A 54458-nucleotide genomic window follows, 5' to 3' on the forward strand; every position below is an offset into this window, starting at 1 on the left:
ACGGGCGCCCCCGCGCATGGCTTCCGTCGCCGCCGTCAGACCCTCGACGCCGCCCCCGCGCCCTCTTCCGCCACGCCCTCGTCCGCCACGCCCTCGTCCGCCGCGCCGCCCCGCGCGGCGGGAGTGCCCGAGGCGGTGGTACGGGAGCGGTGGGACCGCTCGATGGCCTGGCCCCAGTACGTGCCGACGACCATGAGACAGGCACCGGCGGCGGTGAACGGGGTGAGGCGTTCGCCACCCAGACCGAGCCCGACGAGGACCGCCCACACCGGCTCGGTGCCCAGCAGCAGACTGGCGCGGGTGGCGGACCCGCGCTGCACGGCCCAGGTCTGCGCGAGGAACGCGAACAGACTGCACAGCACGGCCAGGTACGCCAACTCGAACCAGACCGCGCCCCCGGCACCGGGCGTCGCGGGGAGCCCGGGCGCCGCGGGGACGAGGAACAGCACCGTGCCGACGGCGGTCTGCACCGTGGTCAGACGCAGCGGCCGCAGCGCCCGCCCACCGCTGAACCTCCGCCTGGTGAACCTCCCGACCAGCGCCACGTGCCCCGCCCGCGCCACCGCCGCGGCCAGCACCAGCAGATCGCCGACGCCCGGCGGGTGCAGCCCCTGCCCGGCGGTCAGCAGCCCGACCGCCACCACGCACACCCCCGCCGTGAGGAAGAACCGGCGCGGCAGCCGACCGCCGCCCGCGCGGTCGAGCAGTGGGGTGATCACCAGGGTCAGGCTGATGAGCAGCCCCGCGTTGGCCGCGGTGGTGTGGGCCACACCGTAAGTCTCCAGCGCCAGTACGGCCGCCTGGCTCAGGCCGAGCACCGAGCCCACCCGCACCTCGTCCCGCGTCCACCGGGGCCGCCCGCGCCGCCGGGAGCCGAGGACGAGCGCGACACCGGCGGCGGTGGAGAGCAGGTAGCGCAGGAACAGCACCACGGTCACCGGCTCGGCTTCCGAAGCGGTCTTCGCGGCGAGGTAACTGGACCCCCACACCAGCGCGACCAGCAACAACACCACATCGGTACGGCGTGCTTCAGGCATGCGAGCCACGCTGCCCGACCCTGACTGTTAAGCCAAGTACCACCTTCTTCATAATCCATGTAGCAGCGCTACCGCATTCGCCTAGCATGGGGTGATGGACGAGAGGCAACTGCGGGCACTGCGGGAGCTGGGCGAGCTGGGGAGCGTCGCGGCGGCGGCCGAGGCGCTGATGGTCACCCCGTCGGCCGTCTCCCAGCAGTTGCGGCTGCTGCAACGCTCGACGCCCGTCCCCCTCACCGAGCGCGACGGCCGCAGGCTGGTGCTCACCCCCGCGGGACGCGCCCTGGCCGACGCGGCCGTCGACGTGGAGACCGCGCTGGCCCGCGCCAAGTGCGTCGTCGAGGAGTATCTGGAGCAGCCGGACAGCGTGGTCTCGGTCGCCTCCTTCCACAGCGCCGCCGGTGGACTCTGGCCCCATCTCGTGCGCGGGCTCGCCGCTCCCGGCTCGCCCCGGCTCGCGCTCGCCGACGAGGACGTCGCGGTGCACGAGTTCCCGCCGCTGACGCGCGAGTACGACATCGTGCTCGCGCACCGCCTCGACCGCACCAGGGCCTGGCCGAGATCGGTCTCCGTCACCCCCCTTCTCCATGAGCCTCTCGATGTCGCCCTGCCCGCCGACCATCCGCTGGCGGCCAAGGACCGGCTCGCCCCGGACGACATCGCGGGCGAGACGTGGATCACCGTCCATGACGGCTTTCCGCTGATGGCCACGATCGGTGCCATCGCCGCCGCCGCGGACCGCAGCCTCCACATCGCGCACCGGATCAACGAGTTCGCCGTCGTGTGCGAGGTGGTGGCCGCGGGCGGCGGCATCGCCCTGATGCCCCGCTGGACCGCCCGCCGGCACCCCGCGATCGTGCTGCGGCCGCTCACCGGTGTGCGCGCCCGGCGCCATATCGACGCGCTCCACCGCCCGGAGCGCACGGCCCGCCGCGCTGTGCGCACCGTCCTCGCCCAACTCCGCCGCGCCGCCGAGGCAGTGGCGGCCGACAGCACGCCCGGGCCCGTACGGGCGGACGGGAACCCGGATACGGGTCCGACGACGGCGCCTTAGGCTGCGCCGACGGGGCGGATACGACCTGGGCGTGCCGTTCCGGTCGTCGGTGGATCGGAGGGGTACGGGGGATGACCAGTCAACTGTTCGCGATCTGCTTCAACGCGACACGGCCGAGGGACCTGGCGCGGTTCTGGTCCGGCGTCCTGGGCTGGGACTTGGCCGGAGGAGCGGATGAACGGCCGGACCTGAGACTGCCGGACCGAAGGCCGCCGGACCGGAGGCCGGGCGGGCCGCCGGATGGGGGAGCCGAGATCCTGTCTTCCGGCTCCGCCGGTTTCCGTATCCGCTTTCTGCCGAGCCAGGAGCCCAAGACCGGTCAGAACCGGTCGCACTTCGATCTGACAAGTTCCTCCCCTGAGGAGCAGCAGCGGACGGTGGAAAGGGCCCTCGCTCTCGGCGCGCACCACATCGACGTGGGCCAACGCCCCGAGGACGGGCATGTGGTGCTCGCCGATCCTGACGGCAACGAGTTCTGCGTCATCGAGGCCGGGAACCAATTCCTCGCCGGTACCGGCGTCATCGGCGCGCTGGCCTGCGACGGCACGCAGGGTGTCGGCTACTTCTGGAGCGCGGCGCTGCGGTGGCCGCTGGTCTGGGACCAGGACCAGGAGACCGCGATCCAGTCGCCCGGCGGTGGCACGAAGATCACATGGGGTGGTCCTCCTGTGGCGTCGAAGACGGGTAGGAACAGGCTGTATCTGGAGTTGGCGGTCCCGGCGGGCGCCGATGGTGACGCGGAGCTGGACCGGCTGGTCTCGCTCGGCGCGACCCGCGTCGGCAGCGACACCGACACCGACACCGACACCGATACCGATACCGACTCCGGTGAAGGTGACGGGGGACGGGTGTTGCTGCTCGATCCCGATGGCAACGAGTTCGCCGTGGGCCGGGTCCGCCGTTAGCCGCGGCTCGGGTCCGGTGGTCGTGGCCGGGCCCGGCCACGGTCCGGTTTTGGCCCCGCCCGGTTGGTTACGCGTCCGGGCGGACCGCGCCCAGGATCGGCATCGATCCGGCGCCGGTCAGTGTGACGGTGCGGCCGGGGCGCGGGGCGTGGACGATCATGCCGTTGCCTATGTAGAGGCCGACATGGCTCGCGTCCGACTGGTAGATGATCAGGTCGCCGGGGCGTAGCCGGTCCGTTGACACATGGGGCAGTTGGCGCCACTGCTCCTGGGAGGTGCGGGGTATGCCCTTGCCCGCGGCGGACCACGCCTGGGAGGTGAGGCCCGAGCAGTCGTAGGAGGCGGGGCCCTCGGCGCCCCACTGGTAGGGCTTGCCGAGCTGGGCGGTGGCATAGGCGATGGCCTTCTTGCCCTTCGGGCTCGCCTGGTCCGTGAGCTGGTCGAGTATGCCGGTGTCGACCCAGCTCGCCTGCTTCTTCTTCGCCTCCTCCTTCTCCAGGCGGAGCAGGCGCTCATGCTCCTTCTTCTTCAGCCCGGCTTCGAGCTTCTCGGCTGTGGAGATCCGCTTCTCGATCTTCTTCCTGGCCTTCTGCTTCGCCTTCTGCTCCTTCTTCAGCGCGCTGTCGTTGGCCGTGGCGTCCTTCTCGTAGGACTCAAGGGCCTGCTGGGTCCTGGTGAGGTCGCGCAGGACGTCGCTCGTGGCGCGCTGGCCCTGGCGGACCCGGGTCAGGCCGTCGAGGAAATCGCCCGGGTCGTCGCTGAACACGAGCCGTGTCTCGGGCGGGAGCCCGCCGCTTCTGTACTGGGCGCGGGCGGCGGCGCCCACGCGGTCCCTCAGGCTGTCGACCTTCTCGCGTCCGTCGCTGACCGCGTGGTGGAGCTTCTTGACCGTGGCCGTCTGCTGCTTGGCCTTCTCCTCCGCGGCGTTGTACGCGTCGGTGGCGACGGCCGCGTCGTGATAGAGCCCGTCCAGCTTGAGCCGGACCGCCTCAAGTGCCGTATCGCCGCCGGGGGGCGGGTCCGTGTCGGTGGAGCCGCCGCCGGGTGCCGGGGGTCCCGGCGCCGCGAGCGCCGTGCCGGGGGCCAGCAGGAGAAACAGGGCGCACGCCGCGCCCACCGCCACCGATGCTCTCCGCCGCGCCTGGTCCATCGCGTCCCCCGCCTTCGTGTGCCGCTCGGCTCCGCTGCTTGTCGCGCCCGCTCTCTCGTGCCGTCGTACCGCCGGATGCTCCGGTGGCCGGTGCGGTCCCGTGTCCCTGTTCCTGTCCCTGGGCGTCGCCGTCGTCCCGTGAATCCGTCCGGAGGCGATGGCCCGTTCGTTTCTCTCCCGACAGTTCGACGAACGGCTCCCCACGGCCGTTCCCGTTTTTCCCGTTTCACCCGAAGGGGTGACTACCCCGTCCGACCTTGACGAACGCGCCGTCAGGAGCCGTGCGACGGCGTGGTCACGGGGTGACGGGGCCGCGTGCCGCGGGCGGCAGCCGGGCGACGAGTGCGGCGACCGTGACCCCGCGCAGCGACTCGCGCCACGCCTCCTTGGCCGCCTCCATGGCGCTGTCCACGCCGCAGCGCGCGACACAGTCCTCCGGTGCGAGCCCGGCCGTGCCGCGCTGCCTGATCTCCTGGCAGACGAACCGCGGCACCGGGCCCTCGATCGCCTCCACCACGTCGAGCATCGTGATGTCCTCGGGCCGCTTGGCGAGCCGGAAGCCGCCGTTCGGACCCGTGGTGGCGTGCAGCAGTCCCGCGTTGACCATCGCCTTCAGATGCTTGGCGAGGTACGCCTCGGGCAGTGCGTAGCGCTCGGCCAGCGTCCGCCTCGACAGGGACAAGCCGGGCTCCACCCGCGCCAGCGTGACCGCACAGTGCGCCCCCCACTCGACCCCCTGCGACAGCTTCATGCGGCCATCATAGGTAGCGGATATAGTCGATATTGAATATCCACAATAGTCATCGGCGGCCGCTGACCAGGCATCGGCGGCCCTCGGCAACCAGCGACAGCCTTCGAACGGGGTGCGTATGACTTCCCAGGACCCGGCCGCGGCAGCGGGAAGCGCGCCCGCCCCGGCCGACGAAGCGCCCGCCACGGCGCCCCTCCACGCCCCCGCCCCGGCGTCCGCCGCCCCGGCCCGGCGGACCGGGCCGGTCCTCGCCGTGCTGCTGGTCTCGGTCTTCATGGCCCAGTTCGACTTCTTCGTCGTCAACGTCGCGGCGCCCTCGCTCTCGTCGAGCCTGGGCGCGGGCCAGGCCGACCTGGAGCTGATCGTCGGCGGCTACGCCTTCGCGTACGCGAGCGGGATGATCACCGGGGGGCGTCTCGGCGACCTCTTCGGGCACCGGCGGCTGTTCGTCGCGGGCATGCTGGCCTTCGCCGTCGCCTCCGTGCTGTGCGGCGTGGCCGCGGGCCCCGTTTCACTCGTGGTGTTCCGGCTGCTCCAGGGGCTGGCCGGGGCCGCCATGGTGCCCCAGGCGCTTGCCACCATCACCGCCGTCTTCCCCGCCGCGGAGCGGCCGGGCGCCATCGCCTGGTACAGCGCCACCGGGGGCATCGGCTCCCTCGCGGGGCAGGTGCTCGGCGGTGCGCTGCTCCAGGCCGACGTCCTCGGGCTCGGCTGGCGGATCATCTTCCTGCTCAACGCCCCCGTCGGCGTGGTCGCGGCGCTGCTCGCGCTCCGGGTGCTGCCACGCAGCGGCGGGGCCGCCTCCCGTACGGGGGCCGTACGCGGCGCGGCCGACCCGCTGGGCGCGGTGGGTGTCGCGGGCTCGCTCGCCCTGCTGCTGATACCGCTGACGCTGGGGCGCGGCACCCACTGGGCGCCGTGGACCTGGGCCTGCCTGGCCGCCGCCGTCCCGCTCGGCGCGGCGGCCGTCGCCTGGCAGCGCCGCCTCGGGAGCCGCGGCGGCAACCCGATGCTCGAACTGTCGCTGTTCGCCAGCCCACCGTTTCGTACGGGCCTGCTCGCCGGGGTCGCCTTCTACCTCTACTTCGGCAGCTTCATGTTCACGCTCACCCTGCTGTTGCAGGGCGGCAAGGGGCAGAGCGCGGTGGCGGCCGGGCTGACGTTCGCGCCGATGGGCGTGCTCTTCACGGTGGCGTCGATCGCCGGCAGACGGCTCACCGCCCGCTACGGCCCGTTCGTCGTCCTGCTCGGACCCGTCCTCATCGCCGCAGGGCTCGGGCTGCTCGCCGTGGCCCTCGCGGTGGCGGGCGGCTCCGTCGCGCTGCCCGTCGTCATCGGCGCGCTCTCGCTCGTCGGCGTCGGCAACGGCTTCGTGCTCCCCGCACTCAACGGCATCACGCTCGCCCTCGTACGGCCGCACCAGGCCGGAGCCGCCTCCGGCATCCTGACGACCGCCCAGCAGTTCGCGTCCGCGGCGGGCGTCGCCGTCCTCGGCACCGTCTTCTACGCCGTCCTCGGCTCACGGCACGGTGCCGACGCCTACGCCGCCGCGATGCGGGCCGCCGCCCTGATCGCGGTCGGCCTCGTGGCCGCCACCGCCGTCACCCTGCGGCGCCTCACCCGGCCGCCGCGCCCACGGACTCCGTGACGGGCCGCCCCCCGCACCGCCGATGCGCCCCTCACCACCGCGGTGCCAGCGCCTCCCACGCCACCGTGACCTCGCCCTGCCGCCACCGCGCGGGCCCGTCCCGTACCGGCCAGTCCGCCGTCAGCGCGCGTACTGCCGCGATCCACCGCTGCCGGGCGCCGTAGGAGGCGTACGGGGCCGCCGCGGCCCAGGCGCGGTCGAAGTCGCGCAGGAACATGTGCACCGGCTCACCGGGCACATTGCGGTGGATGAGGGCCTTCGGCAGCCGCTCGGCGAGGTCGGAGGGGCGGTCGAGCGAAACGAGCCTGGTCGCGAACGTCACCGTGCGTGGGCCCTCGGGGCCGAGCGCGACCCACACATGGCGCCGCCCGATCTCGTCACAGGTCCCCTCGACCAGCAGCCCCCCGCCCGCGCCCCGTACCGGGTCCGCGGGGGCAAGCCGCGCACGCAGCAGCTCCCAGGCCGCCGCGACCTCGCCCTCGTCGTACTGGCGCAGTACGTTCGCGGCCCTGATCAGCAGCGGCGCCCCCGGCAGCGGCACCTCGAAGCCGCCCCGCCCGAAGGTCAGCCCCTCACGCTCGTACGGCCGGGCCGCGGCCACCCGCCCTGCGTCGATCTCCACGCCCACCACCCGCACCCGGGGCGCCGTACGGCGCAGCCGCAGCAGCAGCTCGACCGCGGTCCAGGGCGCGGCCCCATACCCCAGGTCGACGGCGACCGGCTCGGCGGCGCGGCGCAGCACGGGCCCGTGCACGGCCGCTATCCAGCGGTCCATGCGCCGCAGCCGGTTGGGATGGGTGGTCCCGCGCGTCGCAGAGCCCACCGGCCGGGGCGGGGTACGGGAAACCATGCCGGTCAGCGTAGGGGCCGCGGGGAGGGGCGGACGGCGCGTCTTGCAAGCCTCATGAAGGCACGCCTCGGGAACCTCATGGGCGCGAGCCTCGTAGCCACGCCTCGCAAGCCTCATGGAGCCACGCCTCGCGAGCCTCTTAAAGAGGTGGGCGGCGCGCCGCATAACGCGCGCGTGCCCGGAAGGTGGCGGACATCACGCCCAAAGGTTGAGGCGTGCCGGGCAATGTTTCGGCAAACAGGAAATGGACGCCGCCGTTCCGGCGTTGACGGCTTCAGGACGCCGAGTCGCCCCTCAGCCGAGGGGTGCCCGTGCGTCCCGCGCGCGTGAGCGCCCGTCCGACCCGGCAGCGAGGAGGACCCCAGGTGAGTCACTGTGCGACAGGCCCCGTCGAGGGGACGGCCGCCCCTGCCACCCCCGGGTCGCCCCGGCGCCGGCCACGGCGCGTGGCGATGCTCAGCCTGCACACCTCACCCCTGCACCAGCCGGGCACCGGCGACGCGGGCGGCATGAACGTCTACATCGTGGAGCTGGCGAGGCGGCTCGCCGCCCTCGGCACCGAGGTCGAGGTCTTCACCAGGGCCACCGCGGGCGACCTGCCCCCCGTCGTCGAGCTGACCCCCGGTGTCCTCGTACGACACGTGGCCGCGGGGCCGTACGAAGGGCTCGCGAAGGAGGCGCTGCCCGCGCAGCTCTGCGACTTCACGCACGGCGTGATGCAGGCGTGGGCCGCGCAGCGGCCAGGCCACTACGACCTGGTGCACTCCCACTACTGGCTCTCAGGACAGGCGGGCTGGCCGGTCGCGGCGCGCTGGGGCGTGCCCTTCGTCCACGCGATGCACACCATGGCCAAGGTCAAGAACGCCGCGCTCGCCGACGGCGACACCCCGGAGCCCGCCGACCGCGTCGCGGGCGAGACCGGCATCGTGCGCGCCGCCGACCGGCTCATCGCCAACACCGCGGAGGAGGCGCGCGACCTGGAGAGCCACTATGGCGCGGAACCCGGCAGGATCTCCGTGGTGCACCCCGGCGTCAACCTCGACGTGTTCCGCCCCGGGGACGGCCGGGCCGCCGCCAGGGCGCGCCTCGGGCTCCCGGCGGACGCGCTCGTTCCGCTCTTCGCGGGCCGCATACAGCCACTCAAGGGCCCCGATGTGCTGCTGCGCGCCGTCGCCGTCCTGCTCGACCAGTGTCCGGCGCTGCGCTCCCGCATCGTGGTCCCCGTCGTCGGCGGCCCCAGTGGCAGCGGCCTCGCCAAGCCGGAGGGCATGCAGAAGCTGGCGGCCAGGCTCGGGCTCTCCGACGTGGTGCGCTTCCAGCCGCCGGTGCGCCAGAGCGATCTCGCGGACTGGTTCCGCGCGGCGTCGGTGCTGGTCATGCCGTCGTACAGCGAGTCCTTCGGACTGGTCGCCGTCGAGGCGCAGGCCACCGGCACACCCGTCATAGCGGCGGCCGTCGGCGGACTCCCCGTGGCGGTGCGCGACGGGGTCACGGGCTTCCTGGTCGACGGGCACGATCCCGCGCGGTACGCGCGCGTACTGCGCGCCTTCGCGGAGGACGCGGGCCTCCCGGCCCGTCTGGGGGCCGCCGCGGCCCGCCACGCACGGTCCTTCGGCTGGGACGCGGCGGCGGAGGCGACGGTCGGGGCCTACGACTCGGCACTCGCACGGGCGGCGCAGGCGCCTTCGGCCGCCGGGTAGCGGTGGCCGCAGCAGCCCGGGGGCCCGGGGGCCAGGGCGACGAACAGGACCCGTCGGCCGGGGGCGAGGACGACGAACAGGACCTGTCGGCCGGAGAGGCGGGAGAGCAGGGAGACGAAGAGGTCGGGCTGTGCGTGTGTGTGCACCACCCAGTCGATCACGGGCGAGAAGCCGGCCGCGGAGAAGTTGTTCGCCCCCCGGGGGCGCCCCGCCCCCCTGCCGCTCCCGCCCCTCGCCGGTACGCTCGCCCGTATGACCACCGCCGATACAGGAGATACGGGAGACGCGTCCCCCGACCCCCGTGCCGTGCTGGAGAGCGCCCTGCGCGGGGCCGAGCTTGAGTGGGACAGCCCGGAGGAGGGGCACTACGTGGTCACCCTCCCCGGCACCCGCAAGCTCTCGACCACCCTCTCGCTCCGCCTCGGCAGGCACACCCTGTCGCTGAACGCGTTCGTGATCAGGCACCCCGACGAGAACCACGAGGCCGTCCACCGCTGGCTCCTCGAACGCAACCTCCGGCTCTACGGCGTCAGCTACGCCGTGGACCGGCTCGGCGACGTCTACCTCACCGGCAGGCTCCCGCTGGCCGCGGTCACCGAGGAGGAGATCGACCGGCTCCTCGGCTCGGTGCTCGAAGCCGCGGACGGCAGCTTCAACACCCTGCTGGAACTGGGCTTCGCCTCCGCCATCCGCAAGGAGTACGACTGGCGCGTCTCGCGCGGCGAGTCCACGCGGAACCTGGCCGCGTTCGCCCACCTGACCCAGCGCCCGTCGGAGTAGCCCCCGTACGACCTCGCGGGCACCGTGCCCGTCGGAGTGCCCCCCGCGCGTCCTCCCCGGCACCGCCACCGCGGCGCCGCCCGCGGTCCTGCTTCCGAGGGTCCTGCTCCGTCCTGTTCCGTCCTGTCCAGGACGCGGCCCCTACGCGACCCAGCAGTAGACGCCCTCGCCCCGGCCCCGGGCGCTGCTGACGAGATCGGCCAGCTCGGTCAGGATCGCCTCGGCGATCTCCCCGTCGATGACCTCGCCGTACTCCGCCCGCTGCGAGGACCACGCGGCGGCGGCGTCCCGCAGTGCCGCCCGCCCGGCCCCGGCGAGTGCGGCGGACAGCCGGGGCGAGAGCGCGAGTACGACGCCCCCGCCGTCGTACTCGCCGCCGACGAGACGGGGCTCACCAGCCGCGACGAGTTCGTCGGGGCTGCCGCCCACGAGCAGGCACTCCCACTCGACCACGGCTTCCGTGGGGTCGAAGTTGCCGAAGGAGAGCGACTCGGACCCGGGCTGCGGCCCGGCACTGAGGGCCAGAGCCGCCGACGCGTCATCCGCGGCCGCGAAGAACTCGACGATGGTACTCATCCCGGCATCATGCCGGACCGCCGACAACCACCGTCGGCCGGGCACCGGTCACGGCCTGGCCGGGTGTGGTGGAGCAGGCCGTGCCGTGTGGCCGGGGAGCCGGAGGGCCGTGGGGCGGTTCGGCCGCGAGTGAACGCCGTTCCGACGGCGGGCCGCGCTGCATATCCTCCGGACATGGTTGATCACCGCCTGGTCGATGGGGGAGGGCCCCGCCTGGCCTACCGGGTGTCGGGACCGCGGGACGCCCCGCCGCTCGTCCTGCTCCACGCGCTCGGCGAAGGCGCCGCCGACTGGGAGTCCGTGACCCCCGACCTCGCCCGTATCCGCCGGGTGTACGCCCTCGACCTGCGTGGGCACGGCCGCAGCGACTGGCCGGGGGACTACTCGCTCGAACTCATGCGGGCCGATGTGCTGCGCTTCCTGGACGCGCTGGAACTGGGCCCCGTGGACCTGATCGGACACTCCCTGGGCGGGATCGTGGCGTACCTGCTCGCACAGGACCGGCCGCGGCGGGTGAGCAGGCTCGTCCTGGAGGACGTGTCGACGCCCCGGCCCCGGGAGCCCAGCACCCCCACCAGGCCGGAGGGCGACCTCGGCTTCGACTGGGAGATGGTGCTTGCCGTCAGGCGGCAGATCGACCGGCCCGATCCCGGCTGGCTTGAGCGGCTCGGCCGGATCACCGCCAGGACCCTCGTGGTGGCAGGCGGACCCGACAGCCATGTGCCCCAGACCGGCGTCGCCGAACTGGCCCGCCTCATCCCCGGCGGACACATGGTCACCATCCCGGTCGGACACCTGGTCCACGACGCGGCCCCGGAGGCGTTCACAGCGGCGGTCGTGGCATTCCTGTCGGCACAGGAGGACGCCGATCCCGCACGCCGGTCCCTCGACTGATCGCCCCCCGCCGAACCGCAAGGCTGCTGAGGAACCACCAGCCGAAACGCAGCGCGGCAAGCACACCGCAAGGCGCGCACCCAACCGAAACGCGAGACCGTTCCAACCCCGCCGCCCCCGCCCGCCGGACGGAGCCGTCAGACGGGCGCGAAAGCCGCGGCCACGAAGACCGGCAGGGCGAGCAGGCAGCGGTCAGCCTCCGCGCGCCGCCGCTGCTCCGCGAGCCAGCCGTCCGCCGCGCCCCGCCCGACCGCGCCGCCCGCGCGGGCGCCGTCCGCGATCCTGGCGAGCAGGGGCAGCGCCGCGTTCCCGGTGAACAGATGGTGGTGCACCTCGACCGTGACGTCGTCGAAGCCGCCGTCGAGGAGCAGGTTGCGGTACCCGCGTGCCACGCGCGGCGAGCCGAGGCGGGCGGCACACGCGCGGACGAGGGTACGGGTGAGCGCCGCGTCGTCCGCCTCGATGACGAAGGCGTCCCAGTCCTGCCCGGCCAGGACGATCCTGCCGCCGGGTGCCAGGACGCGCCTGGCCTCCGCGACCGCGCGCCCGGGCTCCTCAAGCACATGGAAGACCTTGTCGGCGCGGTAGCCGTCCACGCTCCCGTCCGCGAACGGCAGCGCGAGCGCCCCCGCCTCCCGGAACTCGGCCGTGGGCCAGCGCGTCCCGGCCGCCGCGAGCATCCCCGGGTCGGGGTCCACGCCCACCGCGCGGACCCCGCGCCCGGCCAGCTCGGCGACCGCGCGCCCGGCGCCGCAGCCGACGTCCACGACGGTCGATCCTGGGGCGGGGGAGAGCAGTTCGTAGGAGCGGGCGCGCAGCCCGGCCATGTCGGGCCGCAGGTCCGTCGCGTCGAGCAGGGCCAGCAGCGATGCGGTGTCGCGGCGGGGCTCCTCCACCGCTCGGGGCGCTTCCTGGTTCTCTCGCTGTGCTTCCCGGTTCTTGGACATGGGCGCCAGGCTGCGACTTAATGTCGGCATGAAGTCAAGCGACGAGGGCGCCGCGCTGGGCATCGGCGCGCTGGCGGCACGGTTCGGCCTGGCCACGCACGTGCTGCGGCACTGGGAGACCATGGGGCTGCTGCGTCCCGCGCGGGACGCGGGCGGGCGCCGCCGCTACGGCGCGGACGACCTCGCGCGGGTCGCGGAGATCCTGCTCTACAAGCAGGCGGGCCTCGGCCTCGACACCATCGGGAGCCTGTTCGCCGCCACCGTCGACCGCGCCGCCCGGCACGAGATCCTGCGCCGCGAGGCCGGCCGGCTGCGGGCGCGGATCGCGGCGGAACGGGCGTCGCTCAAGTTCATCGAGAGCGGCCTGAACTGCTCGTACGAGGACCAGACGCGCTGCCCGAACCGCGGGCGCCTGGTGGCGGAGCGCATCGCGGCGGGCCCGGCCGCGCGCTGACGCCTGCCGCCGCACCGGCCGTTCACCGGGGTCCATTACGCTCGGGGGCATGGCCGACGCACCGTACAAGCTGATTCTGCTCCGTCATGGCGAGAGCGAGTGGAACGCGAAGAACCTGTTCACCGGCTGGGTGGACGTCAACCTGAACGACAAGGGCGAGAAGGAGGCGGTCCGCGGCGGTGAGCTGTTGCTGGACGCCGACCTGCTGCCCGACGTCGTCCACACCTCGGTCCTCAAGCGCGCCATCCGCACCGCGCAGCTCGGCCTCGAAGCCGCGGACCGGAACTGGATTCCGGTACGCCGGAGCTGGCGGCTGAACGAGCGCCACTACGGCGCCCTCCAGGGCAAGGACAAGGCCCAGACGCTGGCGGAGTTCGGCGAGGAGCAGTTCATGCTCTGGCGCCGCTCGTACGACACCCCGCCGCCGGAGCTTGCGGACGACTCCGAGTACTCCCAGTTCGCCGACGCGCGCTACGCGGACCTCCCCCCGGAGCTGCGCCCGCGCACGGAGTGCCTGAAGGACGTCGTGAGCCGCATGCTGCCGTACTGGTACGACGGCATCGTCCCCGACCTGCTGGCGGGCAGGACGGTCCTGGTGGCCGCGCACGGCAACAGCCTGCGCGCCCTGGTCAAGCACCTGGACGGCATCTCCGACACGGACATCGCGGGCCTGAACCTCCCCACCGGCATCCCCCTGTCCTACGAACTCGACGCCTCGTTCCGCCCCCTCAACCCGGGCGGCACCTACCTCGACCCGGCCGCGGCAGCAGCCTCGATCGAGGCGGTCAAGAACCAGGGGAAGAAGAAGTAACGCGACGCGATCAAGCCCCCCGTCCGCGCGAACGGTGCGCGGCGGGGGGCTTTTTCGTGTGCCGGGACGGTCTTCGGAACCGCGGGCCTCAGCTTCCCAGGCCGTTCAACCGCTCCACGGCCTCCTCCGGGAGCCGCAGCCGGGCCGCGGCGACGTTCTGTTTGAGGTGGGATACGGATGACGTGCCGGGGATGGTCAGGATGGTGGGGGAGCGGTGGAGGAGCCAGGCCAGGGCCGTCTGGTGCGGGGTGGCGCCCAGGTCGGCCGCCACCTCGTCGAGCACCGCCGACTGGAGGGGGCTCCAGCCGCCGAGCGGGCAGAACGGCACGTAGCCGATGCCGTCCGCGGCCAGGCTGTCGATCAGGGCGTCGTCGGTGCGGTGCGTGAAGTTGTACAGGTTCTGCACGAAGACGATCGGTGCGATCGCGCGGGCCTCGGCGATCTGCTCCGGGGTCACGTTCGACAGCCCGATATGCCTGACCAGGCCCTCCTTCCGCGCCTCGACCAGCGCGCCGAAGGACTCCGCGACCGAACCCGTGCCGTCGACACGGAGGTTGGCGGCGTCGAGGACGTCGAGGCCGAGGCGGGTCAGGTTGTCCTGGAGCTGTTCGCGGAGGTTGTCTGGCGCCGGGTCCCAACTGCCCTCGGGCCCGCGGCGGAAGCCGACCTTGGTGACGATCCTCAGGCCGTCCTGGTACGGGTGCAGCGCCTCGCGGATGATCTCGTTCGTGACGGCGGGCCCGTAGTAGTCGCTCGTGTCCAGATGCGTGATGCCCAGGTCGACGGCGGTGCGCAGCACCCGCACGGCCTCCCCGCGATCCCGCGGCGGGCCCCACGCGCCGGGCCCCGCGAGCTGCATGGCGCCGTATCCCATGCGGCTGAGTTCCAGGTCGTCGCCGAGGGTGAGTGTGTCGGTCATGGCCACCACCGTGCACCGCCGCGCCGCACGCGGGGAGCGCGCGTTCTTCCTGGGACGTTCTGTACCAGGCACCGCGGGACCGGGCGGCGTACAGTCGGCCGCATGGACCAGCTCGGGACCGCCCTGCGTACCTGGCGGAACCGGACGGACCCCGCCGAGGCCGGTCTCGGCGCCCACGGGCAGCGCCGCGCCCCCGGGCTCCGCCGCGAGGAGCTGGCCTGTCTCGCGGGCGTCTCGGTCGACTATGTGATCCGGCTCGAACAGGGCCGCGGCTCGAACCCGTCCGCGCAGGTCTGCGCCGCCCTCGCCCGCGCGCTGCGGCTCACCGACGAGGAGCAGGCGCACCTGCTGCGGCTCGCCGGGCACGCCGCCGACCCCGACCGGGTGCCGAGGATGATCCCGGCGACCGTGTACCGCATCGTCGACCGGCTCGCCGGGGCGCCCGTCGCCGTGTACGACGCCACCTGGCAACTCCTCCACTGGAACGCGCTGTTCGCCGCGGTCTTCGGCGACCCCGCGCCGGTCCTCGGCGACGGCCGCAACACGCTGCTGCGCTACTTCAGGGGCGAGCCGACCGGGGTCCGCTACACGCCTCGGGAGCGGGCCGAGTTCGAGGAGTCCATGGTCGCGGACCTGCGCACCACCACGAGCCGCTACCCGCACGACCCCGACGTCGCCGCACTGCTCGAACGGCTCGGGGAGGTGCCCAGGTTCCGCGAGCTGTGGGCCCTCGGCACCGTCGCCGAGCACGAGGGCGCGGGCAAGACCGTCGAGCACCCGGAACTCGGCGACATCGCACTCGACTCCGACACCCTCGTCACCCAGGGCTCGAACCTGCGCGTCGTCGTCTACGCGCCACGCGCGGGCACGGACGCCCGCGCCAAGCTCGACCACCTCGCCGCGGGCGAGGCCCGGCTGTCGCCCGCCGCCCGCAGCGAGTGAAGGTCCCCGGCGCCGCACCACAGAGCCCCCGGTGGGCGGCGGCCCCGGCGGGTGGGTTTACGTCGCCGTGGCGGGAGGGGCGTCGGGCAGCAGGCGGGCGAGTGCCGCGCGGCCCGCGTGGCCCCAGGTGGTCTTGCCGCCGGGAAGCCCGCGCTCGCCTGCCTCGCCGATCGACACCAGGGCGAAGCACTGGAGCAGCGCCCGGCCCCGCGCCCGCAGCACCGTCGCCTCGTCGGGCGGCCCGTAGGCGTCCAGGCAGCGCGCCACCGCGTCCGCGGGCAGCAGCAGCCATGCCGCCGCCAGGTCCGCCGACGGGTCCCCCGTGCAGAGTTCGCCGAAGTCGAGCACTCCGGCGAGGGTCCCGTCCCGCACCGTGACGTTCGCGGGGTGGAGGTCGCCGTGCAGCCACACCGGCGCGCCCCGCCACTCGTCGGCCTCGACCGCGCTGCGCCACAGCTCACGTACCGCCGTGGTGTCGGGGAACAGGCCGGATACCTCGCCGAGCCACCGCTCGAACGCCCCGGCCAGGGTGCGCAGCGGCGCCACCCGCCCGCCGCCCGCGGGGGCGTCGGCGGGCGCCGGGGCGTGGAGGGCGCGCAGGAACGCCGCAAGCCGGTCGGCCGCGTCGGCGCCCCGGGTGACGGGGGTGCGGTCGGCGGGGGTGCCGGGCACCCAGCGGACGATGTTCCAGGGGCCGGGGAAACGGGCCGACGGCGCTCCGGTACGCAGCGGGGTCGGCACCGGGAGCGGCAGCAGGGGCGCAAGCGACGGCAGCCAGGCGCTCTCCTTGCGGAGCAGGCCGGGGGCGCGGGGGGTGCGGGGGACACGTACCGCCAGGTCGTCGCCGAGGCGCCACAGTTGGTTGTCCCAGCCGGTGACCGTGGAGTGGACGTCGGCGTCGGCGAGGTCCGGATGCTGCTCGCGCAACAGCGCGCGGACCGTGTCGGCGTCGACACTCGGCCGCCTGGTCTCGGCCACGACCGCGCCTTCTTCCGGGCCCGCGCCCCCGTTCACGCCCGCGCCTTCCCCGGGGTCCGCGCCCGCGCGCACCCTCGTGTCCGCGCCCCCTTCGCCCGCCGCGCTCGTATCCCCGTCCGCGCCCGTGAACGCGCCGTCCGTGACCTTGTCCATGTCCCGCACCCTCCCCCACACCCGGCTCCCGCGCAGCCCGTTCTACGAGATCGCGCGGAGGGCGGCCGTCGCGGGGGCGGCGCCGGTGGGCTCCTCGGTCCTCGGGGTGTGGAAGCGGCGCATGGCCTGGGCGGTCGCCTCGTCGGCGGGGTGGAACACCACGATCTGCTGGGCGTCGGCGGTGAGTTCGAGGACTTCGCGGTCGTAACGGAGGCCGTGGCCCGCGGGGTGGTCGAGTGCGAGGACGCCCCTGCCCGGGACCAGGGGCCGGTGCAGGCGCTCGGTGAACTCGGGGCCCGCCTCGGGCGCGAGCCGCGCCGTGAACCACTCGGTGTTCTCGACCGCGGGGCCGAGCCACAGGTCGAAGGCACGCTCGTCGGCGACGCGCTCCCAGTCGGGGAAGAGCGCGCGGGCCCGCGGGTCCGTGAAGACGTAGCGCGTGAGGTTGGGCACGGCCGGTTCGAGGAGGCCCGTGCCCTCCGCCACCGACGCGAACGCGCGCGTATGGGCGAGGATGTCGCCGAGCCGGTTGGTGACATAGGCCATCCCCGGCTCCAGCAGGCGCAGCGTCGCGAGGACGGGCTCGCGCACCTCGCGGCGGGGCGGCACAGGGCCCGGGTGCGCCTTGCACTCGCCGCCGGTGATCTTGGCGAGGTAGCGCAGGTGCGCGCGCTCCGAGGGGGCGAGGCCGAGCGCGTCGGCGAGCGCGTTCACCACCGCGACCGAGGGGTTGCGGTCGCGGCCCTGCTCGATACGGGTCAGGTACTCGACGCTGATGTCGGCGCGTACCGCGAGGTCGGAGCGGCGCAGCCCGGGCGAGCGGCGGCGGCCGCGCTCCGGCAGCCCCAGCGACTCGGGCTGGATGCTGTCCCGCTTGGCCCGGATGAAGTCACCCAACGGCGTGCCCATGGGGCGAGCATAGGACGCCGCCTTCGGCACAGCGTGGCCCTGCGGGGGCCAGCCTGACGGCGGTCTGGCCCGCGCCCGCGGCCCTGGTGACAGTGGCCGCATGGACAACATGGACCACACGCACAAGCTGGTGATCGTCGTCGGGAGCGTCAGGGAGGGGCGGTTCGGCCCTGTCGTGGCCTCCTGGGTCGCCGGGCAGGCCCGCGCCCACGGGGGCTTCGACGTGGACGTGGTGGACCTGGCGGACTTCGACGTACCGCAGGCGCTGCCCGCCGAGTCGCCGAAGCACGCGGGGGACGACTATCCGCGCCCGGCCGCGCTCGCGCCCCTGACCTCGGCGCTCGCCGGGGCCGACGCCTTCGTCGTCGTCACGCCCGAGTACAACCACAGCTATCCGGCCTCGCTGAAGGCCGCCATCGACTGGCACTTCACCCAGTGGACGGCGAAGCCCGTCGCCTTCGTCAGCTACGGCGGCGCGGCGGGCGGCAGGCACGCGGTGCTGCACCTGGAGAACGTACTGACCGAGCTGCACGCGGTGACGGTACGCGACGGCCTCGCCTTCCCGAACTACCCCACCGCCTGGCGGGACGGCCGCCCGCTCGACCCCGACGCGCCCCGCTACGCCGAGGCGCTGCTCGCCCAGCTCGCCTGGTGGGCGGCAGCACTCAGGTCGGCACGCGAGACCACGCCGTATCCGGGCTGAGCCGGCCCCGTCCGGGCCGAGCCGCACCCCGTCGGGGCTGAGGCGCGCTCCGGCTTCCCGCGCGAGCGGCGCAGCCGCGACGGTACGGGCGCCCCCGGCGCCTTGCGGGGCACGGCACGGCGGCGCCCCCGGGACGCCGCCCGGATCACGCCACCGTCGCCCCCCTCACCGACCGGCGGAGCCGCAGCTCGCCCCGCAGCGGCACGGGGACCCCGACTGGCAGCCGCAGCCGCAGCTCGGGCCGCAGCCGCAGGCGCCGAGCAGGGGGAGCCTGGCGGGTTCGGGGGAGAGTTCCTGCTGCGCGGTGTCGGGGGTCGGGGATTCGGCCATGGGGTCCTCCTCGAAGACGCGGCGACTCTGCTCGGCCCCGCGCCGGGCGACGGCCGCGGCGGGCGCGGCGTGGCGGTGCGGGGGCGCGGCGACTGCCGCCGTCGGAGCACGGCAATTGCCACCATCCATTGGATTGCCCCCGTAACGGGCGCGTCAACGGCGCAGAGGGGCGCGCACCGCCGCGCGATGCCCGCCCCTGCGGCGCGTACGGCCCCGGGCGCGCCGGTGCGCGCGCCCGTCCGCCGCGGCCCCCGCTACTCGGAGACGACCTCGATCTCGGGCTGGATCTCGTCCGCGTGCTCGCCCGTGACCAGGTACACCACCCGCTTCGCCACCGACACCGCGTGGTCGGCGAAGCGCTCGTAGTAACGCCCCAGAAGCGTGACGTCGACCGCGGTCTCGATGCCGTGCCTCCAGCGGTCGTCCATCAGATGGGTGAACAGGGTCCTGTGGAGCATGTCCATGTCGTCGTCGTCCTGCTCAAGCTGCATCGCGAGGTCGACGTCCTTGGTGATGATGACCTCGGCGGCCTTCGCCATCAGCCGCTGCGCGAGCTGCCCCATCTCCAGGATGGTGGCGTGCAGGTCGTAGGGGACCGCGCGCTCGGGGAAGCGGAGCCTGGCCAGCTTGGCCACGTGCTGGGCGAGGTCGCCGCCGCGCTCCAGGTCGGCGCTCATCCTGAGCGAGGTCACGACGATCCGCAGATCCGTCGCGACCGGCTGCTGCCTGGCGAGCAGCGCGATGGCGCGCGCCTCCAGGTCGTGCTGGAGGTCGTCGACCTTCTGGTCGGAGGCGATCACCGACTCGGCCAGCTTCAGATCGGCGTCCAGCATGGCCGTGGTCGCGCGGCCGATCGCCGACCCTACGAGCCGTGCCATCTCGACCAGCGACTCGCCGATCGAGTCAAGTTCCTCGTGGTAAGCGTCCCGCATCTGGTCCGTCCCTCTCTCCGCCGACTGCGCCGGCCGCCTGCCGCGCCGCTCGGGCGCCCCCGTCGCACGGGTGGCGCCTTCCGGCTCCTCTCCTGGTGGCGCGTCGTCCCGGGCCGCGCCGTGGCCCGTGTCCCGCGCCGCCCACGCTCCGTCCCGTACGCGACGGGTTCCGGCACCCCAAATGAACCACCACTGTCCCCCAGGTGAACTCTGGGCGACGAGTGTCAGAGGTGACACCCGGACGGCTGTGGGCAAGCGCCGCGGCACCCATACCCTGGCCTCATGGACGTGAACGCGGCGGTCGCCGCAGCGACGGCGATCGCCGGGGTGTGCACCGGCGCCGTCGCGACGCTGGCGTTCCACTGGAGCGAGCGCGACCAGAAGCGGCCCACCCGCACCTCACTGCACACCGACCCCGTGCTGCCGCCCGGGGTCGACACCGTCCTGTCCGTACTGCGCTCGTCCGCCGTCGTCCTCGACGAGGCCGACGCCGTCGTCAAGGCCAGCTCCGCAGCCTACGCCCTCGGCCTTGTGCGTGGCGGAAAACTTGCGGTCGAGCCGATGATGAAAATGGCCAGAGAGACCCGCAGGGACGGCGAGATACGGCAGGTCGAGCTGGACCTGCCGCGCCGCGGCACCGGCCGCGGCGAGGCCCTGGCGGTCTCCGCGCGGGTCGCGCCGCTCGGCTCCCGGCTCGTCCTGCTGCTCGTCGAGGACCTGACGGAGGCGCGCCGCATCGAGGCGGTGCGCCGCGACTTCGTGGCCAATGTCAGCCATGAGCTGAAGACCCCGGTCGGCGCGCTCTCGCTGCTCTCCGAGGCCGTCATGGACGCCAGTGACGACCCCGACGCGGTGAGCCACTTCGCCGGCCGTATGCAGGTCGAGGCGACCAGGCTGACCAGCCTCGTCCAGGAGCTGATCGACCTCTCGCGGGTGCAGAACGACGACCCGCTGGAGGACGCGGAGCCGGTCAGGGTCGACGAGCTTGCCGCGGAGGCCATCGACAGGTGCCGCCACCAGGCGGGCGCCAAGGAGATCACGATGACCTCGGGTGGCGCCGCCGACCTGCGGGTCTGGGGCAACCGCGGCCAGCTCGCCGCCGCCCTCGGCAACCTCGTGGAGAACGCCGTCAACTACAGCCCGGCCCGCACCCGCGTGGGGATCGCGGCCCGGCGGGTGTCCGCGCCCGGCGGCGCGGCCCATGTGGAGATCTCCGTGACCGATCAGGGCATCGGCATCTCGGAGAAGGACAAGGAGCGCGTCTTCGAGCGCTTCTACCGGGTCGACCCGGCACGCTCCCGCGCGACGGGCGGCACCGGGCTCGGCCTCGCCATCGTCAAGCACGTGGCCGCCTCGCACGGCGGGGAGGTCACGGTGTGGAGCACCGAGGGACAGGGCTCCACCTTCACCCTGCGGCTGCCGGAGGCGGGCGCGGGTCGCGACCGCGCGCCCCGCCAGGCGGCCACGGGACTCGACGACCTCGACGACGAGAGCGGCGAGAGCGGGCAGCACGCCGGGACGGCCGTCCCGGCGGCGTCCCGCACGTCCCCCTCACCCCCGTACGAATCATTTCCTGCCCCGGAGGTCCTTCCGTGACCCGAGTGCTCGTCGTCGAGGACGAGGAGTCCTTCAGCGACGCTCTTTCCTACATGCTCCGCAAGGAGGGTTTCGAAGTCGCCATCTCGGCGACCGGACCCGACGGACTCGACGAGTTCGAGCGGAACGGCGCGGATCTCGTCCTGCTCGACCTGATGCTGCCCGGGCTCCCCGGCACCGAGGTCTGCCGGCAGTTGCGCAGCCGTTCCAATGTCCCGGTGATCATGGTCACCGCCAAGGACAGCGAGATCGACAAGGTGGTCGGCCTGGAGATAGGAGCCGACGACTACGTCACCAAGCCCTTCTCCTCGCGGGAGCTGGTCGCCCGCATCCGCGCCGTGCTGCGCCGCCGCGGCGAGCCTGAGGAGGTCACCCCCGCCGCGCTGGAGGCGGGCCCCGTCCGCATGGACGTGGACCGGCACGTGGTGACGGTCGGCGGCTCCAAGGTGGACCTGCCGCTGAAGGAATTCGACCTGCTGGAGATGCTGCTGCGCAACGCGGGCCGGGTCCTGACCCGGATGCAGCTCATCGACCGGGTCTGGGGCGCCGACTACGTGGGCGACACCAAGACCCTCGACGTGCACGTCAAGCGGCTGCGCGCCAAGATCGAGCCGGACCCGGGCGCCCCCAGGTACCTGGTGACGGTCCGTGGCCTCGGCTACAAGTTCGAGCCGTAGGCCGCACCATCCGCCCGGCCAGGTCCACAGGGGGCCACGGCGGCCGCGGCGGTGCCACCGGAGCGGTGGCGTACTGACAAACAGGGCGGGCCCCGCCAGGCCCGCCCTTTTCGTATGCCCGCACCGAGCGCGCCCGGCCACCGCGGGCCGTACGAGCCCGCGGGTCTCAATCACGCGCGTGAGGTGCGCGTGACCACGCGCGTGAGGCGCGCATCGGCTGCGTGACGCGTTACTGCCCGCTGCCGATGGCGTCGCCGCCGTTGCCCGCGCCGGTGTCCCCTGACCCGTCGCCCGCGGGGTTGCCCGAGGCGCTGTCGCTCGCGGCGCCGCCGCCCGGCTCGCCCGAGGCGCCGTTCGACGGGCTGCCAGAGGAGGAGCCCGACGGGCCGTCCGACGGGAAGCCGGAGGCGTCGCCCGAGGGCGACTCGGAGGCGGGCGTGCTCGGCGAGGGCGTCTCGGAAGGCCCCCACGCGCTGAAGTAGCTCCTGCCCTCGTTCACGAAGGCGTCAAGCCTGACGGCGCCCGTCTTGCTGAAGAGGAAGGTGACGGGCTGCGCCGCGCCGTCCTTGACGGCTCCCGTGCCCCCGGCGAGCACCGCCGTGGCGTTGCCCTTGCCGCCGAGCACCACGGAGCCGTGGGCCGGGACGGTCACCTTGCCTGAGCCCTTGGCGGGCCTCAGCTCGGCCGGCTTGGCGACGCCCTTCACGGTGACGGCTGCCAGCGTCTCGGCGGTGTCGCCGTTGTTGAACAGGGTGGCCACCACGGCCGCGGGGCCCTCAGGGTCGCGCTGCGGCCCGGTGACGACCGTGGCGTTCTGCACCTTGATGGTGCCGACGGTGGCCGCGGCGTTGTCCGGCTTGATCTCCTGCGTCTGCGCGTTGTTGCCGCTGCCACAGGCGGTCAGCGTGAGGAGCGGGACGGCGAGGGCGGCGACGACGGCAGCGCCGCGACCAGACTTCGGGAGACGCACGGCGACGGCACTCCTTGGACGAGGGCGTAACGGCAGACGGCCGTCACGGCCGCCAGGGGCGCCCTCACATTACCGACCCGCCCTTTCGCCGCCGCACCCGACCCGCCCTGCCCGCCGCGCCCGGCGAACAGGGCCTGAGGGACGGGCGCCCCCGTCTATGGCCGGATCGCGCCGCGCCCGGCGGTGTTCACCGCAACGTTTCTCCGGATCTTCCTCCCGTCCCCCGGGCCTCCCGGGGGACGGCGGTTCGCGTACCGCTTCCGCCACCGCTTCCCCGACCCCGCGCGGTGCGCTTCAGCAGGGCGAAAGCGCGCTGCGGAATAGTAATTTCGGTAAAGAATGCGGGTACGGGGTGGAGAATTGATCAACCGGGGGCCGTGATCAATTCAGGAAAGCCGGGGATGCCGAAGCGATCACCGAACGGAGTAGCGTAAGTCCCCCGTACGGAATCCGACAAACCGGGATGTTTCGCTCCGGTTCTCGAACGGGGACCCCCTTCCGTGAAGTCCCCCTCCGTCCCGTGCGCAACCACTCCGACCTGCGGCTTCCCGGGGAACGGACCCCTGCCCAGCACGTCACGCTCGTGGTTGTCAAGCCCCGAGATATGCCCTGACCTGCGAAAACGCCATTCAGTAGACGGCGTTCTCGTGTTACCCTGGATAGCCACGGAAGGGGTACCTGTCACATGACGTTCAAGGTTGGCGACACCGTGGTCTATCCCCATCACGGGGCCGCGCTGATCGAGGCAATCGAAACTCGTCAGATCAAAGGCGTGGACAAGACCTACTTGGTGCTGAAGGTTGCCCAGGGCGACCTGACGGTGCGTGTGCCAGCGGACAATGCGGAGTTCGTCGGCGTGCGTGATGTGGTCGGTCAGGACGGGCTCGACCGGGTCTTCGAGGTGCTGCGCGCGCCGTACGCCGAGGAGCCCACCAACTGGTCCCGTCGCTACAAGGCAAATCTGGAGAAGCTCGCGTCCGGCGACGTCATCAAGGTTGCCGAGGTCGTGCGTGACCTGTGGCGCCGTGAGCGTGAGCGTGGCCTTTCCGCAGGTGAGAAGCGGATGCTGGCCAAGGCCCGGCAGATCCTGGTGAGTGAGCTGGCCCTGGCGGAGAACACCAACGAAGACAAGGCCGAGGCCCTGCTCGACGAGGTCCTCGCGTCCTGACGCCCGTTATGCCGAGGCGCCCGACGACGCCCGCCGCCCATGCGGCTGCCGTCACCGGGCGCCGCGGCATGTCGGAAGACTGCATGCCCGCCTCCTCGGACGCCGCTCCCCGGAGGCTGACCCGCGGTGCAGGGGCGCGCCCTCGCGTGTGTTCCCCGTCATAGGACGCGGGGTCCCCGCAGGGCGGCGCAGTCCCCTCGGCCACGGCGGTCCCCATCGCCACACGCGTACGTACGGCGCGCACGCCCGCGGCGGACGGGCCCGAAGCGCTGTCCGCGCGCTGATGCCCGCGGACGGTCGGGATCGTATCCAGGGCGTCGGTGCCCGCTCAAGCAGATAAAACGGCGCCCGCCACGCCCCGGGAGAACCCCCGCCGCCCTCGTCGTCGAGGACCGCGGGCCCGGCGGAGGCGCGCTGCGCGCAGGACGCGCGGCACGCGTGCGCGCATGCGTGAACCGGCGCTGCCGACGGCTTCCCCTGGGCTCTCGCCGTTTTCTCCGGGTTTCCCCGCCGACCGTGCCGAACAACGCCGAATCCTGAGATGCTGACCCGCGGAAGAACAGCACACCGCGGGGTGCCGCTGGTCACACACCGGCGCGGCGAACGCGCCGGTCCCTGCCTCCACGCTTCACCGGCCGAAGCCGATGGCGTGCCGGGCTCGGGCAGTTCGCTCGACCAGTGTCACGGAAGGGTCCGGTCAAGGCGTCGCGCCCGGCACGCTGAGGCCATACCCATCCCGCCCGAGCGTACAAACCTGAACGGAACCGATGACTGACGATTCGCGCCCGGCGCCGCCCCGCGACCGCACCGCAGCCGTGATCCCCGCCGCCGGACGGGGCGTCCGCCTCGGCCCCGGCGCCCCCAAGGCGCTGCGGACGCTGAACGGCATGCCGATGTTCATCCACGCCGCCCGCGCCCTGGCCGCGTCCCGCTCGGTGACCCTGGTGGTCGTGGTCGCGCCGCCCGACGGCGCGCCCGAGGTCAAGAGCCTCCTCGACACCTACGCGCTGCCCGCGAACGCGCCGGGCGAGGGCTGGGGAAGCGCCGACTTCCTCGTCGTGCCCGGCGGCGACAACCGGCAGGAGTCCGTGCGCCGCGGCCTCGAAGCGCTGCCCCAGGACATCGACATCGTCCTGGTCCACGACGCGGCCCGCCCCCTGGTCCCCGTCGAGACCGTCGACGCCGTGATCGGCGCCGTACGCGCGGGCGCGCCCGCGGTGGTACCGGCGCTGCCGCTCGCCGACACTGTCAAGGAGATCGCCCCGGCCGCCCCCGGCGATCCTGAACCGGTGGTCGCCACCCCGGAGCGCGCCAGGCTGCGCGCGGTGCAGACCCCCCAGGGCTTCGACCGCGCCACCCTGCTGCGCGCCCACGAGAACGCGCCGGTGGACGGCGAGGGCGCCACCGACGACGCCGGTCTTGTGGAGCGCCTCGGCGAGCCCGTGGTCCTGGTGCCGGGACACGAGGAGGCGTTCAAGGTGACACGGCCGCTCGACCTCGTACTCGCGGAAGCGGTGCTCGCGCGCAGGAGGGTCAACGATGGCTACTGAGCCAGCCGCCCGGCTGCCCAAGGTCGGCATCGGCACCGACGTCCACGCCTTCGAGGACGGCAGGGAGCTGTGGTGCGCGGGGCTGCTCTGGGACGGCCCAGGGGACGCGGGCCGCGGCCTCGCCGGCCACTCCGACGGCGACGTCGCCGCGCACGCCGCCTGCGACGCCCTGTTCTCCGCCGCGGGCGTCGGCGACCTCGGCGCCCACTTCGGCACCGACAGGCCCGAGTGGTCCGGCGCCTCCGGTACGACGCTGCTGGCGGAGGCCGCGCGGATCGTGCGCGCCGAGGGCTTCGAGATCGGCAACATCGCCATCCAGGTGATCGGGGTACGGCCGAAGATCGGCAAGCGGCGCACCGAAGCACAGCGGGCGCTCGGCGAAGCCGCGGGCGCCCCCGTCTCGGTCTCCGGGACGACCACGGACGGCCTCGGCCTGACAGGCAGGGCGGAGGGCCTCGCGGCGGTGGCCACGGCGCTGGTGTTCTGAGCGGGCCGTACCCGCGGGGGCGCGCCGCGCCCTTCGCCGGGAGTCCGCACGTTCACGCGCGCGTTACGTGTGCCACGCGTTACCCGTGCCTCGAATAACACACCACCCCCCAGGGCCCACTACCCTGGTGGGGTGACTATTCGGCTGTACGACACAGGCGCCCGGCAGATCCGTGACTTCACCCCGCTCGTGCCGGGCTGTGTCTCGATCTACCTCTGTGGCGCCACCGTGCAGGCCGTGCCACACATCGGGCATATCAGGTCGGGACTGAACTTCGACATCATGCGCCGCTGGTTCGCCCACCGCGGCTACGAGGTGACGTTCGTGCGGAACGTCACCGACATCGACGACAAGATCATCAACAAGTCGGCGGAGCAGGGCCGCCCCTGGTGGGCGATCGGATACGAGAACGAGCGCGCGTTCAACGACGGCTACGCCGCGCTCGGCTGCCTCCCGCCCACGTACGAACCCCGCGCGACCGGGCACGTCCCGGAAATGATCGAGATGATGCGCGTCCTGATCGAGCGCGGTCACGCCTATGCGGCCGAGGGAAACGTCTACTTCGACGTCGCGTCCTTCCCCGACTACCTCGCCCTCTCCAACCAGGAGCTGGCCGACATGCGCCAGCCCGCGGCCGAGGACGAGACCGGCAAGCGTGACACCCGCGACTTCGCCATGTGGAAGGCGGCCAAGCCCGGCGAGCCGAGCTGGGAGACGCCCTGGGGCCGCGGCAGGCCCGGCTGGCACCTGGAGTGCTCCGCGATGGCGCACAAGTACCTGGGCAGCGTCTTCGACATCCACGGCGGCGGCATCGACCTGGTCTTCCCGCACCACGAGAACGAGATCGCCCAGGCCAAGGGGTACGGCGACGAGTTCGCCCGCTACTGGGTGCACAACTCCTGGGTCACCAAGAGCGGCGAGAAGATGTCCAAGTCGCTCGGGAACTCGGTGCGCATCAGCGAGATGGTCAAGCGCTGGCGCCCCATCGTGCTCCGCTACTACCTGGGCACCCCGCACTACCGCTCCACCATCGAGTACAGCGAGGCGGCGCTGCGCGAGGCCGAGTCGGCGTTCGCCAGGATCGAGGGCTTCGTCCAGCGGGTCACCGAGAAGGCCGGCGAGGCCGTACGGCCGGCCGACGAGGTGCCGCCGTCCTTCGCCGAGGCCATGGACGACGACCTCGGCGTGCCGCAGGCGCTCGCCGTGGTGCACACCACGGTCCGCCAGGGCAACAGCGCGCTGGCCGCCGACGACAAGGAAGAGGCCATCGCCCGCCTCGCCGAGGTGCGCGCCATGCTCGGCGTCCTCGGCCTCGACCCGCTCGACCCGCACTGGTCGGGCGAGAACGACCGCGGCGAGGACCTCCACGGCGTCGTCGACACCCTCGTGCGCCTGGTGCTCCAGCAGCGCGAGTCGGCGCGCGCCCGCAAGGACTGGGCGACCGCGGACGCGATCCGCGACCAGCTCGGCCAGTCCGGCCTCGTCATCGAGGACAGCCCGCAGGGCCCGCGCTGGACCCTCGGGCCGCGCTGAGGGCGAAACCACGCGCCGGGGCGTTCGAGAGGGCGCCCCGGCCACCCCCCGCCCGCGCCCCGCGCGCGGCGGACGCCCTTCCGGCGGCGACGCCGGGCGGGACCAAGGACCAACCACGAGCCCGCCCACGGCGGACACGACAGAGACAGGTAGATGATGGCCGCTCAGAACCGCCGCATGTCCGGCAAGAAGGGCGCGCAGGTCGGCAGTGGCGGCCAGCGGCGCCGCGGACTTGAGGGCAAGGGCCCCACGCCCCCCGCCGAGATGCGCAAGGGACACGCGAAGAACCGTATCGCCCAGGCCAAGGCCAAGCGCTCCGGGAACAGTCCTCAGCAGCGCCGCGGCAGCGGCAGGCAGGGCTCCGAACTGGTGGTGGGCCGCAACCCCGTCGTGGAGGCGCTGCGCGAGGGCGTGCCCGCGAGCACCCTCTACGTCCAGCAGTTCATCGACAACGACGAGCGCGTGCGCGAGGCCCTGAAGGCGGCCGCCGACCGCGGCGGCGTCAACCTGATGGAGGCGCCGCGCGCCGAACTCGACCGGATGACCGGCGGCCTCAACCACCAGGGCCTCGCGCTCCAGATCCCGCCCTACGTGTACGCGCACCCCGACGACCTGGTCGCCGACGCCCACGACGCCGGACAGCAGCCGCTCATCGTCGCCCTCGACGGCGTCACCGACCCGCGCAACCTCGGCGCCGTCGTCCGCTCCGTCAGCGCCTTCGGCGGCCACGGCGTCGTCGTGCCCGAGCGGCGCGCGGCCGGGATGACCGCGGGCGCGTGGAAGACGTCGGCGGGCGCCGCGGCGCGCACCCCGGTGGCGCGCGCCACCAATCTGACGCGCGCCCTTGAGGCGTACAAGAAGGCCGGGGTGTTCGTCGTGGGCCTCGCCGCCGACGGCGACACCGACCTGCGGGACCTGGACGCGCTCGAAGGGCCCGTCGTTATCGTGGTCGGCAGCGAGGGCAAGGGCCTGTCCCGGCTCGTCGGCGAGACCTGCGACGCGCGCGTACGCATCCCGATGCCAGGCGGCACCGAGTCGCTGAACGCGGGCGTGGCGGCGGGCGTGGTGCTCTACGAGGCGGCGCGCCGCCGCGACTGACCCCGGCGCCTCCGGGCCGCTGCTCCCCGGGCCACCGGGCCCTCACGCTCTCGCGCCCCGCACCTCCGCGCTCCCGTACCCCCGCTCCCCAGGCGCCCGCGATACGGGCGATTTCGGGGTTATCCGGGGGTTCGGGAGGCTTGGTGGCGGTTGACGGGGCCCGGACACATCGGGCGCCGTCAGGCAGTGTCCTAAACACAGATCACTCGGTTAGATGAGTGTGGACACCAGAACACCCCGCACACCCACGGGGGAGCGCCCGTCGGGTTTCGACGACGTTCCCGCGCTGAGCATGGTGAAGGTGCCGAGCGATCCGGCGCAGGTCATCGTGAACCACGCGAGCTTCCGCGTGCGGCTCCCCGCCGCCGGGCAGCCCCTCTCCGCGCGTGTGGGAGCGAGGCCACCGGCCGGGCGGCGGCGCGCCCCGGTCGTCTGGAGCGGCAGGTCGGCGCCGGGCGACCCGGGGGCCACGGGACTGCTCCAGGCCGTGCGGACCACCGGGGTGCGGCACTCCGCGGAGTCCGGTGATCCAGGAGCCACCCAGGTGATCCCCCGCATCGACGCAGGCACCCCGCCGCCCCCCGGCACCGCGCCGGGCGGCGGCACCCGGCTGCTGCCCAAGATGCGTACCGCCGTCGGCGCGTACGACCCGCCGGAGGGCGCGGACGAGGCCGCGGGCGAGCCGTACGACGACGGCTACGACACCCAGGAGGTCGCCCAGGTCGGCGGCCCCCACGACGGCCGCGAGCGCGAGGGCGGCCGCAGGCGCGACGGGGTACGGCACGCGTACTACCCGGGCCGCCGCATGAACCTCGGCGTCGTCCTGCTGCCGCTGCGGGTCTTCCTCGGCCTCATCTCGGTGTACGCGGGCATGGGCAAGCTCTGTGACCCCGTCTACTTCGACGGCGGACAGCGCGGCTCCATGGTGAAGTGGCTCAACTCCCTGCACCCCTGGGCGCTCGCCACACCGCTCAAGGACTTCGCGCTCCAGCACCCCGTGGGCGCCGGGCTCACCATCGCGTTCCTCCAGGTCATCGTGGGCGTGCTGACCATCCTCGGGCTCTGGCAGCGGGTCGCGGCGGTGATCGGGGCGCTGCTGTCGGCGGCGCTGATCCTCACCGTGAGCTGGAAGTCCGTCCCCGTCTACGACGCGCCCGACATCATCTACCTGGCCGCCTGGTCCCCGCTGGTGATCGCGGGCGCCCCGGTCTACTCCGCCGACGGGCGGCTCATCTCGGAGGCGTGGCGCACCCTCGGCCCCCGCGCCGAGCTGTGGGAGCTGCGGCGCCGGGTGCTGCGCAGGGGCGCGCTGATCGCGGGGCTGGTCGTCGGGCTGACCTTCCTCGCGGGCGCCGTCCTCGGCGGCGCGGTGCGGGACGCCGACCGGGTCACCGTGCCGGGGCCTGGCGAGGCCCCCCACAACCAGCTCCCCGGCTCCCCGCTGCCCCGGGAGTCCGGCAAGCGGCACGGCGGCAGCGGCAACAGCCCCTCCGCCTCGTCCTCGCCCGACGTCGGCAGGTCGGCGGACCCGACCGCCTCGGACACCCCGAGCGCGGACAGCACCGCGGGCGCCACCGCCGGTACGGACGCGGGCGCGCCGCCCGCCGCCACCCAGGGCACCGAGGGGCAGCCGCCCCCCGCCCAGCAGGCGCCGCCCGGCGCGCCCGCGGCCACCTCGGGGCCGTCCTCCACCGGGGGCGGGGGCGCCCCCCCGTCCTCGGGAGGCACCGGCGGCGGTACGAGCACCGGCGGCCCCACGGGCGGTACGTCGTCCTCCGGGGGCGGCGGCAGCGACGAGTCCGGGAGCCTGGTGGGCGGGCTGCTCGGCTGAACCCCCGCCCGGCCGCCAGGAGTCGGCCCCGGTCCCGGTCCCGGTCCTGGCCACGGTGGGGCCGGGGCATGGCGGCGGGGGCGGGCGGTGCGCATAGGGTGCCCGCATGACCGATCCCCACGCCGCCCCCGCACCCACCCAGGCCGTCATCCTCGCCGGAGGCCAGGGCTCGCGGCTGCGCCCGTACACCGACGACCGGCCCAAGCCCATGGTGGAGATCCCCGGCACCGGGGTGCCGATCATCGGCCACCAACTGGCCTGGCTCGCCGAGGAGGGCGTCACCGACGCGGTGGTGTCCTGCGGGCACCTCGCCGAGGTGCTGGGGGAGTGGCTGGAGTCCACGGAGCTGCCGCTGCGGGTCACCACCGTCGTCGAGAAGGAGCCCCTCGGGCGCGGCGGCGGGCTGAAGTTCGCCGCCGCGCACCTGCCCGACGCGGAGGGCGCCTGGTACGCCACCAACGGCGACATCTGGACCCGGTTCTCCCTGCGCGAGATGGCCGCCTTCCACGCCGAGCGCGCCGCCACCGCCACCCTCGCGCTCGCCAGGCCCCGCATCCCCTGGGGCGCGGTCGAGACGGACGCGTTCGGGCACATCACCGACTTCATCGAGGCGCCCCCGTCGCCCTATCTGATCAACGCCGGGGTGTACGTGTTCTCCGCCGAGTTCACCGGCGCCCTGCCGGACCGCGGCGACCACGAGCGCACCACGTTCCCCGGCCTCGCCAGGACCAGGCGGCTCGCCGGCTACCCCATCCCGCACGGCGCGTACTGGCGGGCGATCGACACCGCCAAGGACCTCACCCAGGCGGCCAGGGAACTGGCGTCCCTGGGGCGCTGAGACCACCTCCGCGCGGGCGCACACGCCGGGGCTCCGCGGGGGCGTGCGTGCGGGCGTCCGGATCACGGGCGGGGTGTACGGGGCTTCGTGCGCGGGGCGTCTGGGGCGTACGGGGGCTTCGTGCCGCGCGGGTCGTGCGGCCTCCCGCCTGCGCGTGCGGGGGTGCGGGGCGTGCCGGGCGTGCGGACGCTGCGGCGCTCGCGGCGCCCGTACGGAAACCCGCTCTCGCGCGGCCGGAACTGGCCCCTTCCCGGGGGCTGATGGGGCCCCTGGAGCCCGACCGGCCCGCTCCACGGGCCCGGGGCCGACACCCCCGAGCACGGCCGTGACACCGCCGCCCACCGCCCCCGCCGCACCGCGGTATGCCATCTGACCTGGGCTTTTTCCGGCCGCCTCGGTACGCTTCCGGGTGTCGAAAGGGGGCGGACATGGACCGCGACGTCCGTACGATGGAGGATGTACTGAGGCTGCTCGACGGGCTTTTCGCGCCAGAGGCGGACCGCTGGACGGCGCGCGCCGGAGCCTGGTGGGACGGCTTCTACCGGGACCGGGCGCAGCCGGTGCCGTTCTTCGTGGCGAAGCCGGACGAGAGCCTGGTGGCGTACGTCGAGAAGGGGCTCGTCGCCCCGGGCCGCGCCCTCGAACTGGGCTGCGGGCCCGGCAGGAACGCCCTCTACCTGGCCGGGGCCGGCTTCGAGGTGGACGCCGTCGACCTGTCGCCGAAGGCGGTCGACTGGGCGCGTGAACGGGCCGCGGAGGCGGGCGGGGCCGGTGCGCGGGTGCGGTGGGTGTGCGGTGACGCCTTCACTGCCGCCGGGCTCGACGGGCCGTACGACCTCGTGCACGACTCCGGCTGCTTCCACCATCTGCCGCCGCACCGCCGCCCCGGCTATCTCGCCCTGCTCGAACGGGTGCTGGCGCCCGGCGGTCAGCTCTCGCTCGCCTGCTTCGCGGCCGGGGCCATGGGCTCGGAGCTGCCCGATGCCGACTTCTACCGGGACGGCAGGCTGCACGGCGGTCTCGCCTACACGCCCGAGGAGCTGCGCTGGATCTTCGAGGGCTTCGAGGAGGTCGAGCTGCGCAGGATGCACGAGGAGCCCGTGGACTCCCCGTACTTCGGCGAATCGTTTCTCTGGACCGCGCTGCTGCGTCGCCCCGAGAGCCCCGCGGAGGGAGCCTAGCCGGGGGGCGGGGGCCTGCCGGGAGAACGGGAGCCTGCCCGGGAGGGCGGTCACGGCGCCCGGGGAGGCGCCGCGGGGAGCTGCCGTGGCCACCGCGCGAGGGCGGCCGCGCGGTGGCCACGGCCCGGGACGAGAGCGCCCCGGTCAGGCGGGCTCGGTGGCGACACCGGTGGCGAAGCTGGTGTCGCACACGGGCCGCGCGAACGACTGGGCCCTGGTGGGCCCGTAGGCGCGCACGGCGGCGCGGCCGAGGGCGCGGGCGATGGACGCGCAGTGCCGGGCGAGGGACGGCTTGCGGTCGACCTCGCGCTGGAGGTGGGTGAGCGCCACGCCCGGGTCCTTCTCGCTCAGTTCGAGCAGGAGGCGGTCGCGCAGCAGGTCCTGGGGCGCGCGCGGTTCTGCGCGCTCGGAGACCTGCTTGGAGGACGTGGCCAGCACGGAGTCCTGGGCGTCGCCTGTCCAGTTGACTCGGGTGACCGCGAGGGTCCCGGACAGCACCAGGACGACGGGCAGAACGAAGGCGAGGGTGCGGCCGATCCGGAGGGTCGGGCCGCGCCGCGGCAGCGGCTTGTCGAAGTGCGTCACCCGAGTGAGAGTAGCGGCCAGTGATGATTTGGCGACATTTCGTCACCCTGTCGAGGGACGCCAACCGCCAAAAACGTTGCGGCCCGTTGACGCCGGGCCGCCGAAGTGGCCCGTGACCATGGAGTGTTGGGCAACGCATGACGGAGCCCCGCGCCGAAACGCGGGGCTCCGCTGAGGGCTGTCGGACGGCGTGTCAGCCGTGCCGTGCGGCCGGTGGCGTACCGGTGCGCGGGGCACCGGCCGGGCGCGGCCTTGCCCGGTCAGTCGCTCAGGCGCTCGCCGGTGGAGGTGGCGAAGACGTGGGTCTCGCCGGCCCGCGGCACGACGTGCAGCTTGGTGCCCTTCTCGGGGACCTTGCGGCCGTTGACCCTGACCACCAGGTCCTCGGTGTCGCCGCCGACCTCGGCGCTGCCGTAGACGTAGCCGTCGGCGCCCAGCTCCTCGACGACGTTGACGCTGATGGCGAGGCCCGCGGGGGCGTCCTTGCTGAGCGTCTTGGCGTCGTCGCCGTCGTGCTCGACGATGTCGAAGTGCTCGGGGCGCACGCCGACCGTGACCGTCTTGTCGCCCTTGTCCGCGGCGGCGGCCAGCGCCTCGCGGTTGACCGGCACGACCGAGTTGCCGAACTTGACGCCGCCGTCGGTGATCGGGACCTCGACCAGGTTCATGGCGGGGGAGCCGATGAAGCCGGCGACGAAGAGGTTCGCGGGGCGGTCGTACATGTTGCGCGGCGAGTCCACCTGCTGGAGCAGGCCGTCCTTGAGCACCGCGACCCGGTCGCCCATGGTCATGGCCTCGACCTGGTCGTGGGTGACGTACACCGTGGTGATGCCGAGGCGGCGCTGGAGCGAGGCGATCTGGGTGCGGGTGGAGACACGGAGCTTGGCGTCGAGGTTCGACAGCGGCTCGTCCATGAGGAACACCTGCGGCTCACGCACGATGGCGCGGCCCATCGCGACACGCTGGCGCTGACCGCCGGAGAGCGCCTTCGGCTTGCGGCCGAGGTACTCGGTGAGGTCCAGGATCTTGGCTGCGTCCTCGACCTTCTGCCGGATCTCGGTCTTCGGCACGCCCGCGATCTTGAGCGCGAAGCCCATGTTGTCGGCGACGGTCATGTGCGGGTAGAGCGCGTAGTTCTGGAACACCATGGCGATGTCCCGGTCCTTCGGCGGCAGGTTGGTGACGTCGCGCTCGCCGATGCGGATGGAGCCGGTGTTGACGTCCTCAAGGCCCGCGAGCATCCGCAGCGACGTGGACTTGCCACAGCCGGAGGGGCCGACCAGGACGAGGAACTCGCCGTCCTCGATCTCGATTTCAAGGCCGTCGACCGCGGGCTTCTCGGAGCCCGGGTAGATACGGGTGGCCTTGTCGAAGGAAACAGTTGCCATGGCAGAACCCCTTCACCGGCAGGAACGTGCCGGACGATCCGAGTAAAGGAGGCTCCCGCGGACGGTCCCACGGGGCCCAGTGGTCTGGTCCACATGGGTGAACCGGATACACGGACGCTACCTGTCGTTCACACGTTCTGTCATTACTTCAAGCCCATGAACACTCCCCTTTTTTCTCCTCCGCCACCCCTCCCGACCTGGTTACACTGCTGCCACTGCCTCCTTAGCTCAGATGGCCAGAGCAACGCACTTGTAATGCGTAGGTCGTCGGTTCGAATCCGACAGGGGGCTCTGGGAAGCCCAGGTCAGGGTGTGTCTGACCTGGGCTTTTGTGTGTGGTGGGTGTGATCGGCGGTGGTGGGCGCGGTGCGGGGGCGGTGGGCCCGGTTCTGGTGCCGGTACCGGCACCGGTGGTCGGGGGTGCCCGCCGTCCGGTGGCCGGGGCGCCTGGCGCCGGGCCGTCTCCGGGAGCCGACGAGTCGGCCTCGCCAGGCGCGGCCACCTCCGCCGGGAACGCCTCGGCCTCCGCCGGGGTCCCGCGTCGAGCAGCGTGAGCCGGACTCCGCGCCGACGGGGCGTCTCCCGCACACCACCCGTCGCGAATCGCCCCTCCTTTCCCGTCTCCGCGCCCGGAGACAGGTGGGTTGCGCGGGAATTCGGCGGATGCGGCACCGGCGCCTGTTCCGCTGGCCCGAATTTGCGTTGTCAGGAATGTGTGGGACGGATACCATCCAGCACCTCGCGAGCGCGGGACATGGAGCCGCCATCTCCCGTCTCCAGCCTCGGGAAGAGGTCGGAAGCGTCATGGGCAACGCATTTTCTCTGATCCAGTCGTTATTCGACGCGCTGGGCAAGATCGGCGAGTTTCTCAGCAACAGCAGCAAGCAAACCAGGGTGGTGCTCGCGGTCGTCGCGGCCGTCCTGGCCGCGGTGGGTCTCCTGGTGGCGGGGCACTTCATGAAGGCGCCGTGGTCGAGCCCGGCGGCGGAGCGCGACCTGGGCGGCGTGGACGTCGCCGGCTACTGCGATTCCTATGGATTCGACAGCGGAAGCATTGAGAACTGCGAGGCGCGGATTAACCTGGGTGACGCCTGTGACTGGCAGTACGGCATGAAAGGCGCGCATATCGCCTTCGGCTCCAAAGACCCGCACAGCGGTGTCTGCTACACCGAGAAGGACCGCAGGCTCGGCGGGATAAAGGACATGGACGGGTACTGCGCCCGCCGTTTCAAGGACAGCGCCGACGTCACGAGCAGGCCCGAGGGATCTCGTACGTGGATATGCGAGACGGGCGTGGAAATGAAGCTCGTCTGTGGCTGGCAGTACCAGAAAGTGGTCGTCACGGCGCACCGCAACAGCGGGGGCAACTGGCGGTGCTACGAGAAGAGGTCCTGACCGGGGGGTGTACGGGGCCGGGGGCTCCAGGCGAGGCCGGGTGGAGTGCGCGCCCGGTCCGCTATCTGCTCCGCAGGGGCCCGCCACCGGTCGGCGAGGTTCCGCCGCCTGCTCCGCAGGGCGCCACCACCTGCCCGCGAGGCTCCGCCCACCTGCCCCGCGAGGGGAACCACCTCCCCCGCGGCGACACTTCGGCCGTCGCCCAACCGTTCGTCATCGACCATGCCCTCATGCGGACGACGACCGGTACGGCAGCGGGGCGCGCGGCGGCGGCAGCGGATTCCGGGGCGGCGCGTGGGCGGCCCGCGTGGCCGCCGCTCGTGGCGCTCAGCCTCGGCTACTTCCTCGTCATGCTGGACGTCACCGTCGTCACCGTGGCCGTCCCCGCCATCCGGGACTCGCTGGGCGCGGGGCCCGCGCAGATGGCCTGGGCGGTCGACGGCTACAGCGCGGTCTTCGGGGCGCTGCTGCTGATGGGCGGCGGTTTCGGGGACCGCCTCGGGCACCGCGGGGTGTTCCTCGCCGGGCTCGGGATCTTCACGCTCGCGTCGCTCGGCTGCGCGCTGGCGCCCACGCCCGCGGCGCTGATCGGCGCGCGCCTGGCGCAGGGCGCGGGGGGCGCGCTGCTCGTACCGACCTCGCTCGCGCTGCTGACCGCGGCCTACCGGGACCAGGCGGTGCGCGCGCGTGCGCTCGGCGTCTGGGCGGGCGTCTCCGGCATCGCGTTCGCGGCCGGGCCGCTGGTCGGCGGGCTGCTGGTGGCGGGGCTCGACTGGCGCGCCGCGTTCTGGGTCAACGTGCCCTTCGCGGCGCTCGCCGCCGCCCTCGTGCTGCGCCATGTGCCCGCGGCGCCCAGGCGCGCGGGCGGGCGCGGCCTCGACCCGCTGGGCCAAGTGCTCGGCTTCGCGGGCCTGCTGGCGCTCGCCGCGGCGCTCAACGAGGCCGGCACCCGGGGCCCGGCCGCCGCCCCGGTGCTCGGCGCGGGGGCGGTCGCGGTGCTCGCGCTCGGACTGTTCGTACTGGCGGAACGGGGCGTGGAGCAGCGCGCTGACGGCGCGCGGCCGCCGCTGCTCGCCCCCTCGCTGTTCCGCGCGCCCGGGTTCGCGCCGACCGCCGCGGTGGGCGTCCTGCTGAACCTCGGCTACTACGGGATGCTCTACCTGGCCACCCTCTACCTCCAGAACACCCGCGGCTACGACGCGCTCGGCGCCGGGCTCGCGCTGCTGCCCGCCGTGTGCGCGGTGGTCGTGGTGGCGCCGCTGTCGGGGCGCCTCACCGCGCGCTTCGGCCCGTACCCGGTCATGGCGGCGGCCCTGTCCCTGGGGGCGCTCGGCTTCCTCGGCTGGCTCCTCGTGCGCGCCGACAGCCCCTATGGGGCGCTGCTTCCCGCGCTGCTCGCGACGGGTCTCGCGCTGCCCGCGGCGGTCCCCGCGGCGACGGCGGCGATGGTGCGGGCGGCGCCGGAGCACAACGCGGGCGTGGCGGCGGCGGTGTTCAACGTGGCCCGCCAGGTGGGCAACGCCGTCGGGGTCGCGCTCTTCGCCGCCCTCGCCTCGGGGCCTGGCGGCCTGCTCACCGGGCTGCGGCTGTCGGCCGTGGTCGCCGCCTGCGCATACGGCGCGGGCGCGGTGCTCACGCTGCTGTCCTGGCGTCGGGGGCGCGTGGAGGCGCGCGCGGGCGCGTGAGGCGTACGGGCCGGGTGGGGGCGGCTGCCCGGAGTGAGGGCGGCTGCCTGGGGCGTGCGGCTACTCGGGCCAGGCCGAGTTCTGGATGACGTCGACGAAGTCGCCCCGCCGGAAGCCGGGCACGAAGTGTTCGAGGACGTCCGCGTTGACGGTGCCGAAGGTGCTGTCGGGGCGGTGCCTGAAGCCCTCGGTGAACGCCTGGAGGATGCGCCGCTTGAAGTCGGGGCGCGGGTGGGCGGCGGTGACGGCGTCGATCTGCTCACGGGTGAGGTTCGCCAGATGCAGCCCGAGGACGTCGCTCTCCACCCCCGCGGTGGTCGCCGCGACCACCGGCGCCATCCGGTAGGGCACCTCGGGCGTGGTGTGCAGGGCGACGGCCGTCCAGACGGTGTCCGCGGCCGCCTCCCCGACGCCGTGCTCGCGCAGGAACGCCCTGGCCTGGTCGGCGCCGTCCATTTCGAAGCGCTGCTCGTCGCCGCGGTACGGGGGTATGAGCCCGGTGTCGTGGAAGAGGGCCGCGACGTAGAGGAGTTCGGGGTCGGGTTCGATGCCGCGGGCCCTGGCCTGGAGGCTGCCGAAGAGGTGGACCCGGCGGGAGTGGTGGTAGATCAGCTCGTTGGTGGTGTCACGGATGAGCCCCGTCGCCTCCTTCGCGAGGGCGCTGTCGGGGATCGTCACACCTGCGATGGTCTCGGTCATGGCTTCCTGCCTCGGCTCGTGGGGCGTCCTGCCTGCGCTTTCCACGATGCGTCCAGGGCCGCACCGCCCGCCGCTCCCCGATGGCCGACAACCCCTCGAAAACGGTCATGCCCCCGAGGCGGCCGCCCCGGCGTCCCCCTCCTGCCGGGCGGTCGTGAAGCGCTGCCGGTAGCGGGTCGGGGAGAGGCCCAGATGGCGGGCGAAGGCGCGGCGCAGGCTCTCGTAGCTGGGGAAGCCCGCCAGGCCCGCGGCTTCGGTGGCGCTGTGGCCCGCGTCAAGGAGCGCCTTGGCCATGTCGAAGCGGATCAGCTCCACGTACTTCGCGGGCGTGGTGTCAAGCTCCGCGCGGAACATCCTGGTGAGATGGCGCGGGCTGACCCTGACCCGCTCGGCCAGCGCGTCCAGGCCGTGGTCGCCCGCGGGCTCCGCCTGCACCGCGTCGAGCACCTGCCGCAGCACGGGCGAGCCGGGCGCGGGGCCGCTCAGCGACGCGGAGAACTGCGACTGGCCGCCCGCGCGCTGCATGTACACGACGAGCGCGCGCGCCACCTCCCGGGTCAGCCCGGGCCCGTGGTCCTCCTCGACCAGCGCGAGCGCCAGGTCGATGCCCGCCGTGACCCCCGCCGAGGTGTACGTGTCACCGTCCCTGACGTAGAGCGCGTCCGGCTCCACCCGGGTCGCGGGGTGGCGCCGGGCGAGCAGCGCGGTGTGCCGCCAGTGCGTGGTGGCGCGGCGGCCGTCCAGCAGCCCGGCGGCGGCCAGTACGAACGCGCCGGTGCAGATGGACGCGGTGCGGCCCGCCCGTGCGGAGAGGAGCGCGGCCGCCGAGGTCAGCGCGGGGTCGACGGGGGAGTGCGGCAGCGCGTCACCGCCGACGACGAGCAGGGTGTCGAAGGGCGGCGCGTCCGCCGCGTCCCCGTCGGCGGGCACCCGTACCCCGATCGACGACCGTACGGGCCCGCCGCCCGGGGAGACGACGCTCAGCCGGTAGTCGCCGCCGAGGGCCGTGGCCTCGCTGAACACCTCGCCGGGGCCCGACAGGTCGAGCATCTTCATCCCGTCGAAGACGAGGACGCCCACGTGGTGGGGGCCACGGCCCGCGGCACGGGGGACGGCGCTCGGGCCCGTCACGCGCGGCTCCGCGCCCGGTCGGAGCCGGGTCCTGGCGCGCTCTCCTGGTCGGGCACGGGGCTCCTCCTCCCTATACGCGGCCGGGGCTACGGGCCGCGTACATGATCGGGCACGGCGCCGTCCCCTGGTGGCCGCACTCCGTCGCTTCCCATGGTGCGCCGAGACCGGAGGGGCGGGCGGCTCAGCGCCCGAGTGCCCGCTGGAGCTGGGGCTTGGTCATGGTGGAGCGGCCCTTGATGTTGCGCTGCCTGGCCTCGTTGTAGAGCTGCGCCTTGGTCGGGCCGCCGGGGCCCGAGTGCGAGCGCCGGCCGCCGCGCCGGTTCGCCGACATGTCCTCGATCGACGTGCGGCTCGCCCTGCGGGACTCGCCGGAGCGGGCGCGCTGCTTGTTCACGGTGCGCGCCGCGATCTCCTCGGCCCGGCCGGGGCTGGTGCCGCGCCGCTCGGCGCCTTCCTTGATGTGCTCGTACTGCCGCTCCCGCTTCCTGTTCGCTCCTGCGGGCATGGGACCTGGCCTCCTTCTCGGTACTCGCCGCCGTACGCGGCGCCTGCGGCCCTACGGGTGCCCAGGCGGGTGGCGCTGACGCATGGGGCGTGGGGGAAGCGCGCGTAAATCATCATATTGAGCTAATTGTTCCCGGGGGGTGTCCGGAGGCGGCCGGGTGCTGGCACCGTGAGAGCGGCCCGTCGTCCCGTGGCGGCGGGCCACTGCTCCGGGGTGCCTCCGGGGCCGGGGCGGGGAAGGGTGTGGGGGCGTGGAGGTCGTGTCCGGTGGGGCCGTTGTGCCTGGTGAGGACGGCGGGCGGCGCTATAGCGAGGGCATGTTCGGGCATGAGGTGGCGGGGGAGCGACAGCGGCTCGAATTGCTGGAGTCCCTGCTCGACGGGCCGACCAGGGACCGCTTCCGCGCGCTCGGCCTGGCGCCGGGAGACCGGGTGCTCGAAGCGGGCGGCGGCGCGGGCTCCGTAGTGCGCTGGCTCGCGGCCCACGGCGCCCAGGTGACGGTCACGGACCTGGACACGGCGTTCCTGCGGGAGCTTGCCGGGCCCGGGGTGCGGGTGCTGCGGCACGACATGTGCGCGGACGACTTCCCGCCCGGCTCCTTCGACTTCGTCCACGCGCGTTACGTGGTGCTGCACCAGCCCGACCCCGACGCGGTCGTGGCGCGCTTCGCGCGCTGGCTCGCCCCTGGCGGGACGCTGCTGATCGAGGAACCGGCGTCGTTCTCCGTGGTGGACTCCCCGCACCCCGCCTACCGCACGGTCATGCGGGCCTTCCGGCGCCATCTGGAGCGCTCGCTCGGCTCCCACACCGGCTGGGCGCGTACGCTCCCGGTGCCGTTGCAGCGCGCGGGGCTCGGCGGGGTGGGCCTCGACGCGCGCATCCAGCCGGTGCGCGGCGGTGACGCCGAGGCCAGGTGGTGGCACGGGACGCTTGAGCAGGCCAGGCAGGGGATGGTGACGGCGGGCCTCGCCGCGCCTGAGGACTTCGAGGCCGCGTACCGCGAGATGGCCGCCCCCGACTTCCACGACCTGTCGCTGACGGTGCTCACGGCGTGGGGCCGGCGCATGGAGTGAGGTGCCGGCCCGCCCTGGCGGTGCGCGGGCGGGTCTCGTCGAGCGGGGTGTTCCGGGCGGGGACAGGGTGTTCCGGACGGGGGCGAGGAACGGGACGTGGAGTTGGGCGATGTCGTCGGGTCGGCGGTGGTGGGCGCGGGTGAAGCTCCCGTCCCGGCGCCGATTGCCCCTGGTGCCCGGCCCGAGGACCCCCGCCGGTCGGTCGTCGGCGGGGGTCGGCGACGCGCGTGGTCGCTACGGGACCGCCCTCAGGCCGCGCCGCCCACGAGGCGGTCGCCTGGGATGCCCACCTTGTCCGGGCCGTAGTACTCCTTGATGCCGGTGACCCAGGTATCGGCGGTGATCTCGTCGCTGCCGTCGGGGCCGAAGTCGTCGAACAGGGCGTGGACGTTGGACAGTTCGAAGCCGATGGCCGTCATCAGCGCGATGAAGGTGGGCCGTGCGACCCTGCCGTCGCCCTTGAGGTCGCCCAGGGCCGCGAGGGCGTGCGCGAACTCGTCGAGCGCGGCGTCGAAGCGCTCGGGCGAGAGGACGACGCCCTGGAACTCCTCGAAGCTGATCCTGCCGTCGCCGTCGGTGTCCAACGCGGTGACGAGGGTCGTCCAGTAGGTGCGCAGCGACGCCGCGAGCGCGGCGTGCCTCGCCTCGTCGGCGTCGGGCAGCGAGTGCCGGACGCGCTCGGTCATCAGGTCGAAGTCGTCGGCCTCAAGCTGGCCGTTGCCGTTTGCGTCGAAGAGGGTGAAGACGAGCCTGACCCGGTTGATGGCTTCGGACCTCATGGGCTTTCGCCTTTCGTCGGCCCCCGCGGTCGGGGGCGGCGGGGAACACACCGCATGGCGGAGAACGCGAACCATGCCGCACCCGAACGCAGTTGGCAGCGGAGAGGGGCGGCGGATCAACTATGCGGCCCCCGCGACCGCACGTCCCTGAACCGATCGGCTTTCACCGGAACGGGTGAAATCCCTTGGTGTCCCCGTTTCTTGTGTGACCTCTTGTGTGACGGCGGAACGGAAATCGGGTCGAAGGAGTTTCCGGTGCGGCGTCCGGGGCCGCGGTGCGCCGGACCCCGCCCGCCCGGGAGGTCCTGGATCACCGGGCGAGCGGGGCGTACGGGGGCGCACATTCCGAGACCATGGCGATGTTCCGGGATAAGCGCCCCATTCCTGAATAGCGTCCTGGCCTGCCGCAGGGGAAGGCCGACGACCCGGGTTCATCCGTTCCGGCATGGAATTGCCGGTTTTTCTTCGAACGATGCCGTGATCGGAAAAAAGGAATTCCGGCGCGCACTTCCGATGTCCGCCACCGCGCCGACGTGCTGCTGAGGGGGCCGCTGTGCGGGCGCGGGCGCGGTTTTCGGTGAATTCTTCGCCCGCGTGGGCCGCGATCCGACAGGGGCGGAAAAATGGACCCCGTGAAGTGGCTGAAAAACACCCGCGCTGAGTTTTCGTATTCAACTTCTCTCGATTTCCGGGACCTCCGCGCCCCCGGATTCCGCGCCCCGCGGCCGTCGGGGCGCCGCGTGGTGGCGCCCCTCGTGCGCGGCGGTCCGGGCGACACGCGGGGCGGCGCCCGTCCCCGGCAATAAATCGAACACGTGGTCTAATCTGTCGCATGGCTCGCTTCCCCGATGACCTGGTGCAGGCGCAGTACGACTGGATGCGTACCTACGAGGCCCTGGCGTGCGCCCGGCACATCAGGCACACCGCGCTCCGCCGCCGGCTGCTCCGGCTCTCCAACCGGATCGCCCGCCACCCCTTCTGGCCCGAGCAGCGGGGCCCGGGCGCCGGACTCCCGGAGCTGCGGCGGCAGGCGCGAAGAGGGCGCTGAGCGGGCGGCGCCGGGGCGGCGGAAGGGAGGGGCGGCGCGCCGCCCTTGCCGCTACGCTGGACGGGCGTACGGCGACTGGCGTGCAGGGAAGCGACCCTGGGGGAGCCGTGCGTGGAAGACCGCACGTGGTGCCGTCCGCCTGGGCACCTCCGGACCAGGAATCGTGTGGTGCCGCGCGGGGACCCGGGCGGCATCCGGTTCACTCACGTTCGGAAACGACCCGGAGGACGCCGTGACCCTTTCGCCTTCCCCGACATCCCACGCCCTCTCCCACCCCGCGCTCGCCGAGGGCGACCCGGAGCTTGCGGCGCTCGTCGAGGCCGAGGAGCAGCTCCAGGCCGACACCCTGCGCATGATCGCCAGCGAGAACTATGTCTCGGCCGCGGTCCTCGAAGCCTCGGGCACCGTGTTGCAGAACAAGTACAGCGAGGGCTACCCGGGGCGCCGCTACTACGAGGGCCAGCAGGTCATCGACCGCGTGGAGCGACTGGCCGGGGACCGCGCCAAGGAGCTGTTCCGCACCGCGCACGCCAACGTCCAGCCCTACTCCGGCTCCCCCGCCAACCTCGCCGTCTACCTCGCCTTCGCCGAGCCAGGCGACACCGTCATGGGCATGTCCCTCCCGATGGGCGGCCACCTCACGCACGGCTGGGGCGTGTCCGCGACCGGCAAGTGGTTCAGGGGCGTGCAGTACGGAGTGCGCCGTGACACAGGACGCGTGGACCTGGACGAGGTGCGCGACCTGGCGCTCAGGGAGCGGCCCCGGGTGATCTTCTGCGGCGGCACGGCGCTGCCCAGGACGATCGACTTCGAGGGCTTCGCCGGGATCGCACGGGAGGCGGGGGCCGTGCTCGTCGCGGACATCTCCCACATCGCGGGCCTGGTCGTGGGCGGCGCCCACCCCTCGCCCGTACCGCACGCCGACGTGGTGTCCACGACCACCCACAAGACCCTGCGCGGCCCCCGCGGCGCCATGCTCATGGCCACCACCGCGGAGCACGGCAAGGCCATCGACAAGGCCGTGTTCCCCGGCCTCCAGGGCGGCCCGCACAACCAGACCACGGCCGCCATCGCGGTCGCGCTGCACGAGGCGGCCCGCCCCTCCTTCCGCGACTACGCGCACGCCGTCGTCGCCAACGCCCGCGCCCTCGCGGACGAACTCCTCGCCCGCGGCTACGACCTGGTCTCGGGCGGCACCGACAACCACCTCGTCCTGATCGACCTCACCTCCAAGGACGTACCGGGCAGGCAGGCGGCGAAGGCGCTCGACCGCGCGGGCATCGTCGCCAACAGCAACACCGTCCCCTACGACCCGCGCAAGCCGTTCGACCCGTCCGGGATTCGCCTCGGCACCCCCGCGCTGACCTCGCGCGGCCTCGGCACCGAGCACATGCCCACGGTGGCGGCGTGGATCGACCGCGGCGTCACGGCCGCCCGCACCGGCGACGAGGAGGCGCTTGAGGTGGTGCGCGCCGAGGTCGCCGAGCTGATGGCACGCTTCCCCGCGCCCGGCCTCGGCCTGAAGTAGCCCGCCCGCGGTGGGTGCCGAGACGGCGGTGACATGCCGAGGCCGCCCCGTTCACATGAACGGGGCGGCCTCGTGGAACGGCAGGGCGTCAGCCCTTGATCGACTCGCCGCCCGCGATGAACGCGCCACCGGCGTTGGTGATGCCGGCGGGGCCACCGAGGTTGTTGTAGAAGCCCTTGCCGCCGACCAGCCAGGCGTCGGCGGAGAAGCAGGAACACTCGTGGTGGTGGCCGGTCCGCGGCTCCTCGGTCGCCGAGGCCACACCGCTCAGCGGAACGATGGCGGCGGCGACGACGGCGAGGGTCGCGGCGGAACGGGTCATGACCTTGCGCATGGGCACCCCTAGGAGAGGACGGGACGAACGCGCCTATGCCTCTCCGGGCCCAAACGCCGCGAACCAGCCGGAACGCCCCTATGACCCCGATGGACCACAACCACACACCGGCCGGGTGAAGCGGGGAACACCAGGCTGACGCCACCACTCCCGTACGGCCTCGCTCCTACCGCCCGCCGTCGCCGCCACCACGCCGCGGGTGCCGCCCGCGGGCCCGCAGCATCTGGCGCAGCCTGCCGCTCACCGCCGCGGCGGCGGCCGTGAGGAACACCAGGGTGTACCCGACCTGGACCAGCGTGACGATCCGGGCGGCGGGGCCCGTCGGGGCGATGTCGCCGTAGCCGATTGTGGCGAGCGTGATCACCGTGAAGTAGAGCGCGTCCAGGCGGCTGTGCAGCCCGTGGAACTCGCCTGGCCGTCGCGAGAGCGCCGCGTAGGCCGAGGCGAACACCACCACCGTCAGCACCATCAGCACCGGGATGACGAGGCCGGGGCGGGCACCGGGGCGCTCCAGCAGGGCCGCCCGGATCTGGGCGAGCAGCAGCAGGGCGATCACGGCGAGCAGCAGTGCGAACACCGACCAGCTCAGCACCGGCCTGTGCGGGCCGAAGGGGTCCATCGGCACCAGCGCGTACGCCATGACGAGCAGGCCCGCCAACAGGGCCCCGCAGGCGCCGGGCAGCCAGGCCCACGGCGCCGGACCGCGCCGCCGCATGGGGCCACCTCCCGCAGGACCCGTCCGTACCCCCTCCCGATCCTCCCCGCGCCCCGCCCGCACGCCACCGGGGAGGGTCCGAACGGGCGCGCGGGTATGAGCCCCGGGAGCGCGGCGGCCGCGGCGGCGGTCGCCGGTGGCCGGGCGGCGGCGTACTCCCCGGCCGGACTTCTACGATCGGGGCATGAACATGGCGGGGAACGGCAGCGGAACCGGGAGCGGGAGCGGACCCGGGAAGGAGGGCGGGAACGGCAGCGGAACCAGGAGCGGGAGCGGACCCGGGAAGGAGGGCGGGAACGGCTGCGGGGCGGGAGGCGTTGGCGGGAGCGGTGCGGACGCGGCGCTCGCGACACCCGGGGCCCCGGCCCTCATCCGCTACGAGATCAAACCCTCGGCGTTCGCCGCGGTCTTCCACCGTCTGCTGACCCGCCCCGTGGTGGAGATCGACGGCACGGAGCACGAGAGCGCCTGGGGCGCGGGGGAGGTCTCCGTGCCGCCGGGCGAGCACCGGGTCGGCGTGTACTTCCGCTACCGGGGACAGCGCACGGCGCGGCTCGGCGCGTCCGAGGCGGCCTTCGCCGCCGGGCCGGGGGCACGGATGCTGCTGTCGGCACGGCTCGGGGCGGCGAACGGGAGCGTTTTCCGGCTTTCCTTGTCCGGTTCCGCCACGGGTTAGCGTGGCGCCATGATTCGTACCGCCGTACCCGACGACGTGCCCGTCCTGTGCACGATGATCCGTGAGCTGGCCGCCTACGAGAAGGTGCCCCACGAGGCCAGGGCCACGGAGGAGCACCTGCGCGAGGCGCTGTTCGGCGCGCGCCCCGCGGCGTTCGCGCACCTCGCGGTGGACGACGCCACCGGAGGCCCGGCCGGGTTCGCGCTGTGGTTCCTGAACTTCTCCACCTGGCGCGGGGTGCACGGCATCTACCTGGAGGACCTGTACGTACGGCCGGAACTGCGCGGCGGCGGCCACGGCAGGGCGCTCCTCGGGGAGCTGGCCAGGATCTGCGTGGAGCGCGGCTACGAGCGGCTCGAATGGTCGGTGCTGAACTGGAACGAGCCGTCGATCGCCTTCTACCGCGCGATGGGCGCGCTGCCCCAGGACGAGTGGACGGTCTACCGGCTCACCGACGACGCGCTCACCGCCCTGGGCCGCCGCGCGGAGGCGAACGCCTGAGGGACCGGCCGGGAGGCAGAACCCCCGCCGGGCGCCCGCGGACGCGCTACCGCACCTCCTCCTCCGACAGCGCCTGCTCCGCCGCAGGCACCTGCTTCGGCGGCTTCCCCGTCACGAACAGGCCCGCCACCAGCGCGCCGAGGAGCATGATCACCACCGCCCACCAGATGGCGACCGAGTAGCCGTGCACGGCGCCCGCCGCGATGACGGGGCGCGGGTTGCGCGGGTTCACCTGGTGGCCCGCGACATAGCGGGCCGCGGCGCTGGTGGCGATCGTGTTGAGCAGGGCGGTGCCGATGGAGCCGCCGACCTGCTGCGCGGTGTTCACCGTCGCCGAGGTCACCCCGGAGTCGTGCACCGCCACGCCCTGGGTGGCGGTAGCCATCACCGGCATGAAGGTGAGGCCCATGCCGAGCCCGAGCAGCAGCTCGGCGGGCAGCACATGGGTGGCGTACTCGGCCTCCACGGTGAGCTGGGTGAGGATCAGCAGTCCGCCCGCGGCGAGCAGCATCCCCGGCACCATCAGGTTGCGCGGGGCGGTGTGCGGCAGCAGCCGTGCCGAGATCTGCGTCGAGCCGATCACGATGGCCGCCGCCATCGGCAGGAACGCGGCGCCCGTCTTCAGCGGCGAGTACCCCAGGATCGTCTGGAGGTAGTACGTCATGAACAGGAAGAGGCCGAACATCCCGATCGTGGCGAGCCCCATGGTCAGGAAGCTCCCCGCGCGGTTGCGCTCGCGCACGATGTGCAGTGGCAGCAGCGGGTACCTGGCCCTGCGCTGCCACCACACGAACACCACGAGCAGCGCCACCCCGCCGCACAGCATCCCGAGCACCAGCGAGTCGTCCCAGCCGCGCGGCTGCGCCTCGCTGAAGCCGTACACGATCGCGACCAGGCCGCCGCAGCCGAGCACCACGCCGGGCACGTCGAGGCGTGCCTCTTGGTGCCCCGGGCGGTCGTGCAGCAGCAGGACCGCGCCGATGACCGCGATGACGGCGATGGGGATGTTGACGTAGAGGCACCAGCGCCAGCTCAGGTACTCGGTCAGCAGCCCCCCGGCCATCAGCCCGATGGCCGCGCCGCCGCCCGCGATGGCGCCGTAGATCCCGAACGCCTTGCCGCGCTCCCTCGGGTCGGTGAAGGTCGTCGTCAGCAGCGACAGCGCGGACGGCGCGAGGACCGCCGCGAACAGGCCCTGGAGCGCGCGGGCGCCGAAGAGCATGCCGGAACTCTCCGCCGCGCCGCCGATCCCCGAGGCGGCGGCGAAGCCGATGAGTCCGATGACGAAGGTGCGCTTGCGGCCCACGTAGTCCGCGATACGGCCGCCGAGCAGCAGCAGCCCGCCGAAGGCGAGGGTGTACGCGGTGATGACCCACTGCCGGTTGGCGTCCGACATGTGCAGGTAGCGCTGGGCCGAGGGCAGCGCGATGTTCACGATTGTGGCGTCCAGGACGACCATGAGCTGGGCCAGGGCGATGACGACAAGTCCCCACCAGCGGTAGCGGTCGTGCCCCTGCTCGCCTGTCCGGGTGACAGTCACAGCCCCAGAAGACCATGGATCACCACACCCCGCATCCGGATGGGCGCCGGTCGCAGGGGTGCCGGGCGGCTCAGGGTTCGAGGACGACCTTGCCGACCGTGGCGCGGTGCTCCAGGTCGTGGTGGGCGGCGGCGGCCTCGGCGAGGGGGTAGCGCTGCACGGCGGGGCTCAGCCTGCCGTCGGCCGCGGCGGCGAGGGCGCGCAGCTCCAGCGTCCTGATGGGGCTGTCGCCGCCCGCGAGCCGCATCATCTTCGGACCGAGCACCGTCTCCGAGGTGATGCCGCGCTCGTCCAGATAGCCGTCGGGGAAGGCGATGCCGCCGTCCGCGTCCCCGATGCCGTCCGCCGACCAGCCGAAGACGATGTGCCTGCCGCCGGGGCCCAGCAGGTCGACGGCCGAGCGGCCCGCGGCGCCGCCCACGCCGTCGAAGACGATCGTCGCGTGCCGCCCGCCGAGGAACGCCCGCACCTTCTCCGTCCAGCGGGAGGGGGCGTCGTCGCGGTAGTCGACGGCCAGGTCGGCGCCCGCCGCGCGCACTCGCGAGGTCTTGCCGGGGCCGCCCGCGAGGCCGATCACGGTGGCGCCCGCGTTCTTCGCGTGCTGGACGAGGAGCGTGCCGATGCCCCCGGCCGCCGCGGGCACGACGACCACGTCGTCGGGTCCTGGCTCGGCGAACTGGAGGACGCCCATGGTGGTGCGCCCCGTGCCGATCATGGCGACGGCCTCGGCGGCGTCGAGCCCCGGCGGGACCCGGTGCAGCCGGTCCGCCTCCGCGACGGCCAGTTCCGCGTAGCCGCCCGGCGCGAACCCGAGATGGGCGACGGCCTCCCTGCCGAGCCAGTCGGCGTCCACCCCGGCCCCGAGCGCGGTCACGGTGCCCGCGACCTCACGGCCCGGCACCGTCGGCAACTCGGGCAGTTCCGGCAGGGGCCCCTGGTGGCCCGAGCGGATGGCCGTGTCGAGCAGGTGCACGCCCGCCGCGGCCACGGCGATCAGCACCTGCCCGGGCCCTGGCACCGGGTCGGCGACCTCCTCGTACCGCAGGTTCTCCGCGGGTCCGAAGGCGTGCAGTTGGATGGCGTGCATGGCAGTCCCCCCAGGTGAGGTCCCCCGCCCCGGCCGGGACGCGGCATCACCCAGCGTTCAACCTCAAGCGCGCTTGAGGTCAAATCGGTGCGCGGGTGCCCGCGCTCCCACGCGCGCGTGCGGCCATATGCCCGTACGCGTGTGAGGCCGTCCCCCCTACGCGCGTACGGCCGCGCTCATACGCGCGTGAGGCCGCCGCGCTCCACGCGCGCGTGTGACGCCGAAGGGCGCGTCACACGCGCCCGCGCGTCAGGCCGACCACCGTTCCGGTACGGGGCCGAAGCGTCCCTCCGTCAGGACCCGGGCCACCGCCTCCACCGCGCTGTTGAACGACACCTCGGAGAGCATCCCGGGCGCCGCCACCTGGTCCCCGGCGAGGTAGACGCCGTCGCCGCGGTCGATGCCCGGCCGGTCGCGCCAGGTGGTGCCGGGCGGGTCGACCGCGCCCGTGCGGCCGTCCGAGATCCCCTGCCTGCGCAGCGTCGTACGCTCGCGCCAGCCGGGGAAGCCGAGGTCGAGCAGGCCCTCCGCGCGGGCCGCGCCGTCCGCCGCCGACTCCCAGGGGGCGATCGGGGTGTGCCCCTGGATGAGCTGCTCGCCCTCGGGCGCCAGGCTGCGGTCGCGCACCGTGAAGCGCTCCACGGCGCCGCCGGAGTCGAGGTCGGTGACGACGTCCACGTCCCCGCGGCGGCTGCGCACCGCGACGTCGAGCAGCGCCGTACGGCCGCTGTGCCACACCAGCGACGGGTCGCCGAGGAGCGCACGCGCGGATGTCAGCGACGTCGCCACGATCACCGGGCCCTTGGACGGCAGCGTCTCGATCCGCGCCATCGTCTCCATCCGTACCCCGAGGTTCCAGGCCCGTCCGGCCATCCTGTCGATGACGGAGCCCCAGCCGCCGAGCGGGTAGCGCGCGTCCGAGGGCAGCCGCACCCAGCGGCGCAGGCGCGCGTGCACGAAGGCGGCGGAGAGCGAGCCAGGGTCGTGGTGGTAGAGCGTGGCGGCGGCGAAGTGGGCGGCGGTGCGGGCGGTGTCCTCGCCGACGAGCCCGGCGGCCCAGGAGTGGAAGTCGCGGTCGAGCGGGGCCTGCTCGGGGCTGTGGCGTATCAGCTTCAGCAGCGCGACCGGCGGGTTCCTGCGCAGCACGCCGCGGTGCCTGAAGCGGCCGCGGGACGCCTCGAACGCGGGCACGGGCGCCAGCGGCCCGATGAGGTCGCGCTGCTTGAGCCACGCCCAGTGCGGGCCCTCGCTGTAGAACGCGTGCGGGCCCTCGTTGGTCAGGTAGGGCCCCTCGGCGGTGCGGGCCCTGCCGCCGAGGGAGTCGTGGGCCTCGTACAGCGTGACCTTCGCGCCGGCCTCGGCGGCGCTGATGGCCGCGGTGAGTCCGGCGAATCCGCCGCCGATGACGGTGATGCGCTGCATTGCTCGGATCTCCTCGCGTCGGATGACATCGGTGCTCACCAGGAAGACCCCGCGGAGGGCCCCGGATGTGACATCGGGGGGATGTGACATCCGGCGGCGGCGCCTCGGGGGCCCTGGGGTACCGGGCCGGTCCCTTGCTCGTCCCGCTGCCATTGTCCCCGGCTGCGGGAGTGCCCGGGACCATGCGGCGGGGGCTGTTGTCAGTGGCGGGGTGCAGCATGGGTGTCGGGTGTGACGGCTGACACGTACGGAGAGGTGGCGGAGGCGGACATGGGCGCGGAGCGTACGGCGCTGAAGCGGGCGAGGCGCCCCGAGGTGCGGCTGCCGCCGCTCGGCCCCTGGCGGGATGCGGCCCTTGAGCCGGACGGGGACTACGACGGCGTGGAGTTCCGCGGCGTCGGCCTCGCCGGGCAGGACGGCGGCGGGGCGCGCTTCCTGGAGTGCGCGCTGACCGACTGCGCGCTCGACGAGACGCGGCTCACCCGCGCCCGCTTCCTGGACTGCGAGGTGACGGCGCCGCGCGGGGTCGGCACCCAGCTCGCCGAGGCCACCCTGCGCGACGTGCTGCTGCGCGAGCCCCGGCTCGGCGGCGCCCAGTTGCACGGGGCTGTGCTGGAGCGCGTCGTGATCAGCGGCGGCAAGATCGACTATCCCAATCTGCGGGCGGCCCGGCTGCGTGACGTCGTCTTCGACGGCTGCGTCCTGGTCGAGCCCGACTTCGCGGGCGCCCGCCTTGAGCGGGTGGAGTTCCACGACTGCGCCCTGAAGGGGGCCGACTTCGGCCGCGCCACCCTGACCGACGTCGACCTCAGGGGCGCGGCCCCGCTGGAGATCGCCAGGGGCGTGGAGGGCCTGGCGGGGGCGACGATCTCCACCGACCAACTCCTCGACCTGGCACCGGTGCTGGCGGCGCAGTGGGGGATACGGGTGGTGGGGTGAGGGCGGTCCGGGGGTGGCCTGGACCTTTCCTGGCACCGCCTTTCGGCCAATACACTGGCCGTGATGGCTCGTTGCGTGTGCAAGGCTCCTTTCCTTGATAGGAGTGTGGGGGGCTTCGTACTGCTGGTAACGGTGGGTGAGCCCGCGTGTCGCGAAGGTAAACGGGGGAGCGAGAGATGGCCTGGGACGAGTGGGAGCAACTGAAGGCGAACGCGTCGAGGAGCGCGAGTACGCAGATCGACCACGTACCCGATCCGCTGCCGGGTGATCCCGCGGACGGCGACCTGGTGGTCCACGACGACGAGCTGGGAAAGCTCGGCAACATGGCGCACAATCTCCGCGACCGCCTCAGCGTGGAGGGCGACTACGCCCGCCCCAGCACCTTCGACGCCTCCGTCCAACTGTCCAACGACGGCCTGGACACCGGCGCGGCCCTCACCGCGCTGCACGACGCGTGGAACAGCCAGTTGAACACGCTCAAGGAAGCCTGCGCCCACATCTCCAACCACCTCGACTTCACCCGCGGTGTGCACGGCAAGGACGACGCGGCCATCCAGACCGGTGTGAAGGACGCGGCGGGGCATCTGATGACCCCGTCCCGCATCAGCGAGTACTTCAAGTAGGGGGCGGCGGAGATGCTGACGGTAGACCAGCTACAGAATCTGCGCCTGGGCCAGTTGAAGACCGCTGTCCAGGACTGGAAGCACATGGTCGGCAAGCTGAAGGAGCTGAACGACGGCGGGGGCGGCAAGGGCGGTGTCACGGCGGCGGGCCTCAAGTCCCGTACCGAGGCGGCGAACTGGAACGGCGTGAACGCCACGGTCGGCAGGGAGTTCGTCACCAAGACGGCCAAGCAGTTCGACGACGCGGTGGTGGAGGCCGAGGGCGTGCACGCGCTGCTCAGCGACGCGCACACCCGCTTCACCCAGCACAAGACGGACCTGAACGACGCGATCACCGACCTGATGAAGCAGGACATCAGCGTCAACGCCAAGGGGCGCGCGTACTCGTCCGCGCCCTCGGGCGCGGCGGCGGGCGACGTGAAGCCGCCCACCGAGGCGGAGTTGAACGCCGCCCAGTCCCGCATAGACAAGATCATGGACGCGGCCGACGAGGACGACCGCGTCATCGCCCGTGCGCTGCGCGACTACGCGAAGAACAAGTACGACTTCTCCGACCAGGCGGTCAAGGGCGCGGACGACGCGGAGAAGCAGCAGGGCAAGAAGGACGCCGAGTACTGGGCGAACAAGATCAAGAAGGGTGACGTCGCGCACTGGAGCGACGCGGACGTCGCCCGCTTCAACAAGGTCCTCGCGGAGCAGAAGGACAACCCGGCGTTCGCCGAGACCTTCGCCACCAGGCTCGGCGCCGACGGCACGCTCCAGTTCTGGCGCGACCTGGCGGCGCCGCCCGGCGGCGCGGTCGACGGCGAGCGCGCCAAGATACTCGCGCACGTCCAGGACAACCTGAGCATGACGCTCGCGACGGCCACCCACAGCCACAGCCCCGCGATGGAGCAGTGGAAGCACGACGTGATCGCGGCCGGCGACAAGGTCTTCCCCGTCGACCCGAGGATGCCCGCGGGCCCCAAGGGCTTCCAGGTCATGAGCAGCCTGATGGGCAAGGGCACGTTCGACGGCAAGTTCCTCGACGACTACGGCAAGAGCCTGCTGACGTACGAGCGCGGCATCAACGGCGACCCGGACGCGTTCTGGGGGCTGGGCGCGGCGAACCTCGACTATCCGCCGACCGACCACATCAACGACCCGGTCACCGGCTTCCTCGACGGGCTCAGCCACAACCCCAAGGAGTCCGTCGCCTTCTTCGACGAGTCGAGCGGCGAGGGCGACGACAAGATGAGCAACTTCGACTACTTGCTGGGCGACGGCGACGACGCCCGCGAGTGGCCCCAGGACGACGACGGCCATAAGTGGGGCCAGAAGAGCCTGGGCCACGCCCTGGAGGCGGCCACCGAGGGCGTCCCGTACGGCTCCGACGCCACGCACCCGCCGCACAGCCAGGACTCCGCGGACCTGGTCCACCGCCTGGTGGAGCAGTTCGGCAACCACCCCGACACCCTGGACGACTCCGAACTGCGCCCCAGCTTCGGCCACATCACCGCGGACTACATGCGCGACGTCCAGGGCGGCATCAACGGCGACGGCGGCGTGGACATCAAGACCTACGGCGCGGACGCCAACCTCGGGGACATCGACGGCAACGCCCTGAACCGCTTCCTCGGCTCGGTCGGCAAGGACCCGGACGCCTACGGTTCGATCATCAACGCCCAGCAGGCGGTCACCACGGAGCTGGTCGACGACGCGTTCCGCGACGGTGACCTCGACGACATCTCCCTGGAGGTGAACAACCGCGTCGAGCCTGGGGCGAAAATCGCCGGCGTCATGGCGGAGTCGCGTACCCATGCGATCTACGACGACAAGATCGCCTCGGATGAGCAATTCAACGACGGGGTCGCCAAGGCGGACGAGGTCGCCGGGAAGCTCATCGACTACGGCGTTTCCCAGATCCCGGTCGGCGGCGACGTCGCGAGCGAGGTCATCGGCAAGGTCCGCGAAGCGGTCGTCGACCACTACACGGTGGACCACAGTGCCGAGTACCACATGGAGCGTGGCGACTTCCTGGAGAACCAGCAGCGGTCGTCGGCCGACGCCGTCCACGACGCGGTCTACACCGCGGCCATCGACGCGGGCGAGGACCCGAAAAACGCGGAGAGCAAGGCCGTAGCCGCAGCGGGCCAAGTACGTGACACCTATAACCAGGGACGCCAGTCCGAGGAGTGATACTCATTAATCCGGAGACGTTCGCCCGAGTGCCCGGTGGTCAGCGAGGTGCCATGGCAATTGGCGTGCTCGTTCTGGTGGCTGTCGGGATCGGGGCGTGGCAGTTGTGGCCGGAGTCGGCGGTGGGGGTGCCGGGGGAGGTATGCGCCGGGACGGTGCCGGGGAAATACGTCGGTGAGGTGTTGCCCAAGAAGGGGGAGCACTACAAGGAGGACTTCACCTACGGGTATACGACCGCGGGCAGGCAGGGTCGGGGCTCCGGTACCTGCACGCTGT

55 protein-coding genes, 1 tRNA gene and 1 riboswitch (1 of these 57 only partly in view) are annotated in these 54458 nt (G+C 73.2%); of the genes, 32 read left to right on the forward strand and 24 right to left on the reverse strand.

Annotated features, from left to right (window positions below; all coding sequences use genetic code 11):
* Positions 1-35: 35 nt before the first annotated feature.
* Positions 36-1037, reverse strand: coding sequence for a DMT family transporter (locus ACIBIW_RS19810; RefSeq protein ID WP_399337833.1), 1002 nt, complete (start codon positions 1035-1037; stop codon positions 36-38).
* A gap of 94 nt (positions 1038-1131) precedes the next feature.
* On the opposite strand from ACIBIW_RS19810, the gene ACIBIW_RS19815 reads away from it, so the two are divergent.
* A complete protein-coding gene (locus ACIBIW_RS19815; protein ID WP_399337835.1) occupies positions 1132-2091 on the forward strand; it encodes a LysR family transcriptional regulator in 960 nt (319 codons plus the stop codon).
* 71 nt (positions 2092-2162) lie between these two features.
* Positions 2163-2996: a VOC family protein gene (locus ACIBIW_RS19820; RefSeq protein ID WP_399337837.1), complete on the forward strand. Its 834-nt coding sequence runs from the start codon at positions 2163-2165 to the stop codon at positions 2994-2996.
* A 67-nt stretch (positions 2997-3063) separates the two neighbouring features.
* Here the strand turns inward: ACIBIW_RS19820 and ACIBIW_RS19825 are convergent, their stop codons facing one another.
* Positions 3064-4146, reverse strand: a complete 1083-nt coding sequence (locus tag ACIBIW_RS19825; RefSeq protein ID WP_399337839.1) for a C40 family peptidase — start codon at positions 4144-4146, stop codon at positions 3064-3066.
* A 295-nt stretch (positions 4147-4441) separates the two neighbouring features.
* Positions 4442-4897, reverse strand: a complete 456-nt coding sequence (locus tag ACIBIW_RS19830; RefSeq protein ID WP_399337841.1) for an RrF2 family transcriptional regulator — start codon at positions 4895-4897, stop codon at positions 4442-4444.
* Between the two features lie 118 nt (positions 4898-5015).
* Between ACIBIW_RS19830 and ACIBIW_RS19835 the strand changes: the two genes are divergently transcribed.
* Positions 5016-6545: an MFS transporter gene (locus tag ACIBIW_RS19835; RefSeq protein ID WP_399337843.1), complete on the forward strand. Its 1530-nt coding sequence runs from the start codon at positions 5016-5018 to the stop codon at positions 6543-6545.
* Positions 6546-6576: 31 nt separating this feature from the next.
* Here ACIBIW_RS19835 and ACIBIW_RS19840 read toward each other — a convergent pair whose 3' ends face one another.
* Positions 6577-7395 carry a class I SAM-dependent methyltransferase gene (locus tag ACIBIW_RS19840; protein ID WP_399337845.1) on the reverse strand — a complete coding sequence of 273 codons (819 nt, stop codon included), beginning with the start codon at positions 7393-7395 and terminating at the stop codon, positions 6577-6579.
* A 365-nt stretch (positions 7396-7760) separates the two neighbouring features.
* Here ACIBIW_RS19840 and mshA point away from each other — a divergent pair, with 365 nt between their 5' ends.
* Complete coding sequence (gene mshA / locus ACIBIW_RS19845; RefSeq protein ID WP_399337847.1) at positions 7761-9095, forward strand: D-inositol-3-phosphate glycosyltransferase; 1335 nt, start codon at positions 7761-7763, stop codon at positions 9093-9095.
* Here the strand turns inward: mshA and ACIBIW_RS19850 are convergent.
* A complete protein-coding gene (locus tag ACIBIW_RS19850; RefSeq protein ID WP_399337849.1) occupies positions 9044-9256 on the reverse strand; it encodes a hypothetical protein in 213 nt (70 codons plus the stop codon). The genes mshA and ACIBIW_RS19850 overlap by 52 nt on opposite strands.
* Positions 9257-9347: 91 nt before the next feature.
* Between ACIBIW_RS19850 and ACIBIW_RS19855 the strand changes: the two genes are divergently transcribed.
* Positions 9348-9875 carry a YbjN domain-containing protein gene (locus ACIBIW_RS19855; RefSeq protein ID WP_399337851.1) on the forward strand — a complete coding sequence of 176 codons (528 nt, stop codon included), beginning with the start codon at positions 9348-9350 and terminating at the stop codon, positions 9873-9875.
* 141 nt (positions 9876-10016) lie between these two features.
* Here ACIBIW_RS19855 and ACIBIW_RS19860 read toward each other — a convergent pair whose 3' ends face one another.
* Complete coding sequence (locus ACIBIW_RS19860; RefSeq protein ID WP_399337853.1) at positions 10017-10451, reverse strand: hypothetical protein; 435 nt, start codon at positions 10449-10451, stop codon at positions 10017-10019.
* A 174-nt stretch (positions 10452-10625) separates the two neighbouring features.
* Between ACIBIW_RS19860 and ACIBIW_RS19865 the strand changes: the two genes are divergently transcribed.
* Positions 10626-11345, forward strand: coding sequence for an alpha/beta fold hydrolase (locus ACIBIW_RS19865; protein ID WP_399337855.1), 720 nt, complete (start codon positions 10626-10628; stop codon positions 11343-11345).
* A 137-nt stretch (positions 11346-11482) separates the two neighbouring features.
* Here the strand turns inward: ACIBIW_RS19865 and ACIBIW_RS19870 are convergent, their stop codons facing one another.
* On the reverse strand, positions 11483-12292 hold the full coding sequence (locus ACIBIW_RS19870; protein ID WP_399337857.1) for a methyltransferase domain-containing protein: 810 nt from the start codon (positions 12290-12292) through the stop codon (positions 11483-11485).
* Positions 12293-12320: 28 nt separating this feature from the next.
* Between ACIBIW_RS19870 and ACIBIW_RS19875 the strand changes: the two genes are divergently transcribed.
* Both ACIBIW_RS19875 and ACIBIW_RS19880 read left to right on the forward strand, forming a co-directional pair.
* A complete protein-coding gene (locus ACIBIW_RS19875) occupies positions 12321-12746 on the forward strand; it encodes a MerR family transcriptional regulator (protein ID WP_399337859.1) in 426 nt (141 codons plus the stop codon).
* A 49-nt stretch (positions 12747-12795) separates the two neighbouring features.
* On the forward strand, positions 12796-13557 hold the full coding sequence (locus tag ACIBIW_RS19880; protein WP_399337861.1) for a phosphoglyceromutase: 762 nt from the start codon (positions 12796-12798) through the stop codon (positions 13555-13557).
* Positions 13558-13645: 88 nt separating this feature from the next.
* Here ACIBIW_RS19880 and ACIBIW_RS19885 read toward each other — a convergent pair whose 3' ends face one another.
* The gene (locus ACIBIW_RS19885; protein ID WP_399337863.1) at positions 13646-14476 is read right to left on the reverse strand and encodes an oxidoreductase; all 831 of its coding nucleotides are present in this window, start codon (positions 14474-14476) and stop codon (positions 13646-13648) included.
* 102 nt (positions 14477-14578) lie between these two features.
* Here ACIBIW_RS19885 and ACIBIW_RS19890 point away from each other — a divergent pair, with 102 nt between their 5' ends.
* Positions 14579-15418, forward strand: a complete 840-nt coding sequence (locus ACIBIW_RS19890; RefSeq protein WP_399337865.1) for a helix-turn-helix domain-containing protein — start codon at positions 14579-14581, stop codon at positions 15416-15418.
* A 57-nt stretch (positions 15419-15475) separates the two neighbouring features.
* On the opposite strand, the gene ACIBIW_RS19895 is transcribed toward ACIBIW_RS19890, so the two are convergent.
* The gene (locus ACIBIW_RS19895) at positions 15476-16549 is read right to left on the reverse strand and encodes a phosphotransferase (protein ID WP_399337867.1); all 1074 of its coding nucleotides are present in this window, start codon (positions 16547-16549) and stop codon (positions 15476-15478) included.
* Positions 16550-16591: 42 nt separating this feature from the next.
* On the reverse strand, positions 16592-17458 hold the full coding sequence (locus tag ACIBIW_RS19900; protein WP_399337869.1) for a helix-turn-helix domain-containing protein: 867 nt from the start codon (positions 17456-17458) through the stop codon (positions 16592-16594).
* A 100-nt stretch (positions 17459-17558) separates the two neighbouring features.
* Between ACIBIW_RS19900 and ACIBIW_RS19905 the strand changes: the two genes are divergently transcribed.
* Positions 17559-18161: an NADPH-dependent FMN reductase gene (locus ACIBIW_RS19905; protein ID WP_399337871.1), complete on the forward strand. Its 603-nt coding sequence runs from the start codon at positions 17559-17561 to the stop codon at positions 18159-18161.
* A gap of 165 nt (positions 18162-18326) precedes the next feature.
* Here the strand turns inward: ACIBIW_RS19905 and ACIBIW_RS19910 are convergent, their stop codons facing one another.
* Both ACIBIW_RS19910 and phoU read right to left on the reverse strand, forming a co-directional pair.
* Positions 18327-18491 carry a hypothetical protein gene (locus ACIBIW_RS19910; RefSeq protein ID WP_399337873.1) on the reverse strand — a complete coding sequence of 55 codons (165 nt, stop codon included), beginning with the start codon at positions 18489-18491 and terminating at the stop codon, positions 18327-18329.
* Positions 18492-18745: 254 nt separating this feature from the next.
* Complete coding sequence (phoU, locus tag ACIBIW_RS19915; protein ID WP_399337875.1) at positions 18746-19423, reverse strand: phosphate signaling complex protein PhoU; 678 nt, start codon at positions 19421-19423, stop codon at positions 18746-18748.
* Between the two features lie 282 nt (positions 19424-19705).
* On the opposite strand from phoU, the gene ACIBIW_RS19920 reads away from it, so the two are divergent.
* A complete protein-coding gene (locus ACIBIW_RS19920; protein WP_399337877.1) occupies positions 19706-21019 on the forward strand; it encodes a sensor histidine kinase in 1314 nt (437 codons plus the stop codon).
* A complete protein-coding gene (locus ACIBIW_RS19925; RefSeq protein WP_399337879.1) occupies positions 21016-21696 on the forward strand; it encodes a winged helix-turn-helix domain-containing protein in 681 nt (226 codons plus the stop codon). Before ACIBIW_RS19920 ends, ACIBIW_RS19925 begins: the two co-directional genes overlap by 4 nt.
* 229 nt (positions 21697-21925) lie before the next feature.
* Here ACIBIW_RS19925 and ACIBIW_RS19930 read toward each other — a convergent pair whose 3' ends face one another.
* The gene (locus ACIBIW_RS19930) at positions 21926-22666 is read right to left on the reverse strand and encodes a copper chaperone PCu(A)C (protein WP_399337881.1); all 741 of its coding nucleotides are present in this window, start codon (positions 22664-22666) and stop codon (positions 21926-21928) included.
* Between the two features lie 685 nt (positions 22667-23351).
* Here ACIBIW_RS19930 and ACIBIW_RS19935 point away from each other — a divergent pair.
* The 8 genes from ACIBIW_RS19935 to ACIBIW_RS19970 all read left to right on the forward strand — a co-directional run bounded on the left by ACIBIW_RS19935 (position 23352) and on the right by ACIBIW_RS19970 (position 32352).
* Positions 23352-23834, forward strand: a complete 483-nt coding sequence (locus tag ACIBIW_RS19935) for a CarD family transcriptional regulator (RefSeq protein WP_003953493.1) — start codon at positions 23352-23354, stop codon at positions 23832-23834.
* A 767-nt stretch (positions 23835-24601) separates the two neighbouring features.
* Positions 24602-25384, forward strand: a complete 783-nt coding sequence (gene ispD, locus ACIBIW_RS19940) for a 2-C-methyl-D-erythritol 4-phosphate cytidylyltransferase (protein ID WP_399337883.1) — start codon at positions 24602-24604, stop codon at positions 25382-25384.
* Positions 25374-25871: a 2-C-methyl-D-erythritol 2,4-cyclodiphosphate synthase gene (gene ispF, locus ACIBIW_RS19945; protein WP_399337885.1), complete on the forward strand. Its 498-nt coding sequence runs from the start codon at positions 25374-25376 to the stop codon at positions 25869-25871. Before ispD ends, ispF begins: the two co-directional genes overlap by 11 nt.
* A gap of 132 nt (positions 25872-26003) precedes the next feature.
* Positions 26004-27404: a cysteine--tRNA ligase gene (gene cysS / locus ACIBIW_RS19950; protein ID WP_399337887.1), complete on the forward strand. Its 1401-nt coding sequence runs from the start codon at positions 26004-26006 to the stop codon at positions 27402-27404.
* Between the two features lie 156 nt (positions 27405-27560).
* On the forward strand, positions 27561-28502 hold the full coding sequence (gene rlmB, locus ACIBIW_RS19955; RefSeq protein ID WP_399337889.1) for a 23S rRNA (guanosine(2251)-2'-O)-methyltransferase RlmB: 942 nt from the start codon (positions 27561-27563) through the stop codon (positions 28500-28502).
* A 214-nt stretch (positions 28503-28716) separates the two neighbouring features.
* Positions 28717-30333, forward strand: coding sequence for a DoxX family protein (locus tag ACIBIW_RS19960; protein ID WP_399337891.1), 1617 nt, complete (start codon positions 28717-28719; stop codon positions 30331-30333).
* Positions 30334-30439: 106 nt separating this feature from the next.
* Positions 30440-31171: an NDP-sugar synthase gene (locus ACIBIW_RS19965; RefSeq protein ID WP_399337893.1), complete on the forward strand. Its 732-nt coding sequence runs from the start codon at positions 30440-30442 to the stop codon at positions 31169-31171.
* A gap of 428 nt (positions 31172-31599) precedes the next feature.
* Entirely contained in the window at positions 31600-32352 is a 753-nt protein-coding gene (locus tag ACIBIW_RS19970; RefSeq protein WP_399337895.1) for a class I SAM-dependent methyltransferase, read from the forward strand.
* A 144-nt stretch (positions 32353-32496) separates the two neighbouring features.
* On the opposite strand, the gene ACIBIW_RS19975 is transcribed toward ACIBIW_RS19970, so the two are convergent.
* Together ACIBIW_RS19975 and ACIBIW_RS19980 are read right to left on the reverse strand one after the other, a co-directional pair.
* Positions 32497-32937, reverse strand: a complete 441-nt coding sequence (locus ACIBIW_RS19975; protein WP_399337897.1) for a hypothetical protein — start codon at positions 32935-32937, stop codon at positions 32497-32499.
* Positions 32938-33197: 260 nt separating this feature from the next.
* Positions 33198-34325, reverse strand: coding sequence for an ABC transporter ATP-binding protein (locus ACIBIW_RS19980; protein ID WP_399337899.1), 1128 nt, complete (start codon positions 34323-34325; stop codon positions 33198-33200).
* Positions 34326-34542: 217 nt separating this feature from the next.
* On the opposite strand from ACIBIW_RS19980, the gene ACIBIW_RS19985 reads away from it, so the two are divergent.
* From ACIBIW_RS19985 to ACIBIW_RS19995, 3 genes are all read left to right on the forward strand, one after another.
* Positions 34543-34616, forward strand: a tRNA-Thr gene (locus tag ACIBIW_RS19985).
* Between the two features lie 513 nt (positions 34617-35129).
* Entirely contained in the window at positions 35130-35720 is a 591-nt protein-coding gene (locus ACIBIW_RS19990; protein ID WP_399337901.1) for a hypothetical protein, read from the forward strand.
* Between the two features lie 230 nt (positions 35721-35950).
* On the forward strand, positions 35951-37405 hold the full coding sequence (locus ACIBIW_RS19995) for an MFS transporter (RefSeq protein WP_399337903.1): 1455 nt from the start codon (positions 35951-35953) through the stop codon (positions 37403-37405).
* A gap of 60 nt (positions 37406-37465) precedes the next feature.
* Here the strand turns inward: ACIBIW_RS19995 and ACIBIW_RS20000 are convergent, their stop codons facing one another.
* From ACIBIW_RS20000 to ACIBIW_RS20010, 3 genes are all read right to left on the reverse strand, one after another.
* Complete coding sequence (locus ACIBIW_RS20000) at positions 37466-38104, reverse strand: HD domain-containing protein (RefSeq protein WP_399337905.1); 639 nt, start codon at positions 38102-38104, stop codon at positions 37466-37468.
* 105 nt (positions 38105-38209) lie between these two features.
* A complete protein-coding gene (locus tag ACIBIW_RS20005) occupies positions 38210-39184 on the reverse strand; it encodes a GlxA family transcriptional regulator (RefSeq protein ID WP_399338381.1) in 975 nt (324 codons plus the stop codon).
* 232 nt (positions 39185-39416) lie between these two features.
* Positions 39417-39740 (reverse strand): plasmid stabilization protein, encoded by a 324-nt coding sequence (locus ACIBIW_RS20010; protein WP_399337907.1) that lies wholly within the window; start codon positions 39738-39740, stop codon positions 39417-39419.
* Between the two features lie 316 nt (positions 39741-40056).
* Here ACIBIW_RS20010 and ACIBIW_RS20015 point away from each other — a divergent pair, with 316 nt between their 5' ends.
* The gene (locus ACIBIW_RS20015; protein ID WP_399337908.1) at positions 40057-40812 is read left to right on the forward strand and encodes a class I SAM-dependent methyltransferase; all 756 of its coding nucleotides are present in this window, start codon (positions 40057-40059) and stop codon (positions 40810-40812) included.
* Between the two features lie 248 nt (positions 40813-41060).
* Here ACIBIW_RS20015 and ACIBIW_RS20020 read toward each other — a convergent pair whose 3' ends face one another.
* The gene (locus tag ACIBIW_RS20020) at positions 41061-41591 is read right to left on the reverse strand and encodes an EF-hand domain-containing protein (RefSeq protein ID WP_399337910.1); all 531 of its coding nucleotides are present in this window, start codon (positions 41589-41591) and stop codon (positions 41061-41063) included.
* Between the two features lie 832 nt (positions 41592-42423).
* On the opposite strand from ACIBIW_RS20020, the gene ACIBIW_RS20025 reads away from it, so the two are divergent.
* Both ACIBIW_RS20025 and glyA read left to right on the forward strand, forming a co-directional pair.
* Positions 42424-42639, forward strand: coding sequence for a hypothetical protein (locus ACIBIW_RS20025; RefSeq protein WP_399337912.1), 216 nt, complete (start codon positions 42424-42426; stop codon positions 42637-42639).
* Between the two features lie 61 nt (positions 42640-42700).
* Positions 42701-42791: riboswitch (ZMP/ZTP riboswitch) on the forward strand.
* 80 nt (positions 42792-42871) lie between these two features.
* Complete coding sequence (glyA, locus tag ACIBIW_RS20030; RefSeq protein WP_399337914.1) at positions 42872-44167, forward strand: serine hydroxymethyltransferase; 1296 nt, start codon at positions 42872-42874, stop codon at positions 44165-44167.
* 88 nt (positions 44168-44255) lie between these two features.
* Here glyA and ACIBIW_RS20035 read toward each other — a convergent pair whose 3' ends face one another.
* Positions 44256-44489 carry a hypothetical protein gene (locus ACIBIW_RS20035; protein WP_399337916.1) on the reverse strand — a complete coding sequence of 78 codons (234 nt, stop codon included), beginning with the start codon at positions 44487-44489 and terminating at the stop codon, positions 44256-44258.
* A 178-nt stretch (positions 44490-44667) separates the two neighbouring features.
* Entirely contained in the window at positions 44668-45216 is a 549-nt protein-coding gene (locus tag ACIBIW_RS20040) for a potassium channel family protein (protein WP_399337918.1), read from the reverse strand.
* Between the two features lie 184 nt (positions 45217-45400).
* On the opposite strand from ACIBIW_RS20040, the gene ACIBIW_RS20045 reads away from it, so the two are divergent.
* The gene (locus ACIBIW_RS20045) at positions 45401-45892 is read left to right on the forward strand and encodes a hypothetical protein (protein WP_399337920.1); all 492 of its coding nucleotides are present in this window, start codon (positions 45401-45403) and stop codon (positions 45890-45892) included.
* Between the two features lie 9 nt (positions 45893-45901).
* The gene (locus ACIBIW_RS20050; RefSeq protein ID WP_399337922.1) at positions 45902-46393 is read left to right on the forward strand and encodes a GNAT family N-acetyltransferase; all 492 of its coding nucleotides are present in this window, start codon (positions 45902-45904) and stop codon (positions 46391-46393) included.
* Between the two features lie 46 nt (positions 46394-46439).
* Here ACIBIW_RS20050 and ACIBIW_RS20055 read toward each other — a convergent pair whose 3' ends face one another.
* The 3 genes from ACIBIW_RS20055 to ACIBIW_RS20065 form a co-directional block, all read right to left on the reverse strand.
* Entirely contained in the window at positions 46440-47933 is a 1494-nt protein-coding gene (locus ACIBIW_RS20055) for an MFS transporter (RefSeq protein ID WP_399337924.1), read from the reverse strand.
* Positions 47934-48003: 70 nt separating this feature from the next.
* On the reverse strand, positions 48004-49020 hold the full coding sequence (locus tag ACIBIW_RS20060; protein WP_399337926.1) for a zinc-binding dehydrogenase: 1017 nt from the start codon (positions 49018-49020) through the stop codon (positions 48004-48006).
* Between the two features lie 249 nt (positions 49021-49269).
* Positions 49270-50442, reverse strand: coding sequence for an NAD(P)-binding protein (locus ACIBIW_RS20065; RefSeq protein WP_399337928.1), 1173 nt, complete (start codon positions 50440-50442; stop codon positions 49270-49272).
* Positions 50443-50733: 291 nt separating this feature from the next.
* On the opposite strand from ACIBIW_RS20065, the gene ACIBIW_RS20070 reads away from it, so the two are divergent.
* The 4 genes from ACIBIW_RS20070 to ACIBIW_RS20085 all read left to right on the forward strand — a co-directional run.
* Complete coding sequence (locus ACIBIW_RS20070) at positions 50734-51381, forward strand: pentapeptide repeat-containing protein (protein WP_399338383.1); 648 nt, start codon at positions 50734-50736, stop codon at positions 51379-51381.
* 176 nt (positions 51382-51557) lie between these two features.
* Complete coding sequence (locus ACIBIW_RS20075) at positions 51558-52004, forward strand: hypothetical protein (RefSeq protein WP_399337930.1); 447 nt, start codon at positions 51558-51560, stop codon at positions 52002-52004.
* A 12-nt stretch (positions 52005-52016) separates the two neighbouring features.
* The gene (locus ACIBIW_RS20080) at positions 52017-54182 is read left to right on the forward strand and encodes a hypothetical protein (RefSeq protein ID WP_399337932.1); all 2166 of its coding nucleotides are present in this window, start codon (positions 52017-52019) and stop codon (positions 54180-54182) included.
* A 53-nt stretch (positions 54183-54235) separates the two neighbouring features.
* A protein-coding gene (locus ACIBIW_RS20085) for a hypothetical protein (RefSeq protein ID WP_399337934.1) crosses the window boundary here: on the forward strand, positions 54236-54458 show its 5' end (the start). 356 nt of this gene lie beyond the right edge of the window; the window shows 223 of its 579 coding nt (coding positions 1-223); the start codon lies at positions 54236-54238; the stop codon falls past the right edge of the window.

Origin of the sequence: Streptomyces sp. NPDC050560 (assembly GCF_044457285.1) — a bacterium.
In the GTDB taxonomy this organism is placed as follows: Bacteria; Actinomycetota; Actinomycetes; order Streptomycetales; family Streptomycetaceae; genus Streptomyces.

Coding starts and splice junctions, on each gene's coding strand:
- ACIBIW_RS20025 (WP_399337912.1), top strand. CDS start 42,424: ATGGCTCGCTTCCCCGATGACCTGGTGCAGGCGCAGTACGACTGGATG.
- ACIBIW_RS20010 (WP_399337907.1), bottom strand. CDS start 39,740: ATGCCCGCAGGAGCGAACAGGAAGCGGGAGCGGCAGTACGAGCACATC.
- ACIBIW_RS19905 (WP_399337871.1), top strand. CDS start 17,559: ATGGACAACATGGACCACACGCACAAGCTGGTGATCGTCGTCGGGAGC.
- ACIBIW_RS20080 (WP_399337932.1), top strand. CDS start 52,017: ATGCTGACGGTAGACCAGCTACAGAATCTGCGCCTGGGCCAGTTGAAG.
- ACIBIW_RS20040 (WP_399337918.1), bottom strand. CDS start 45,216: ATGCGGCGGCGCGGTCCGGCGCCGTGGGCCTGGCTGCCCGGCGCCTGC.
- ACIBIW_RS20065 (WP_399337928.1), bottom strand. CDS start 50,442: ATGCAGCGCATCACCGTCATCGGCGGCGGATTCGCCGGACTCACCGCG.
- ACIBIW_RS19815 (WP_399337835.1), top strand. CDS start 1,132: ATGGACGAGAGGCAACTGCGGGCACTGCGGGAGCTGGGCGAGCTGGGG.
- ACIBIW_RS20000 (WP_399337905.1), bottom strand. CDS start 38,104: ATGACCGAGACCATCGCAGGTGTGACGATCCCCGACAGCGCCCTCGCG.
- phoU (WP_399337875.1), bottom strand. CDS start 19,423: ATGCGGGACGCTTACCACGAGGAACTTGACTCGATCGGCGAGTCGCTG.
- ACIBIW_RS20020 (WP_399337910.1), bottom strand. CDS start 41,591: ATGAGGTCCGAAGCCATCAACCGGGTCAGGCTCGTCTTCACCCTCTTC.
- ACIBIW_RS20045 (WP_399337920.1), top strand. CDS start 45,401: ATGAACATGGCGGGGAACGGCAGCGGAACCGGGAGCGGGAGCGGACCC.
- rlmB (WP_399337889.1), top strand. CDS start 27,561: ATGGCCGCTCAGAACCGCCGCATGTCCGGCAAGAAGGGCGCGCAGGTC.
- ACIBIW_RS19825 (WP_399337839.1), bottom strand. CDS start 4,146: ATGGACCAGGCGCGGCGGAGAGCATCGGTGGCGGTGGGCGCGGCGTGC.
- ACIBIW_RS19895 (WP_399337867.1), bottom strand. CDS start 16,549: ATGGACAAGGTCACGGACGGCGCGTTCACGGGCGCGGACGGGGATACG.
- ispF (WP_399337885.1), top strand. CDS start 25,374: ATGGCTACTGAGCCAGCCGCCCGGCTGCCCAAGGTCGGCATCGGCACC.
- ACIBIW_RS19885 (WP_399337863.1), bottom strand. CDS start 14,476: ATGACCGACACACTCACCCTCGGCGACGACCTGGAACTCAGCCGCATG.
- ACIBIW_RS19960 (WP_399337891.1), top strand. CDS start 28,717: ATGAGTGTGGACACCAGAACACCCCGCACACCCACGGGGGAGCGCCCG.
- ACIBIW_RS19865 (WP_399337855.1), top strand. CDS start 10,626: ATGGTTGATCACCGCCTGGTCGATGGGGGAGGGCCCCGCCTGGCCTAC.
- ACIBIW_RS19980 (WP_399337899.1), bottom strand. CDS start 34,325: ATGGCAACTGTTTCCTTCGACAAGGCCACCCGTATCTACCCGGGCTCC.
- ACIBIW_RS19910 (WP_399337873.1), bottom strand. CDS start 18,491: ATGGCCGAATCCCCGACCCCCGACACCGCGCAGCAGGAACTCTCCCCC.
- ACIBIW_RS20050 (WP_399337922.1), top strand. CDS start 45,902: ATGATTCGTACCGCCGTACCCGACGACGTGCCCGTCCTGTGCACGATG.
- ACIBIW_RS20015 (WP_399337908.1), top strand. CDS start 40,057: ATGTTCGGGCATGAGGTGGCGGGGGAGCGACAGCGGCTCGAATTGCTG.
- ACIBIW_RS19835 (WP_399337843.1), top strand. CDS start 5,016: ATGACTTCCCAGGACCCGGCCGCGGCAGCGGGAAGCGCGCCCGCCCCG.
- ACIBIW_RS19965 (WP_399337893.1), top strand. CDS start 30,440: ATGACCGATCCCCACGCCGCCCCCGCACCCACCCAGGCCGTCATCCTC.
- ACIBIW_RS19990 (WP_399337901.1), top strand. CDS start 35,130: ATGGGCAACGCATTTTCTCTGATCCAGTCGTTATTCGACGCGCTGGGC.
- ACIBIW_RS19875 (WP_399337859.1), top strand. CDS start 12,321: ATGAAGTCAAGCGACGAGGGCGCCGCGCTGGGCATCGGCGCGCTGGCG.
- ACIBIW_RS19840 (WP_399337845.1), bottom strand. CDS start 7,395: ATGGTTTCCCGTACCCCGCCCCGGCCGGTGGGCTCTGCGACGCGCGGG.
- ACIBIW_RS20060 (WP_399337926.1), bottom strand. CDS start 49,020: ATGCACGCCATCCAACTGCACGCCTTCGGACCCGCGGAGAACCTGCGG.
- ACIBIW_RS19820 (WP_399337837.1), top strand. CDS start 2,163: ATGACCAGTCAACTGTTCGCGATCTGCTTCAACGCGACACGGCCGAGG.
- ACIBIW_RS20035 (WP_399337916.1), bottom strand. CDS start 44,489: ATGACCCGTTCCGCCGCGACCCTCGCCGTCGTCGCCGCCGCCATCGTT.
- ACIBIW_RS19995 (WP_399337903.1), top strand. CDS start 35,951: ATGCGGACGACGACCGGTACGGCAGCGGGGCGCGCGGCGGCGGCAGCG.
- ACIBIW_RS20075 (WP_399337930.1), top strand. CDS start 51,558: ATGGCCTGGGACGAGTGGGAGCAACTGAAGGCGAACGCGTCGAGGAGC.
- ACIBIW_RS19970 (WP_399337895.1), top strand. CDS start 31,600: ATGGACCGCGACGTCCGTACGATGGAGGATGTACTGAGGCTGCTCGAC.
- ACIBIW_RS19880 (WP_399337861.1), top strand. CDS start 12,796: ATGGCCGACGCACCGTACAAGCTGATTCTGCTCCGTCATGGCGAGAGC.
- ACIBIW_RS19890 (WP_399337865.1), top strand. CDS start 14,579: ATGGACCAGCTCGGGACCGCCCTGCGTACCTGGCGGAACCGGACGGAC.
- ACIBIW_RS19810 (WP_399337833.1), bottom strand. CDS start 1,037: ATGCCTGAAGCACGCCGTACCGATGTGGTGTTGTTGCTGGTCGCGCTG.
- ACIBIW_RS19855 (WP_399337851.1), top strand. CDS start 9,348: ATGACCACCGCCGATACAGGAGATACGGGAGACGCGTCCCCCGACCCC.
- ACIBIW_RS19870 (WP_399337857.1), bottom strand. CDS start 12,292: ATGTCCAAGAACCGGGAAGCACAGCGAGAGAACCAGGAAGCGCCCCGA.
- ACIBIW_RS19830 (WP_399337841.1), bottom strand. CDS start 4,897: ATGAAGCTGTCGCAGGGGGTCGAGTGGGGGGCGCACTGTGCGGTCACG.
- ACIBIW_RS19935 (WP_003953493.1), top strand. CDS start 23,352: ATGACGTTCAAGGTTGGCGACACCGTGGTCTATCCCCATCACGGGGCC.
- ispD (WP_399337883.1), top strand. CDS start 24,602: ATGACTGACGATTCGCGCCCGGCGCCGCCCCGCGACCGCACCGCAGCC.
- ACIBIW_RS19920 (WP_399337877.1), top strand. CDS start 19,706: ATGGACGTGAACGCGGCGGTCGCCGCAGCGACGGCGATCGCCGGGGTG.
- ACIBIW_RS19900 (WP_399337869.1), bottom strand. CDS start 17,458: ATGGGCACGCCGTTGGGTGACTTCATCCGGGCCAAGCGGGACAGCATC.
- ACIBIW_RS19860 (WP_399337853.1), bottom strand. CDS start 10,451: ATGAGTACCATCGTCGAGTTCTTCGCGGCCGCGGATGACGCGTCGGCG.